Origin of the sequence: Haladaptatus caseinilyticus (assembly GCF_026248685.1) — an archaeon.
Lineage (GTDB): Archaea > Halobacteriota > Halobacteria > Halobacteriales > Haladaptataceae > Haladaptatus > Haladaptatus caseinilyticus.
On the sequence record NZ_CP111037.1, the window covers coordinates 1 to 57,671 of the forward strand.

At 57.0% G+C, this 57,671-nt stretch carries 45 protein-coding genes, 3 rRNA genes and 1 pseudogene (1 of these 49 running past the window's edge); 22 read left to right on the forward strand and 27 right to left on the reverse strand.

All coding sequences use genetic code 11. The features are described 5' to 3' along the window. The first annotated feature begins 160 nt into the window (after positions 1 to 160). The 4 genes from OOF89_RS14350 to OOF89_RS14365 all read left to right on the forward strand — a co-directional run bounded on the left by OOF89_RS14350 (position 161) and on the right by OOF89_RS14365 (position 2,891). Positions 161 to 994, forward strand: coding sequence for a ParA family protein (locus OOF89_RS14350; RefSeq protein WP_266080239.1), 834 nt, complete (start codon positions 161 to 163; stop codon positions 992 to 994). Continuing rightward, positions 991 to 1,392 (forward strand): hypothetical protein, encoded by a 402-nt coding sequence (locus OOF89_RS14355; protein ID WP_266080241.1) that lies wholly within the window; start codon positions 991 to 993, stop codon positions 1,390 to 1,392. The genes OOF89_RS14350 and OOF89_RS14355 overlap by 4 nt, the downstream gene beginning before the upstream one ends. A 293-nt stretch (positions 1,393 to 1,685) precedes the next feature. Then, positions 1,686 to 2,240 carry a class I SAM-dependent methyltransferase gene (locus tag OOF89_RS14360; RefSeq protein WP_266080243.1) on the forward strand — a complete coding sequence of 185 codons (555 nt, stop codon included), beginning with the start codon at positions 1,686 to 1,688 and terminating at the stop codon, positions 2,238 to 2,240. 468 nt (positions 2,241 to 2,708) lie between these two features. Then, positions 2,709 to 2,891: a hypothetical protein gene (locus OOF89_RS14365; RefSeq protein WP_266080245.1), complete on the forward strand. Its 183-nt coding sequence runs from the start codon at positions 2,709 to 2,711 to the stop codon at positions 2,889 to 2,891. Between the two features lie 96 nt (positions 2,892 to 2,987). On the opposite strand, the gene OOF89_RS14370 is transcribed toward OOF89_RS14365, so the two are convergent. Continuing rightward, entirely contained in the window at positions 2,988 to 4,016 is a 1,029-nt protein-coding gene (locus OOF89_RS14370; protein WP_266080247.1) for a succinylglutamate desuccinylase/aspartoacylase family protein, read from the reverse strand. A gap of 252 nt (positions 4,017 to 4,268) precedes the next feature. Between OOF89_RS14370 and fdhF the strand changes: the two genes are divergently transcribed. Together fdhF and OOF89_RS14380 are read left to right on the forward strand one after the other, a co-directional pair. Beyond that, a complete protein-coding gene (fdhF, locus tag OOF89_RS14375; RefSeq protein WP_266080249.1) occupies positions 4,269 to 6,302 on the forward strand; it encodes a formate dehydrogenase subunit alpha in 2,034 nt (677 codons plus the stop codon). A 133-nt stretch (positions 6,303 to 6,435) separates the two neighbouring features. Beyond that, positions 6,436 to 7,422 carry a S1C family serine protease gene (locus tag OOF89_RS14380; protein WP_266080251.1) on the forward strand — a complete coding sequence of 329 codons (987 nt, stop codon included), beginning with the start codon at positions 6,436 to 6,438 and terminating at the stop codon, positions 7,420 to 7,422. Between the two features lie 735 nt (positions 7,423 to 8,157). On the opposite strand, the gene OOF89_RS14385 is transcribed toward OOF89_RS14380, so the two are convergent. From OOF89_RS14385 to OOF89_RS14395, 3 genes are all read right to left on the reverse strand, one after another. Further along, complete coding sequence (locus OOF89_RS14385) at positions 8,158 to 9,399, reverse strand: orc1/cdc6 family replication initiation protein (RefSeq protein ID WP_266080253.1); 1,242 nt, start codon at positions 9,397 to 9,399, stop codon at positions 8,158 to 8,160. Between the two features lie 1,533 nt (positions 9,400 to 10,932). Next, complete coding sequence (locus tag OOF89_RS14390) at positions 10,933 to 11,658, reverse strand: hypothetical protein (protein WP_266080255.1); 726 nt, start codon at positions 11,656 to 11,658, stop codon at positions 10,933 to 10,935. 557 nt (positions 11,659 to 12,215) lie between these two features. Further along, positions 12,216 to 12,914 carry a ferredoxin--NADP reductase gene (locus OOF89_RS14395; protein ID WP_266080257.1) on the reverse strand — a complete coding sequence of 233 codons (699 nt, stop codon included), beginning with the start codon at positions 12,912 to 12,914 and terminating at the stop codon, positions 12,216 to 12,218. A gap of 115 nt (positions 12,915 to 13,029) precedes the next feature. Between OOF89_RS14395 and OOF89_RS14400 the strand changes: the two genes are divergently transcribed. Then, positions 13,030 to 13,395: a DUF4112 domain-containing protein gene (locus tag OOF89_RS14400; RefSeq protein WP_266080259.1), complete on the forward strand. Its 366-nt coding sequence runs from the start codon at positions 13,030 to 13,032 to the stop codon at positions 13,393 to 13,395. Here OOF89_RS14400 and OOF89_RS14405 read toward each other — a convergent pair whose 3' ends face one another. Both OOF89_RS14405 and OOF89_RS14410 read right to left on the reverse strand, forming a co-directional pair. Further along, positions 13,396 to 14,454, reverse strand: coding sequence for a TrmB family transcriptional regulator (locus tag OOF89_RS14405; protein WP_266080261.1), 1,059 nt, complete (start codon positions 14,452 to 14,454; stop codon positions 13,396 to 13,398). 35 nt (positions 14,455 to 14,489) lie between these two features. Next, entirely contained in the window at positions 14,490 to 16,574 is a 2,085-nt protein-coding gene (locus OOF89_RS14410; protein WP_266080263.1) for an alpha-amylase family glycosyl hydrolase, read from the reverse strand. Positions 16,575 to 16,678: 104 nt separating this feature from the next. Here OOF89_RS14410 and OOF89_RS14415 point away from each other — a divergent pair, with 104 nt between their 5' ends. Next, complete coding sequence (locus OOF89_RS14415; protein WP_266080265.1) at positions 16,679 to 18,697, forward strand: glycoside hydrolase family 15 protein; 2,019 nt, start codon at positions 16,679 to 16,681, stop codon at positions 18,695 to 18,697. Between the two features lie 20 nt (positions 18,698 to 18,717). Here the strand turns inward: OOF89_RS14415 and OOF89_RS14420 are convergent, their stop codons facing one another. Then, positions 18,718 to 19,770, reverse strand: coding sequence for an ABC transporter ATP-binding protein (locus tag OOF89_RS14420; protein ID WP_266080267.1), 1,053 nt, complete (start codon positions 19,768 to 19,770; stop codon positions 18,718 to 18,720). Here OOF89_RS14420 and OOF89_RS14425 point away from each other — a divergent pair. Together OOF89_RS14425 and OOF89_RS14430 are read left to right on the forward strand one after the other, a co-directional pair. Next, positions 19,733 to 20,389: pseudogene (locus tag OOF89_RS14425) on the forward strand (carbohydrate ABC transporter permease); the annotation flags it as partial. The gene OOF89_RS14420 and the pseudogene OOF89_RS14425 sit on opposite strands and share 38 nt — an antisense overlap. Then, a complete protein-coding gene (locus tag OOF89_RS14430) occupies positions 20,386 to 21,456 on the forward strand; it encodes a sugar ABC transporter permease (RefSeq protein WP_266080269.1) in 1,071 nt (356 codons plus the stop codon). The pseudogene OOF89_RS14425 and the gene OOF89_RS14430, both read left to right, overlap by 4 nt. A gap of 129 nt (positions 21,457 to 21,585) precedes the next feature. Here the strand turns inward: OOF89_RS14430 and OOF89_RS14435 are convergent, their stop codons facing one another. Then, positions 21,586 to 22,185 (reverse strand): DUF7344 domain-containing protein, encoded by a 600-nt coding sequence (locus tag OOF89_RS14435; protein WP_266080271.1) that lies wholly within the window; start codon positions 22,183 to 22,185, stop codon positions 21,586 to 21,588. Beyond that, the gene (locus OOF89_RS14440; RefSeq protein ID WP_266080273.1) at positions 22,182 to 22,310 is read right to left on the reverse strand and encodes a hypothetical protein; all 129 of its coding nucleotides are present in this window, start codon (positions 22,308 to 22,310) and stop codon (positions 22,182 to 22,184) included. Before OOF89_RS14440 ends, OOF89_RS14435 begins: the two co-directional genes overlap by 4 nt. 568 nt (positions 22,311 to 22,878) lie before the next feature. On the opposite strand from OOF89_RS14440, the gene OOF89_RS14445 reads away from it, so the two are divergent. Both OOF89_RS14445 and OOF89_RS14450 read left to right on the forward strand, forming a co-directional pair. Beyond that, complete coding sequence (locus OOF89_RS14445; protein WP_266080274.1) at positions 22,879 to 23,070, forward strand: DUF7576 family protein; 192 nt, start codon at positions 22,879 to 22,881, stop codon at positions 23,068 to 23,070. A gap of 65 nt (positions 23,071 to 23,135) precedes the next feature. Then, positions 23,136 to 23,321 carry a hypothetical protein gene (locus OOF89_RS14450; RefSeq protein ID WP_266080276.1) on the forward strand — a complete coding sequence of 62 codons (186 nt, stop codon included), beginning with the start codon at positions 23,136 to 23,138 and terminating at the stop codon, positions 23,319 to 23,321. Here the strand turns inward: OOF89_RS14450 and OOF89_RS14455 are convergent. Together OOF89_RS14455 and tuf are read right to left on the reverse strand one after the other, a co-directional pair. Continuing rightward, positions 23,287 to 23,964: a uracil-DNA glycosylase family protein gene (locus OOF89_RS14455; protein WP_266080278.1), complete on the reverse strand. Its 678-nt coding sequence runs from the start codon at positions 23,962 to 23,964 to the stop codon at positions 23,287 to 23,289. The genes OOF89_RS14450 and OOF89_RS14455 overlap by 35 nt on opposite strands. 410 nt (positions 23,965 to 24,374) lie before the next feature. Further along, complete coding sequence (gene tuf / locus OOF89_RS14460; protein WP_266080279.1) at positions 24,375 to 25,640, reverse strand: translation elongation factor EF-1 subunit alpha; 1,266 nt, start codon at positions 25,638 to 25,640, stop codon at positions 24,375 to 24,377. A 443-nt stretch (positions 25,641 to 26,083) separates the two neighbouring features. Here tuf and OOF89_RS14465 point away from each other — a divergent pair, with 443 nt between their 5' ends. After that, entirely contained in the window at positions 26,084 to 27,139 is a 1,056-nt protein-coding gene (locus OOF89_RS14465) for a zinc-dependent alcohol dehydrogenase family protein (RefSeq protein ID WP_266080589.1), read from the forward strand. Between the two features lie 190 nt (positions 27,140 to 27,329). Here OOF89_RS14465 and OOF89_RS14470 read toward each other — a convergent pair whose 3' ends face one another. Beyond that, entirely contained in the window at positions 27,330 to 27,605 is a 276-nt protein-coding gene (locus OOF89_RS14470; RefSeq protein WP_266080281.1) for a helix-turn-helix domain-containing protein, read from the reverse strand. A gap of 125 nt (positions 27,606 to 27,730) precedes the next feature. Here OOF89_RS14470 and OOF89_RS14475 point away from each other — a divergent pair, with 125 nt between their 5' ends. Then, a complete protein-coding gene (locus OOF89_RS14475; protein WP_266080283.1) occupies positions 27,731 to 27,928 on the forward strand; it encodes an HVO_2901 family zinc finger protein in 198 nt (65 codons plus the stop codon). Positions 27,929 to 28,045: 117 nt separating this feature from the next. Continuing rightward, positions 28,046 to 28,486 carry a hypothetical protein gene (locus OOF89_RS14480; protein WP_266080285.1) on the forward strand — a complete coding sequence of 147 codons (441 nt, stop codon included), beginning with the start codon at positions 28,046 to 28,048 and terminating at the stop codon, positions 28,484 to 28,486. A gap of 5 nt (positions 28,487 to 28,491) precedes the next feature. Here OOF89_RS14480 and OOF89_RS14485 read toward each other — a convergent pair whose 3' ends face one another. The 7 genes from OOF89_RS14485 to OOF89_RS14515 form a co-directional block, all read right to left on the reverse strand. Beyond that, positions 28,492 to 29,661 carry a glutamate-cysteine ligase family protein gene (locus tag OOF89_RS14485; RefSeq protein ID WP_266080287.1) on the reverse strand — a complete coding sequence of 390 codons (1,170 nt, stop codon included), beginning with the start codon at positions 29,659 to 29,661 and terminating at the stop codon, positions 28,492 to 28,494. 134 nt (positions 29,662 to 29,795) lie between these two features. Beyond that, positions 29,796 to 31,628, reverse strand: coding sequence for an SLC13 family permease (locus OOF89_RS14490; protein ID WP_266080289.1), 1,833 nt, complete (start codon positions 31,626 to 31,628; stop codon positions 29,796 to 29,798). 118 nt (positions 31,629 to 31,746) lie between these two features. After that, entirely contained in the window at positions 31,747 to 34,083 is a 2,337-nt protein-coding gene (locus OOF89_RS14495) for an Eco57I restriction-modification methylase domain-containing protein (RefSeq protein WP_266080291.1), read from the reverse strand. 33 nt (positions 34,084 to 34,116) lie between these two features. Further along, positions 34,117 to 34,389, reverse strand: a complete 273-nt coding sequence (locus tag OOF89_RS14500; protein ID WP_266080293.1) for a DUF7521 family protein — start codon at positions 34,387 to 34,389, stop codon at positions 34,117 to 34,119. Then, on the reverse strand, positions 34,386 to 34,757 hold the full coding sequence (locus OOF89_RS14505; protein WP_266080295.1) for an ArsR/SmtB family transcription factor: 372 nt from the start codon (positions 34,755 to 34,757) through the stop codon (positions 34,386 to 34,388). Before OOF89_RS14505 ends, OOF89_RS14500 begins: the two co-directional genes overlap by 4 nt. Positions 34,758 to 34,878: 121 nt before the next feature. After that, positions 34,879 to 37,491 (reverse strand): heavy metal translocating P-type ATPase, encoded by a 2,613-nt coding sequence (locus OOF89_RS14510; protein WP_407661634.1) that lies wholly within the window; start codon positions 37,489 to 37,491, stop codon positions 34,879 to 34,881. Positions 37,492 to 37,753: 262 nt separating this feature from the next. Beyond that, positions 37,754 to 38,131 carry an SPW repeat domain-containing protein gene (locus tag OOF89_RS14515; RefSeq protein WP_266080297.1) on the reverse strand — a complete coding sequence of 126 codons (378 nt, stop codon included), beginning with the start codon at positions 38,129 to 38,131 and terminating at the stop codon, positions 37,754 to 37,756. 146 nt (positions 38,132 to 38,277) lie between these two features. On the opposite strand from OOF89_RS14515, the gene OOF89_RS14520 reads away from it, so the two are divergent. Beyond that, positions 38,278 to 38,763 carry an acyl-CoA thioesterase gene (locus tag OOF89_RS14520; RefSeq protein ID WP_266080299.1) on the forward strand — a complete coding sequence of 162 codons (486 nt, stop codon included), beginning with the start codon at positions 38,278 to 38,280 and terminating at the stop codon, positions 38,761 to 38,763. 68 nt (positions 38,764 to 38,831) lie between these two features. On the opposite strand, the gene OOF89_RS14525 is transcribed toward OOF89_RS14520, so the two are convergent. The 4 genes from OOF89_RS14525 to OOF89_RS14540 all read right to left on the reverse strand — a co-directional run bounded on the left by OOF89_RS14525 (position 38,832) and on the right by OOF89_RS14540 (position 45,047). After that, positions 38,832 to 39,827, reverse strand: coding sequence for a ribonucleotide-diphosphate reductase subunit beta (locus OOF89_RS14525; RefSeq protein ID WP_266080301.1), 996 nt, complete (start codon positions 39,825 to 39,827; stop codon positions 38,832 to 38,834). A gap of 28 nt (positions 39,828 to 39,855) precedes the next feature. Next, complete coding sequence (locus OOF89_RS14530; protein ID WP_266080303.1) at positions 39,856 to 42,345, reverse strand: ribonucleoside-diphosphate reductase subunit alpha; 2,490 nt, start codon at positions 42,343 to 42,345, stop codon at positions 39,856 to 39,858. 302 nt (positions 42,346 to 42,647) lie between these two features. Continuing rightward, complete coding sequence (locus OOF89_RS14535) at positions 42,648 to 44,387, reverse strand: Rieske (2Fe-2S) protein (RefSeq protein WP_266080305.1); 1,740 nt, start codon at positions 44,385 to 44,387, stop codon at positions 42,648 to 42,650. Between the two features lie 63 nt (positions 44,388 to 44,450). Then, on the reverse strand, positions 44,451 to 45,047 hold the full coding sequence (locus OOF89_RS14540; RefSeq protein WP_266080307.1) for an AsnC family transcriptional regulator: 597 nt from the start codon (positions 45,045 to 45,047) through the stop codon (positions 44,451 to 44,453). Between the two features lie 198 nt (positions 45,048 to 45,245). Here OOF89_RS14540 and OOF89_RS14545 point away from each other — a divergent pair, with 198 nt between their 5' ends. Then, complete coding sequence (locus OOF89_RS14545; RefSeq protein ID WP_266080309.1) at positions 45,246 to 45,443, forward strand: heavy-metal-associated domain-containing protein; 198 nt, start codon at positions 45,246 to 45,248, stop codon at positions 45,441 to 45,443. 77 nt (positions 45,444 to 45,520) lie between these two features. Next, positions 45,521 to 46,537, forward strand: coding sequence for a uroporphyrinogen decarboxylase (gene hemE, locus OOF89_RS14550; protein WP_266080311.1), 1,017 nt, complete (start codon positions 45,521 to 45,523; stop codon positions 46,535 to 46,537). A gap of 3 nt (positions 46,538 to 46,540) precedes the next feature. Here the strand turns inward: hemE and hemG are convergent, their stop codons facing one another. From hemG to OOF89_RS14565, 3 genes are all read right to left on the reverse strand, one after another. Continuing rightward, entirely contained in the window at positions 46,541 to 47,845 is a 1,305-nt protein-coding gene (hemG, locus tag OOF89_RS14555; protein WP_266080313.1) for a protoporphyrinogen oxidase, read from the reverse strand. Further along, the gene (gene hemH, locus OOF89_RS14560; RefSeq protein WP_266080315.1) at positions 47,842 to 48,891 is read right to left on the reverse strand and encodes a ferrochelatase; all 1,050 of its coding nucleotides are present in this window, start codon (positions 48,889 to 48,891) and stop codon (positions 47,842 to 47,844) included. The genes hemG and hemH overlap by 4 nt, the downstream gene beginning before the upstream one ends. 101 nt (positions 48,892 to 48,992) lie before the next feature. Next, entirely contained in the window at positions 48,993 to 49,307 is a 315-nt protein-coding gene (locus OOF89_RS14565; RefSeq protein ID WP_266080317.1) for a winged helix-turn-helix transcriptional regulator, read from the reverse strand. Between the two features lie 923 nt (positions 49,308 to 50,230). Here OOF89_RS14565 and OOF89_RS14570 point away from each other — a divergent pair. From OOF89_RS14570 to OOF89_RS14585, 4 genes are all read left to right on the forward strand, one after another. Then, positions 50,231 to 51,701: ribosomal RNA gene (locus tag OOF89_RS14570) — 16S ribosomal RNA — on the forward strand. Between the two features lie 431 nt (positions 51,702 to 52,132). Next, positions 52,133 to 55,050: ribosomal RNA gene (locus OOF89_RS14575) — 23S ribosomal RNA — on the forward strand. A 134-nt stretch (positions 55,051 to 55,184) separates the two neighbouring features. Next, positions 55,185 to 55,306 (forward strand): 5S ribosomal RNA (gene rrf / locus OOF89_RS14580). Together the 16S, 23S and 5S rRNA genes form the textbook arrangement of a ribosomal RNA operon. Positions 55,307 to 56,029: 723 nt before the next feature. Next, on the forward strand, positions 56,030 to 56,653 hold the full coding sequence (locus OOF89_RS14585) for a right-handed parallel beta-helix repeat-containing protein (RefSeq protein WP_266080319.1): 624 nt from the start codon (positions 56,030 to 56,032) through the stop codon (positions 56,651 to 56,653). A gap of 10 nt (positions 56,654 to 56,663) precedes the next feature. Here OOF89_RS14585 and OOF89_RS14590 read toward each other — a convergent pair whose 3' ends face one another. After that, a protein-coding gene (locus tag OOF89_RS14590) for a glycoside hydrolase 5 family protein (RefSeq protein ID WP_266080321.1) crosses the window boundary here: on the reverse strand, positions 56,664 to 57,671 show its 3' portion. Its footprint extends 198 nt past the window's final position; 1,008 of the gene's 1,206 nt are visible here — the last part of the coding sequence; its start codon lies off the right edge, out of view; its stop codon occupies positions 56,664 to 56,666.

A 57,671-nucleotide genomic window follows, 5' to 3' on the forward strand; every position in this document is an offset into this window, starting at 1 on the left:
TAAATCCGCAAAAGGGAACAATTGGTCGCAGTCTTTCGAATATCCATATAGATATCTGGATAGATTTACAGACAGATGGCTATCTAGATAGCTATTTGAATAGTTTGAGTCGATTGTCTGACGAGAATTTATGAGGGGGAAGCGTATAACGACTGACTGTATGAAACGGGCCATCACACTGTGGAGCGAATCCGGTGGGGTCGGCAAGACGACCATGGCAACCAACGTGGCCGCCGCACTAGGACGGCGAGACGAACGAGTTCTCGTGGTCGATTTGGACCCCCAACTGGGGAGTTTGACTGATCACGTCGGCTATCAGGAACTAAAAACAGGAGACCGTGATCATCTTGGCCACGTTCTACTAGACGATAGCAAAGACGTTCGCTCGCTTATCGTCGAGACTGAAGATTTCGATCTCGTTCCATCTCATGAGGGGCTTGCGAACATCGAAAGCGAAATGGCCGCTCGGAACACCTCACTCCGAGAATTTCAGCTCCGTTCCGCACTGAAATCCGTGGCAGGTGAGTACGACTACTTCATTATCGACCCACCGGCGACACTGAACGTCCTTGTGGACAATGCACTAGTCGCGGCGCGCAACGTCGTGATTCCGATCGAACTTACCCGAAAAGGGAGCATCTCGATCGAAGGATTGGAAGACACGCTGGACAGCATGGAACGAGGGTTCCGAAAGTTCGACGACAGCTTCAAACTCGGAATCCTCGCCGTCGTCCCGAACGAGGTGGGCGACTCGAACATTTACCGCGACACGCGCGACGAGTTGGAAGCGGATGGAAAGCCAGTAACCCCGTTTGGCGTGCGAAAACGGGACGTGCTGAAAGAGGCCTGGAAACGGCAGATGAACGTGTTCGAATTCGCGGAGAGCGACGATACCCGGGACCTCCGTGAGTACGAACAGGACCTGCTTTCGAACTTCGAGCACCTCGCCCGAATCATCGAGCAAGGAACGGTCGACGTGGAGGTCAAAGCATGACCAAAGACGACCGATACGGCGCGACCGACGACGACTACGGCGAGAATTACGACGATTATCCCGACGAAACGGAAACAACGAACGTGAACGAAACACAAACGAGCGACGATCCCGTATCCACGAACCGTAATAGCGGATCGGGCGGTGGAGCCGAGGTACAGACACTCCCATTTATCTTCGCCAGACGAACGGTAAAAGCTGACCGCGAGGCAGTTCCGGTTTACGTGCAAAATGAAACGTCGGAGGAGATCGGCGAGCTCGAACGGGAGCTAAGCCAGACGTTCGACGGTGACAAAGTGATGGCCTTGGACGTACGTGAGGCCCTTATTCGCGCTGGATTGGAGAACTTGGACGACGTACAGCGAGTGATGGAAGAATGGGGTTACGGTAGGCGGTAGGTAACGCTCTTCTTGTGGAAATATAGATGGCTATCCAGACAGATTTCCAAGTACCTGTCTGAGAAGATATATATATATATATAATTTCATCGTCTAAATAGCTGGACGGATGTGAAAGCTAGAAGAACCATCGAGAGGTTCGAATGGGGGCTATCGAAACCGAACACAGTGACCACAACGAGCGACATCGGCCACACTAACTGCTCGCACGACGTACCGGGATTCGATGTGTAACGCTGCTTCCGCGTACCGAAACAACACTCTTTGTCCTCGCCTTCGTTGGGCCAAGTAGGATGGGTTTCCACACGTTCGACCCCGAAAAAGCGGACAAGCTCGAAGACGTGGAGCGATATCGGTACATCTCTCGCGAGGAGTTGGTCGGTCATCTCGATATAGCCACCGGGGACACTGTCGCAGACCTTGGGAGCGGTACCGGGTTTTACTCCGACGACGTCTCACCGTTCGTCGAAAACCTGTACGCAGTAGACGTTCAGAATACGATGCATGACCATTACCGTGAGAAAGGCGTGCCGGAGAACGTCTCGCTCGTTACGGCGGATATATCCGACGTCCCGTTTTCGGACGGTGAACTCGATGCCGTGTTTTCGACCATGACGTTTCACGAGTTCGCAAGCGACGATGCTCTCGCCGAAATCGCCCGCATCCTCCGACCGGGCGGTCGGTTCGTCGTCGCGGACTGGACGGCAAGCGGACGAGGTGAAAGCGGTCCACCGGTCGAAGAACGCTACGATGAGGACAAAGCACACGAACTGGTCACGAGCGCAGGATTCGACGTTGAATACGAAGCCGAGCGCCCCGAAACGTTCATCCTCGTGGCAATTCGCTGATATTCTCCGTCGATCCCTGCTCCCCGGTCTCACGCGTAGAAGTCTGTTCAGCCCGTGTGGACCACCTTTCCAGCATTTCGTGGAATCGTGATCCGAAAGCGGATGATCGGCCCGACTGTGGTGCTTCCTCTCAACAGGAATAGAATCGAGATCGGAGCCGTCCACCAACTTAATAAACTGTATATCGCGATACGATAATTCCTGAGGGTCGCGCAATGAGGGTGGCCACAGGTCAGGTCATCGGTCCTCACGATTCGTGGAATGCGCCGGGGGGGGATAGGTCGTGAGCAGTAATGGTAGCTCGTTCGATTACTCCACAAAGGATGGAAGTGGCGAAAGTATCGGACGACAGGACGGACGGCAGAACCTATCGTCGCACACGACGAAACGAAAGGACGGTAGCCAGCGCATCAATATCGTTTTTTGGATTTCCCTGAAAAGGCCGAAAACCATCGACTCGATCACGGAATGTATCGACGAGTAGCGACGACAGAGTCGTTTCGAGTGACGTTCAACGATGCTGGGTTCGAAAGCGTCAAAATCGAATCGAAAGGGGAAAGCGGCCAGTTCGCACGGGAGTGGGACGACAATCGCGATGTGAGCGAGTACGTAGTGTCGGTGATTATCGACGGTCGAAAACCGACACAATGAGCGGAAGGTCGGCTAGAATCAGGGGAGAAAACCGTCTATAACGGTCGCAAGTAGAACGAACCGTCGGTCGGTTCGGGCAGGTTCGAGAAGACCATCTCATTGGTTCTGTTCGGAACGTTGTCGGTCCCGTTCCCGCTCGATGGACCACCGGACCGTTTCACTGATCTCCACGAGATGGCAAAGGGGATTACCGGGATAGACGACGGGGGTTTCCAGGACTCCAACGAGCAGACCGGTAAAGGGTGCGGCTACATCGACACGCTCCTGTTTGAACGGATCGCTGATGGCGCAGATGACTTCCCCTTCGTAGACGAGTTCGCCTCGCTTGCGGCGCATATCGACGATTCCACCATCGTCGGCACGAATCCACGTTCGTTCGGCATCGCTTTCGACGACGGTTCGCCACCCGGGCCAGCGAACGAGTTCCTGCTGAAAGATACCGTACTCCGCGAACACGCTCCGGACACCGTCGAGCGCGTGTTCGATGAGACCACGCTCGAATCGATAGGCTTCACCCATCTCGACGGTGATGGTCGGAACGCTCCGTTTCGTGGCTTCTCGACGGAGCATTCCAACTGCGCCTGCGCCGTCGATGATGAGATTCGTTCCGAAGGCGTTCGCGAGGCGGGAAACGTCGGGGTTAGCCATTTCGGCTCGAACGTGGAGCATATTGGTCCGCCCGCGTGTTGAGGTGTGAAAGTCGATTCCGAAATCGCATGGGGAAATGAAGTTGTCGTAGATTCGGCGGGCGATTCGTCGGTCGTTAGTTCCGGCGGCGTCGCCGGGAAACGCCCGATTCAAATCCTGTTCGTAGCCCGGGAGATAGCGTTGTTGAGCGAGGAACGCCGGAACGTTCACCACGGGAAGACAAACGATGGTTCCACAGACGTCGGAGTGTATCCATTCATGTGCGATTTCGCGAACGACTTCGATTCCGTTGAGTTCGTCGCCGTGAAGCGCTGCCGCGAGGAATGCGGTCGGGCCGGAGTCGGTTCCGTTGATGATTGTGACTGGAATTCTGACCGGGTCGCCGAGGTACGTCTGGCTGGTCGGAAATCGGAAATTTTCGGTGTGACCGGGTTCGACACGCCCCCCATCGAACTCGAACGGTGCTGGTTCGCTCATACCGGAAGGACGACCGTGAACAGCAAGGAGTTTCGTGTCAATAATAATCATCTACGAAGTCATCAGTTTTCATTCGATCCGGTCGAAAAGTTCGTGATCGAAACCTTGTATTTCTTCGATAGCAGGTTCGAACTGTACGATCAGTCGTTCTTCCCGACTGTGTCGGCACTCGACGGTCATCCCGAGAACGAACAGTAAGCCGGATACGAAATTCTCCGCCACAGCTTAGCAATTTGCCGACGAACGAGTCGTATGGGGGACAGGGAAAAAAGCATCTGCCCGTTCTGTGGTGTCGGGTGTGGCGTCGTGCTGGACGATTCAGGAAAAGGCCGAGGATGGAAAGCCGCGGTAAATCGCCGCGGTGAACTCTGCCCGAAAGGGGTCGCGGCCTACGATGTTCTCGGACACGACGACCGACTGACCGAGCCACAGGTTCGAGACGGTGACGAGTTCGTCACCGTCTCGTGGGAAACGGCTTTTTCTCGTATCGAAAGGGAGTTCGATCGCATAGTAGACGAGCATGGGCCGGACGCGTTGGGTTTTTTCGCCTCGTCGAGCTGTACGAACGAGGAGAACTACGTCTTTCAGAAATTGGCTCGCGTGCTCGGGACGAACAACGTCGATAACTGTGCCCGACTCTGCCACTCCTCGACGGTTGCCGCGATGCAATCGCGATTCGGTGCAGGTGCGATGACGAACACGCTGAATGACCTCGTCGATGCGGACTGTTTTCTCGTCTGGGGCTCGAACCCCGCAGAACAACATCCGATTATTTTTAGTTCATATCTCGCACCGGCGGTAAATCGGGGGGCCACGATGGTTCACATCGACCCGCGCAAGAATCGAACGACTGAACTCGCGGAGTACCATCTCCCCGTCAAGCCGGGGTACGACATCCCACTGTTGAACTCGATTTGTGCCGTGATTTTCGAGGAAGGATTGGCAGACGAGGATTTTCTGTGGAAACGCGTGTCGGAGGTTGCTCAGTTTCGGACGTTTGTTTCTCACGTTGACGTCGATACATCCGCGAAACTCGCCGGAGTCGCCCCGGATGACGTCCGGGAAGTCGCACGAATCTACGCCAGTGCAGACCGGGCAGCAGCATTCACCGGAATGGGAATGAGCCAACACCGATATGGGACTGCCAACGTTCATGCGCTAATCAATCTCGTGCTCGTGACCGGTAACATTGGAAGACGCGGCACAGGTGTCAACCCGCTCCGCGGAAAAAACAACGTGCAAGGTGCAAGCGACGTAGGATGTCTGCCGGACGTGTTACCGGGGTATCGTCCCGTAACGGATACCGATGCACGAAGAGCACTCGCGGAACTGTGGGGCGTCGAACCGCCACCTAAGCCGGGGGTCACGGAAGTCGAAATGACCCACGATTTCGGCGGCGAAATTCGCGGTGCGTTCGTTTTCGGGGAAAACATCGGGGCGACGGAGCCAAACGTTAGTCGTATTTCGGAAGAACTCGATTCGCTCGATTGCCTCGTCGTGCAAGATATCTTTCCAAACGATACGACCGCACAAGCGGACGTAATTCTACCAGCGAGTTCGTGGGCCGAAAAGAGCGGAACCGTCACGAACACCGATCGACAGGTCCAGCGGATGCGTCAATCAAACGAACCGCCGGGAAACGCCCGCACCGACCTTGAAATCATCTGTGAGTTGGGTAATCGGTTGACCGACGAATCGTTCGATTATGACAGCCCGGAGGTGGTTTTTTCGGAGTTGGCGGAAGCGACACGACAGTATGCGGGGATGAGCTACGCGGGAATCGGTGAAGATAGCCAGCGATGGCCGTTTTCTGCTGAGGCAGAGGCGGGCACTGGCGTTCTGCATCGAGACCGGTTTTCTAATGGTAAACGACGTGCACCGCTGGTCCCGGTCGAACACGTCGAACCCGTGGATGAACGGGGGTCAGACGGCGATGAGACACCGGTATTGACGACCGGGCGCGTTATCGAGCATTTCAACAGCGGCGTCGTAACTCGTCGATCGGGCGTGCTGACGCATCTTCGGAGTACGGACGCCCTCCAAATCCATCCCGACGATGCGGCAGAAAGAGGAATTACGGATGGGGATCAGGTCGTCATTCTAAACGATATCGGGAGAGTAAGGGCAGTAGCAGCAGTTACACCTGCAATCCGACGAGGAGTCGCGTTTATCACGTTCCACTTCGCCGAACAGTTAGTCAACAGACTGACCGGTGATGAACTCGACCCGGAATCGAAAATACCGACCTACAAACACATCGAAGTTCGAGTGGAGAGAGAAAAATAAACGGAGCGTATTGAATTACTATCGAATACGGACAGATGCGTCCATTGATATCTAGTGACACACTTAAACGTGTCCAACCCTAACCATACGTGAATCCGGCAGACGAGATTTGTTTCGTCTGTCGGAATGGAGCATGAACGAGCAGAAAACGTACGAGCAGCTATACGAGAAATCGATTCCGTCGGTGGTTTCAATCTACGTTACACCTCGAAACACGGGGCAGACGAGAACCGGAACTGGGTCCGGATTCGTCTACGACGGTAACGGACATATCGTCACGAACCAGCACGTTGTGGGGACTTCCGATGAAGTAGAGCTTCGATTCAGCGACGGCGACTGGCGGACTGGCCGCGTCGTCGGCAGGGATAGCAACACCGACCTCGCAGTTGTCCAGGTCACGAACCTCCCGGAGTATGCAAAACCGCTTCCGGTCGCAACGGACGAACCAATACCGGGACAGCAGGTCGCCGCACTGGGTAATCCGATGGGTCTCGACGGAACGATTACGGCAGGAATCGTCAGTGGGACGAACCGCTCGCTACCCACCGGAAACGGTTTTGTTATCCCGGATACGGTACAAACCGACGCCGCCATCAATCCCGGAAACAGCGGTGGGCCGCTGGTAACACTCGACGGCGATGTCGTCGGTGTCAACCGAGCGAGGCAGGGGGATGGGATCGGATTCGCCGTCTCGGCGGCTATCGTTGCACGGGTCGTCCCCGACCTCGTGAGCAAGGGACGTTATCGTCACCCGTTCCTCAAGATCTCTACGATAGACGTATCTCCCCTCGTTGCCGAGGCAAACGGACTCGCAGAAACAGGCGGTATCCTCGTCGTGGACGTTAGGCTTGGCCCTGCGAGTGGTGCACTCATCGGATGCGAAGCGGTTCGTACCCTCCGCGGCCGTGAAATACCGATCGGCGGGGACGTTATCGTCGGGGTAAATGGGCAGGCCGTCCGGTCTCACGAAGAGTTAATGCGATACCTCATCACCGAAACCCAACCCGGAGAGGAAGTAGAAGTGGAATTAGTTCGAGATCGCCAGCCATTGACCGAAATAGTAACACTCGGCGAGCGGCCCGGATCGTCGAGCGGTAACGTAAGCATTACCGTGAAATAGCGACATATGAAAGAACGATTCCCGAGGCTGGCTAGTAAAACGAAGGATTGTCGAGGAGAAGTGGAGAAACAGTTCCTATAAAAGCACATATATTCAGATGGACAGATAGTGAAAATCACCCGAAACGACGGTGTTGTCACGCAGCGGAAATACCGGAGTTACTTGGTTTTTATACCAGTTTCCGTTCGGTTGTTGGTGAAAAATGGCAGACGAGCCGACGAGTAGCGTCCAAACCGACGCAGTACTCCCAAAAACAACGGAAATCATGGTATTAATTCGAATCCTAAAGGGTAGTGTAAACAACGGAAATGGTGGGGTAGAGGAATCCATTTGTTAAAACAAGGGCAGTGAAATAGAGAGGGAGAACAATGGAGAACTCGACGGGAGAATACGAAAGGAAAACCCGAAGTATATCAGATCGAACCGAATCAAAAGATAACAGTTGCAGAATATCGTGGAAGTAGCGGGAAAAATTCGAAATAGTCAGTTTAAATTCCCGGTGTAGTTTTATTTTAAAAGGGTTGGAGAAGCGAACCAGAACTGGTGGAGGTATTCAAGCGAATCAAAGAGCAGCGGAAACAGTGGTGTTTTCGACGGTTTATGAATGGTTTCGACATAATTGTAGTATTGAAACAGGCGTCGATATCCCGGAGAGAAAGTCGCGCGTTCTGCCGGACATACGTTTTCTCGAGGATGTTCAGTTTGTTCGAAGACGTTCGATTTATTCGGGGACGTTCAGTTCTCTCGGTCGTCGAGAAGTGATTGATAATATGGTCGAATGCTCTCATGGACACCAGCGAGATCAATGGTTTCCTCGAGCGCGCTGACAACTAGCTGAAGGTCTTGTTTGAGCGCGTGTTCTCGGTACTTACCACCGGACATACCCTCGTTTTTTTCCGTCGAAGAGATGACACCGAGCATAGCGAGGTCGGCAAGATGGTCGCGCATCCGCCGGCTAGTAAGAGCCTCGGTTCCGATGTGATTGCACAACTGTTCGTAGCGAGGACGGATATCCCGCGACCGTGCCGGGGTGTTTCCTTCGGCTTCGATCGAGGTGAGCGCGTAGAGGATGAGACGGGCGTGTTGGGTGAGATCAGCAACACCTTCCATTATTCGGTCACGCTCGAGCTTTCGTCGCGCTTCCTGAACGTGCTGGTCGACGACCTGTTCTGCGGCGTCTTTTCGAGCGAGATCACCCGCTTCGAGAAGCAAGTCGAGTGCCTGCCGAGCGTCACCAGCATCCTGTGCACCGAACGCCGCACAGAGTGGGATTACGTCATCCGCGAGAGCACTGTCGTGGAACGCAACTTGATCGCGCTGGTGGAGCACCTTCTGCAGTTCGCTCGCGTTGTACGGTGGAAACGAGACCTCCTTTTCACAGAGCGACGAGCGTACTTTTGCCGAGAGAGAGTCACGAAACGAGAGATCGTTGCTGATGCCGATGAGACCGATTTTTGCGTGTTCGAGATAGCCATTGCTTCGAGCGCGTGGGATTTGATAGAGGATGGAGTTGTCGTTGATATGGTCTACCTCGTCGAGTACGATAATAATGGTTCCACCGACCTCGTCGAGTTCGTCCCAGAGAAAGCTGTACACTTGTGCCTGCGGGTAACCAGTGTTGCTGATTTGATCGGCTGGGTCACGGAGAGTGTTTACGAGACGAACCGCCACCTGGTAACTCGAATTGAGACCATCGCAGTTGATTTCGATGACGGAAAGCGAGATGTCGTCGTATCGAGCGGCATCTTCTTGCAGTTGGTTTAGTAGAAATCGCGTTGCCGCGGTCTTACCGACGCCGCTTTTTCCGTAAAGGAATATATTTGACGGGGCTTCGCCGTTGATAATCGGTTGTAAGGCAGCGTGATACTCTTCGAGTTCGTCATCCCGTCCAACGAGGTTGTTGGGAGTGTACTCTTCCAACAGTGCGTCCCGGTTTTTGTAGAGAGAGTTATCCCGGTCGAAGCTGAACGATGACATTACTAACTGCTTTCACGGATGAGTATATAAAACTGAGGCGTCCGCTGTTTCTTCTGTTTCGCAATATATAAATAGCATACTGATTCGTTGGAGAGCGCCGTTTCCGTAGTTTTTACTCGTGGGCACGAGAGATGGTGCCGGGGGAGAATACTACAGAACAGAATGCTATATGGCGGAACACTACTTAGAATGCTGCGAAACGACGAGTCATTCTGGTGGGAACTCAGTGGAGGGTGTCGTTGGTGGGATATGAGAATGTGCAAGTCGGAAGAACAGCGGAAATAGTGGTGGTCCGCGGCGAAGTGGATTTGAACGATAAGGGGTAAAGGCTGTTTCTGTGGCTTTTATCAACAGTTCGGTAACGAATTTTATCGCATTATCGCGGTCCTGTTTATAAAGACACACCCACCCCACTATTTCCTCTGTTTGGTTTGGGAGAAGTGTGGGTGGGTGATACACGAGTTCTAGTTAGGCGGAACCTTTATATTAGATAAAAACGAACCATATCCGTACTAGGTAAATAGCAATAGAGTAAAAGATTATTGGTGCTAGATAATTGTTTCTGCTTTGTCTTCCTCTTTTTCATTTCATTTGATTTCATTAACGTCTAATATATTATTATCTATTTAGTGACTGAATTTTCCCTCCCTCGTTCGACCCGTCCCCGTCTTCAACCCTCTGCACGTTTTTTCCATAAGACAGCGGAAATGATGGGGTGGGTGTCATTGTCAACCCGTCACATACACCGCACACACGTACTCACGAATTGTGCAACACTGTTTCGAGCGACATCGACATCCCTCGAAAGTCGCGCCAAGAATCAACGGATCGACAGTCCCTTTGTGTCAATTTGGCAACGGAAATTATGGGGTAGATGTCATATCTCGTTTTTCCATTCAATACCGACTCGACAGCGGAAACTATGGAGTTGGTACGGGACCACTTCACACCGAAACAGCGGAAATGGTGGGGTTGCTGTATTTAAATCGTGGTGTTGCTTCGATAGAAAACGGTTGTTCTTGAAAAACGGCGGTACAGGTTCTATTCGTTCTGATATGCTTGTTTGACTATTTGATCCTATTACCTGTGACCATAGTAGACCATCGAGACGCTACGTAGAATCCGCGCACGTCGTTTATTCTCGTCCGTTCTCGTGAACTATGATGGAGTATAATAGTTCCATTTTAGGCCGTTTCCGACCTCGTAACTCATTAACCAGTGCGTCGTGACTGTGCGAAAAACAGCGGAAACTACGGTGTCCAAATTATTCCTCGTAAAAACCGTTTCACATCAATTAGCAAACCCTCAGCCGCTTCTCGACGGGTGATTTCGTCCGGACGATACCTGGATGACGATTAATCATACTTTGTGACGCACCAACAGTGGAAAAAGCGGCGTTACCCACTAAATGCCGATAGAATCCTGGATATACAGGAGCTTTGACGTCTGAATAAATAGTGGCTTGAGCGTAGCACTGCCTAAGTAATATTACTTGTCAAAGTACTCTTCGAACAGTGGTAGTTTGGTCGGATATTAATTCTGTTCGACTTCCAGAATACGTGCGTCACAGCCCTCACAGGTTGCCGCGACGACTTCCATCGAGCGACAGCACGACTCGACGGTTTCCTGCTCTGCAGTAATAGTGCCATCACATTCAGGACAGGTTTCGAGGAAGATTCGAAGACCGCTCAGGATTCGGCTTTGATTGTCCACGGAGAGTTCGTTCCAGTCATCGTAGCGGTCGCTAAGCTCACGTGCTGCGGCAAGGTCGGCAACGAGCGCGGCGTGGGATTCCCATTGACCAAGTCGACGGCCATCGATTCGAGCGATGAACGCGCCTTCGTGTTCCTCGAACTCCAGCTCGTTCTCGTCAGAGTCGAGGATACGGCTCAGGTCGTTCTTTTCGGCACCGTTTTCGAGGACACGCTCCATTTTTTCGTGCCATACCGTTCTGAACTCTTCGTTGAGGCAGAGGTCGTCGATTTCTTCACAGGGTCCAACGACGTTCGCCTCGGTGAGCACCTCTTCGGGTTCCCGGTCAGATTCTATCGGTGCTTGTGTTGGCGCTGCCATTTCGCTTTTGTCGAACTTCCGGAGCAACCAATCAGGGAAGTATTTCTTCGTCAGTGTCGGCGTTCCCGGCACGAGATACCCGCGAAGGTAGATTGCCACCATACTGAAGGCAAAGAAAACGATTCCGAGTGGCATCGCCGCAAATGTTAGGCCTGCGCTTACGACAACGGCAATTGTGATGTTCACAATTGTACAGGGTGTACAACGATTTTCCCCAATATATTCTGGCTGTTTAAACCGGTCGATGAATCCCGTCCGTTCCGTGCTCATTTCGTTCCAACTATTTTGCTTCAGCGTTATATACTTATTGTTGAATATTCATAATGACAGTTAAAAATCTCTTCGTGTTCACAATCAAAAACGCTCCAGGCTGATATAGGGTCTCATCAGAGTCACAACTTCGTCAGCGGTATGGTGTTTCATTTAAGAAACAAATTTATAGCGTCCTATATCTGGGCTGATCACGTATTTTCGTATTAGTAATTTCACGTGGAAATACGAATCAGTAACGTCACGCCTGCTGTCGCCAACCTCGATGGTTCGAGTCGGTTCTATCGTACCGACTCGTCGCTTCCGAAGGAAGAACGCGAAGCGGACGAATCCATCGTGTTCTTCGTACTATCCGGTACGAACCGCGTGGTTTATTCTCATGAATTGCTTGTCGAGGATGCCACGTTTTCCTCCGACGCCTGGGGTTCGATGGAAAAATCGACGCTCCGAAAAGCTGCCTATTTTTGGTTTTTTTACTCCTCGGAGACTTCGTCGTCCTCCCATCCTTCACTGTAAACTCGCTCGTCGGAAACCCCGATATCCGCGAGCTTTTCTTTCGTCTCCACCACCATTCCCGGGACACCGCAGACGTAGAAATCGGTCGATTTCGGGGAGGATATCACGTCGTCGATATGCTCTTGGATGTGCCCCGTCTTTCCTTTCCACGCCTCATCGGAGAGAGAATAGACCACGTTCAAATTCTCGTGCTCCGCTTCGAACTGGTCGAGCGTTTCGCGGTACATTATGTTCTCCTGATTCTTTTCACCGTAGAGAAAGGTTACCTCCCCGTTCCCGTCCCGGAGGTACTGTTTTACCATTGCCATCATCGGCGTGATTCCGGTTCCGGTCGAGACGAACGCCACGTCCGAATCGAGGTTCCGAAGATAGAGATTTCCATCCAAATCCTCGATTCGAATCGTGTCTCCCGGCTTCCGGTCGTGCATGTACACCGACGCAGTACCGTCGTCGTACCGTTTTATCGCCAGCGTAATGCTGTCCGTTCCCGGAAGGACAGTTGCGGTGTAGGGCCGAACGACTTCCTCGCCGTTCCGTTCGAAATGGAGTTGCGTGTGTTGCCCGGGCTGAAAATCAAACTCGTCATCGGCGACCAGTTCGAACTGCTTTACCCGTGGCGTCATCTGATGAATCGATGTGATTTCGACTTCCCGCATATTCTTTCAGACAATCGTCTCTTCCCTAAACGAATCGGCCAACGAGTCGCGATACGTACAGAAGGCCGAATACGCAAGCACAGCCCATAACCGCCCCGAACACCTGTGTTGTTTTATGATGGAGCATTTGGACATCCCCGACGACGTCTCAAACGACAGACGCCGGTCCATCCAGCGGGTGCGAACGGTGAGCCACCTCCTAGACGAGGCTGTTCGTATCCCCGGTACGAACTTCCGATTCGGTCTCGACCCAGTGCTGGGTCTTCTCCCGGTCGGTGGCGACCTGGCATCCGCGATGATTTCACTCTATATCGTCTTCGAGGGCTACTTGATGGACGTCCCTCGGCGGACACTCGCCAGAATGCTGACGAACGTGCTCATCGACACGTTCGGTGGCGCGGTTCCCGTTCTCGGGTCGTTGTTCGATGCCGGATGGAAGGCAAACAAACGAAACAGAAAGCTGCTCGAAAAGCATCTCTAACTACCGAACGAGTTCGAGCGACACGGTTTCTGCCTCGAAGTCTTCGATGAATGACCCGGAACCACCAATACTTTTTTCGCCGTTTTCGGTATTGAGAACGAGTGCCGTTTCGACCGGAAATGCGTTCGATGCCGGTTCGATGAGGCCTTGTCGAATATCGACTATTTTGCCATCTACGGTTACTTGACCGTTTTCGCTGCCGACCGGGTGAGCACGTACACGTGCATGAACTGGGTGATTTGCCCGGAGGTGAAGCGTCGCCTGCAAGACCGCATGGCGGAAATCTTGGAAGGTTTGGGGTAGCTCCGTGGGAGCAGTCGTGTACACTTCGTTTGCCATCGGCCAATAGTTGCCGAGAAACGATCCCACGAGAACTGGCACGAGTTGCTCCTGTGCGAACGTTATCGCCTGTTTGTCGCTATTCGAACGAAGGATCATCTCGGTCGGCGCGACGAGACCAAATCGCTGGTCAACGGTGAGCGTCGTCGGCATCGGCTCGCGCCACGCACGTGCAGCGCTTGCAATGCCTTCGAATTCCGATTCGTCGATAGTGTCCTGGTGGACACCGCTGACGACTAGCAGGACGAGAACGCCGCGTTCCACCGCCGCTCCGAGTTCGTTTGCCACCTCGGGCAGATGCTCGTACGGGATCGAGAGTGTGATTTCCTCGCTCGCGTCCGCGAGGCGATTCTCGATTCGTTTGATGACGGTAACGCGTGATTTGATCACTTCGAACTGATCGGGGTCGCTGGCAGTCGCCGAGTAGCGCTCGTCCAGCGCCGGTCGCATGGTTTCGACCCGATCCGCGAGCGTCCCGATGACCTGTTCGGGCGGATTCGCGCGAATCATCGTCGGAACGACGTGATCGTTGACCTCTACAAACCCGCGTTCGGCCAGTTTTTCGCTAGTGCTGTAGACGTAGCGTTTCGAGACACCGGCGTCGTCAGCGACGGTACTTGCTTTCGCTTCGCCCTGGTCTAAAATCGCGAGGTACGTATCGACTTCCTTCTCCGAAAGACCGAACTGCCGGAGCAGGTCGGAAAGCGTACGGTCGTCCATTCGTTGTCCAGTCGTTCATTGCGAAAGTATATACGTCACTCGGTGACGCGGGCGACGACGACGTTTTCGACGATAACTTCCGATCCGTTGTCGGACATAGTCGGAATCGTCTCGCCCGTCACGAGGTCGATGTCACCGATTTCCACACCGAGCGTCACTTCCCGTGCCGATTCGCCGAAATTGAGGACGACGGCTACGCAATCGTCTCCCGACTTGCGCGAGAAGGCGACGATCCCTGAGCCGTCGCGTTCGTTCTCGCTATCTTCGGTATCGATACGTTCCCCGGTTGCATCATTACTCTCCCACTCTATTCTTTCGACTGACCCGTCACGGAGGACAGAAAAATCATTACGTGCCCTGCTCAGTGCGCGGTGGAACTCGGTCAACTCGTCGTCGCCGTGCTCCCAGCGCATCGTCCCACGATACTTGGTCATACCGCGCTCTTGTCCGTAGTAAATCATCGGCGCACCGGGGAGCGTGAACGTCGCGGCAGTTGCGGCTTTCAACGCTTCATTGCCGCATTCGTCCAGATAGCGCGATTCGTCGTGATTTTCGACGTACCGAAGGTGAACTGCACTATCGGGGAATCCGGCGCGCTCCCCGTCCGACAGCGCGTCGAAGATGGCCGTTGCGGGGGTTTCGCGGTGTCCGATATCACGGAGGGTTCCGTAGAGCGTCGTGTCGTAGTGCATCGTGAACTCCCCTTCGTGGTACGCCGGGTCGCGCGGAATCGTTTCGTCGAGCAAGAGGAAATCGTCCGGAACTCGCTCCGCGACTTCCTTCCAGAACTCGTGGGGGACACCCCACGCCACGTCGCATCGGAACCCATCGACCATTCCGGCCCATTCATCGACCACGTCGAGAAGAAACGTCCGTACTGCGAGGGAATCGAAGTTGAAGTTCGGAATCCGCTCCCAATTGAAATAGCGTTGCGCTGACTGGGTCCCGGTTTCTTCGTCCGTTTCCCAGACGTACCAGTCCCGATACTCGATGACGCCGGTTGCACTCATCTGAAACGCGGGATGGTCGCGCGAGGAATGATTAATGACGAGGTCGAAGATAACCCGAATATCTGCCTCGTGGCAGGCCGAGACGAATGATTCGAACTCCTCGCGCGTCCCAAGATCGCTTGCGGTTTCGAAGTAGTTCGTGGTGTGATAGCCGTGGTCGGTCGGACTCGCTAATATCGGCGTTAGCCAGACGCAGTCCACGTTCAACGATTCGAGGTATGGTATCCGACGCTCCAGTTCGGCAAAGGTGGTATCGACCGTCTCGCCCGCGAACAACCGGACGAAAATCTCGTAGATGGTAGGTGATTCGGCCCACTTCGGTGGGTCATTCAGCCTCTGCACCTCGCGCTTGCCCTGCCTCCCGATTTCCACGCAGTCGGCGAACGCCACAGCGTCGCCGACTGCGACTGCATGGATTCGAACCCACTCGCCGATCTCCTTGCGGGGAATTCGGAGTCTCCGCTGGTCGCTGACGACGTCGACTTCGCCTCCGTCGCCGGTCTCCACGTAAATTTCCACGTCGAGTGAATCGTCCGAAAAATCGCTGTTCGGCGCCGACTTCGGTTCGGCCGAAACCACGATTTCGTCTCCCTGAATCCTCCCGTCGAGATGAATTCTGGGACGACCCGGTCCCGGAATCGAAAGCGTCCCCTGTACTTGCTCCGTGAGGTCGTCGTTCATCAGGAATCCGTATGGATGCTCTCCCGGTGGAAGTTCGGTCTTAAAAACGTAGGCTCCATTCTCCCGTTTTGGACGATTTCTACCCACGAGATGTTCGTTGAATGGCCCGGTAATGCAGATGGAATCCAGTTCCTCCTCCGGAATAGGGAGGTCGTCGACTGGCAGTTCGAAACGCGCGGTCCAACGCTCGTCGGGAAAGGCACGCACGAGGCGACGCTGTTTCTCGTCGGCTCCCGATACCAGAAGACGGTAGAGTCCGGGATGGTCGGGTTCGAAGTGGATAACTGCGGAATCACTGATCGTCGCCGAACTCCACTTTGGACGGGATTCCAGTGTCCACTCGTACTCTTCGGTTGGGTCCGGTTCACGCGGTGCAAGTTCGACAGCTTCGCCGACGGTCGTGAACCGTGGTGGCCCGGATTTGTACATATTCGACACACCTCACGGGGAAGGTAACAACGTTTGGATTATTGTAAACCTGTGAACGATTATTTCACCAAGTCTTTTAGGGTCGCTCCTCGTGGTCCAATCTGATGACACTCCGCGACACACTTTCCGACTTCAAGCGCCATCGCGGGAGCGAGGTACGCTTCCCCGGTGAGCGCCGAACACCCGCGGGCCGCTTTTCCGGCCTCGACGCCCGACTCGTTCACGTGGCTCCGGACGGGTCGCTCAGCGATTACTCCTATCCACTCTCCGGTCAGTACGGAATCGACCGCTCCCGATTCGGAATTCGACGCGCTGACAGGACGACGTGGTTCGACGATGGATCCATCGACTCGACACAGAGATACGACGGTGACGGTGCCCTCGTCCTCACCGATCACGAGGCCGAAGAGTGGTCGGTAACCCAGTACGACTTGACCCTGGAGGACGCCCATATCACGCATTTCGCCGCCTCCGACGGTATCCCCGGCGAACTCGTCGCCTACCTCGGATTCGCACCCGACGGACGGGACGACCGTATCGGACAACTACGACATGGCGACGCGATCGAGGTGTTCCACGCCGACGAACACGATTACTTCTCTGTCCGCCCCGAACCAAAAGAGGTTCACGGGCAGGTTCCGGCCGACTTCGCTACCCTCGTCTCCGACCGAGCACGACAGGTCCCACAGACCGACGACGCCGGCCGATACGAGGAGAGCAGACTCAGCGGTGAAATCGTCGCTTCCGTCGAGAGCGACGGAAACATCACTCTCGTCACCCTTCTCGCGGACCACGACGAAACACAGCGTGAGGACGCCCTCGACCGAGTTCGAGCGCTCGTCGAAACGTACGACTCGCCGGAGAAAATACGAACTACTGCCTCGAAACAGACCGCGATACGTCCCGACACGCCCGTGCCCGAGGCCGTCAGCGCCGACCTGCGGGTCCTGTCGCTTCTCTCCGCGAACACGGGTGCGCGAATCGCCGGTCCGGATTTCGACCCGTTTTACGCATACTCAGGGGGATACGGCTACACGTGGTTCCGTGACGACGCGGAAATTTCGCGCTTTCTGCTCGCTTCCGACGATCACTTCGACCTCTCGCTCGCGGACTGGCACGCCCGAAGCGCCCGATTTTACTGCGACACCCAACATGCAGATGGAACGTGGCCTCACCGCGTTTGGCCGCGTGATGGCACCATCGCACCGGGCTGGGCCAACGCCCGAGTTGAAGCGGGCGAGGGCGCGGACTACCAAGCCGATCAGACGGGAAGCGTCATCGCGTTTCTCGCGAGCTATCTCCGCGATGGGGGCCTCGATTCCGAACTCGAATCCACGGTTCGGGAGACGCTTCGATCCGCACTCGATGGGTTGGACGACACCCTCGAATCGGACGGCCTGCCGGTTCATTGCCAGAACGCTTGGGAGAACATGACCGGCCGGTTTGCCCACACCGCCGCAACGTATCTCGAAGCCTACGCAACGCTCGCCAGCGCGCCGATCGAGACGGAACTTCAAAATCGCGCGGAATCGCAGGCAGCAGCAGTCCTCTCCGGACTCGACACCCTCTGGACGGGCGAGTTTTATGCCCTTCGCTTGGACGAGGATGGTGAACTCGACGCCCGCCTCGATTCGAGTGCCCTCGCGCTTGCCGGTGCACATCGCGTCTACGCACAGGTGGAGGATCTTGACTCGAAGCAAATTGACCGCCTCGTCTCGCACACCGAGTCGATTCTCGACGGTCTCTGGCGGAACCCGAGCGAAAGCGACGTTCGTGGTCTCGCCCGGTTCGACGAGGACGACTGGCGCAAACGCGAGCAGAGCGAACCGAAAATCTGGACGGTTTCGACCGCGTGGGGCGCACACGCTGCCGGGGAACTCTCGCACTTACTGTCCGACCGCAATGATGCTCGTGCCGAGGAGTTCGCACGACGTGCGCGCGAACTCCTCTCGCTCTTCCTCCCTGATGGGCCGCTTTGTGCCGATACAGGGTATTTGCCGGAACAGTTCTTCGACGTGGGTGCTGCGGATAGCGCGACACCGCTCGGATGGCCACACGCCATTCGTCTGGCGACGGTGGCGTCGCTGGACGAACAGGATGTGATGACGACCGAAGAAATGTAACGACCTTCGACTGATCTACCTCACACCGGCGCTGTCGCGGTCTCCTTCTCGCTGATCGCGTTTCCAGTCTCGCCGTCGAAGACGTGAACGTCGTCTTCTGCGAACGTCACCCGAATCCTCTCCCCGGGTGCAGGTTCGACGTCGGAATCGACGCGAGCGATGAAATCGTCCGCGACGTCGAGATAGAGGTAGTTATCGCTTCCGATGGGTTCGACGACTTCGACGGTCGTTTCGAGGATGGGTTGCTTGTCGCCCGTCGCCGGGAACACGTTTTCCGGGCGAATGCCGACCGTAAAATCGTCGTTCGTACCATCGATTCGCTCCGCAAAGGACGAGGAGAGGCGACACGAGAAGTCGCCGTTCGGGTCGGCGAGAACGACGTCGCCAGCGTCGCTCGTTGCCCGAACGTCGATGAAGTTCATACTCGGTGACCCGACGAACCCGCCGACGAAGCTGTTCGCGGGGATATCGTAAACCGCGGTCGGTGCGCCCATCTGCTGGAGTTCGCCGTCGCGGAGGATGACGATTCGGTCACCCATCGTCATCGCTTCCTCTTGGTCGTGCGTTACGTACACCGCCGTGATACCGAGTTCCTGTTGAATGCGCTGGATTTCGGTGCGCATCGTCGTTCGGAGTTTTGCGTCGAGATTGGATAGCGGTTCGTCGAACAGGAAGATATCCGGTTCGCGGACGACCGCACGCCCGAGGGCGACGCGCTGTTTCTGACCACCGGAGAGTTCGTCGGGTTTGTCCGAAAGCAGGTCCTCGATACCCATCATCTCGGCGGCGTCGTAGACTCGCTCGTAGCGTTCGTCCTTCGAAAGGTCGGTACTCATCCGCAGTCCGAACGACATGTTCTCCTCGACGGTCTTGTGTGGATACAGTGCGTAGTTCTGGAACACCATCGCCACGTCGCGGTTTTTCGCGTGAACGTCGGTTACTTCGTCGTGGCCGATGTGGATTCCGCCGGACGTAGCGCGTTCCAGTCCGGCGATCATCCTGAGAGTCGTCGTCTTCCCGCAGCCCGACGGACCGACGAGCGTGACGCTAAAAATTGGATTGAGCATCGCCATCGCGCTCGTCCTGACCAGCGAACACGTGGTCGGTCGGCGCTACATGCGCTCGTTCATCATCATCCCGATGGGGCTGCCGTCCATCTTCACGATTTCGGTCTGGCGCGGCATCTTCAGCAACGCCCAGTATGGACTAGCGAACAAGCTACTCAAAAGCATCAGCCTCCAGCCGGTGTTTTGGTTGGACGAGCGATGGACCGCCTTCTTCGCCTACAACGTCACGGAGGCGTGGCTGGCGTACCCGTTCATGGTTATCATCATCGTGAGCGCGCTGCAGGACGTTCCGAAGGAGCTTCACGACGCGGCGATGGTCGACGGCGCGGGATTCTTCAGTCGGTTCCTCCACGTCACCCTCCCGTCCATCAAGCGTCCCGTCCTCTTCGCGTCCATCCTGACCTCTGCGGCGTCGTTTCAACAGTTCCTCATCCCGTATGTGATGAACAAAGGTGGGCCCCTCCGACAGAACGAACTGCTCATCGTGTACGGCTATCGTGAGGCGTTCCGCTTCGACGAGTACGGAATGGGTGCGGCCATCATGACGGTGACGCTCGTCGTCATCAGCGGCTTCATGCTCCTGAACGTGAAGCGCGGCCGCCTCGCCGAAGGGGTGGACGAATGAGCGCCGACGGAATTTCGGGAAGACTTATCGCGGACGCTCGATACGTCCTCGGGGCTCCTGCTCGCGCGTTCGAGCAGGTACGGTACACTATCGTTGGCCTGAAAACCGGCGACGTTCCGCCGCGTCGAGTCGCCGCAAAAGTCCTCGCCACGTCCTTTGCGTTGTTGATGATCGGGGCACTCTTGTTCCCGATTTACTGGATTTTCCTCGCGTCACTGTCCGGAAGTGGCGGGTCGCTGTATTCGTCGAACGACTTTCGACTCTGGCCGCAACATCCGTCCGTCGACGCCTATAGGTGGGTACTCGGTGGGATGGAAATTTCAAGCCTCGAAATCGGAATCAGCCTTCTCGGCTACGAAATCGCGTTGAACACGCCGGGTGTCTCGACGACCGTCGATTGCGCGAAATATGGCGGCTGTTCGGACTTCCCGCTGTTCCTCTGGAACAGTCTCACCGTCGCGATTCCGACGGTCATCCTGACGATGTGTGTCGTCGTCCCGGCGGCCTACGCTCTTTCGCGTCGGAAATTCCTCTTCCGGTCGAAAATCCTGTACGGCTACGTCCTGTTCACGCAGGTCGGTGGCGGCCTCGGCGTCGCCGCGCTTATCGCGCTGTACGCCACGTTCGTCCAAGTTGGACTAGATAACAACAAACTCGCACTCTCGGCGTACTACGCGGCGACTGCCGTGCCGTTCAATACGTGGTTGCTGAAGACGTACATGGACAACATCCCGACCTCCTACGAGGAGGCAGCGATGATCGATGGCGCGTCCTCGTGGCGCATCGTCTGGGAAGTCATCCTCCCTCTATCAAAGGCTGGACTGGCGACGGTGCTGGTGTTTAGCTTCCTCGCCGGTTGGACGGAGTTCATCGTCGCGCAACTGCTACTCAATGCGGACAAATACACCCTTCCGGTGGGACTGTATAGCCTCGTCGGTAAATATTCGACCCCATGGGCGCGCTTCTCGGAGTTCGCGCTGACCTTCGCGACGCCCCTCATGTTGGTGTATCTGTTCGTTCAACGGTACATCGAGAGCGGTCTCTCGTTCGGCGGAATGGAAGGGTAACGAACCTCGTTCAACTCGGTACCCGCATCCGCTTTCGCGAGCCTATCGTGTTGGGTATCGGATTCGACCGACGGTAGAACTAGTACAGTATTTTGGCAAGTTTAGAAGTGGATGGTTGCCGACGTGACGCTAGGTGTCGGTCAAAAAAATCTGTGCCAGCGAGAGCGCCGCGAATGCCGAAACGAGGATGACCCCCCAGACGAAATCCGGAACAAGTGAGAGGGGGGGAACTCCGACCCAAGCGGCCGAGACCAATGCACCGCCGATGACCGTGAGGCGGCGATAGTAACTGAGCCAAGGGACGTCGCCATCCGTCGAATCGTCGGCCGTGCTCTCGTTCTCGGTATGGCTTTCACCTGGGACGTCGAGGTACGGGTCGAACTGGTCGGCGAGAGGGCCTCGCTCGACGATTCCACGACTCTTGTTGTACTCGATGATTCCCTCGTTGTCGAGCTTCGGGAGGTGTGACTGGTAGAGTGCGATGTACACACGTTGGCGTTCGTTGGACGAAAGCGCCTGTATCGTCGTGTCGTTCTCCCACGCGGCGACCTTTTCGGCGAGGTCTCGCATCTCGATCGGTCCGTCGGTGTTTTTTAGATAGCGGAGGGCGTCCCGACGACGTTGCGTCTGGAGGATGTGGAAAATTTTGTCGCGTGCCAGCGGTTCCGGGTTCTCTTCGGCGGACGTTTCGAACTCGTTCACTGGCGTTGAGTTACTACTCACGCTCATCGTTTGTCCCGGTATGCCGTGCTTTCCCCGCGGTTCGCCTCGTTCAATCCGGGATTGTTCACCTTGGTTCGTCCCGGGTTTCTCATTAGCCCCGGTAATCGGTCGTTTCGTTGCTCGCGTGCCATGTGGTTCAATATCTCTGCGTTATTTTAAAAAGGTGTTGGGATCCAGTCGATGATAAAGGTCCAATTATATCTACGATCACACTGACATCACGATAGTGACAGCCGCTTACTCATCGTTGAGTGTGTTCTCGGCTCTTTACTATTTGGAAATCTCAGCTTTCTCCGACTCAGCCGATCATAAACAGGGACGTAAACCAGCACGCTGTCCGCCAACTTCCGTGTGACGTGGACGAACGAGTCCCGGAATGAGCACGCGTTCTGCCCTGTCTGTTCGCTCGGCGACTGGTTTTCGTCAACAGAAACTGAGGTGTCACTTCGTATCTTCGAACCCCCCGAGCAGCAATCGGAAATCACGGTCGTTACCGACGTCGTCGCGGAGGACGTGACACGCATGTCGATTATGGGGTGTATATTCGCGTGTTGGCGCTTTCGGTGCTCGCACAGCATGTTCGTATGGTGGTTTAGAACACCGTCAACGCCGATACCGACTTCGGAGAACTGCGGACGAACCGGCAGAAACTCCCGAAGTAGGCAGTACTTTTACTGACGACGGCCTTGTGTCTTCGCTATGCCAAACACCGGCCACTCGGACGACGAGTTTCCGCCGTGCGCGAACTGCGGCAAACTCGTCGATATCGCGGATCATCATCCGTCCGTCGTCGTCAGATATGGTGGGACCGCAAACGATATCGAACGTACGACGCTCCATTTCTGTAGCGACGACTGTTTGGACGAATGGTCCGGTCCGATTCCGGACTAAGTAACGTCCAAAACCGACGAGAACGCTCTTCGGGCTTTACTCACCTCGAGCGTGTTGGTTTTCGTATGGACATTCAGCTCCCCGAATCGGGCGTCAAACGTGCCGGAATTGCCGTCGGTGTCTGTGTCGGTCTCCTCGTCGGCCTCATTCTTTTCCCAGTCGTGCTACTCGCGGTCGAATTGGTTGGCGCAATCGTGACGGCTGTCGTTTCGGTTCTCACCGAACCTCGTAGGGGTCGTCGTCTGGCATGAACCGACCCAAATCGACGGTCTGTTGGTAGTCCGAGGTGAGGATCGAGTTCAGGCGTGCTGTGAGTTGCTCGCCGTCGCCTGGTTCCCACTCCCGCGGGTCACGAACCGGTATCACGAGGAAACCTCTCCCCTTGATCTCTTCGGCATGGAGCGCACCCATATCGGGTGTTCCTCCGTCGAAACCGTGTTTTCCGGCTTGTGCGGTGAACTCCCAGAAGACGTGCTCGGTTGCCTTTTCGCCGACCGGAAGCAGGATGTGCGCCGCGATCGCTCGGATTTCGGCGTCGAAAAATCGCTCCATATCGGCGTACTCCGCCGGTGTTGGTGCTTGACCTTCCGGCAAACAACACATGTGGAGGTAGCTCATGAACAGGTTTCTGATGGCCGGTTCATCGCTGTAAGCCTCTTCGAGCAAGCCGACATTGTTCAGCACCGGTTGAAGTCTTTCGCCGACCTCGGTTCCCGTGAATGGTATGCTCGTTTCGCGCCCTCCATGTGCTCCCGGATGATCCCCGATGACGTGAAAATCCGCGTTGGCGTCACCGTATCCGAACACGGCACAGGAACCACCGGGGACACATTCGTACTGGCAGGGCGGGCGCATTCCGAACGGGTTGCTGATTCTGTCCGTGACGTTCTGCACGGCGGTGCGTAGGACGCTAGCGGTTAAAGACGGTGCGGTTTTTGACCGCCAAAGCACTTCCCCCCGTGCTATTTTAGTTCCGAACTGTCGGGTTACGTCTCGGTAACACCGCTCCCTCGTGATTACCTTCCACTTCATGTAGGAAACGACCGTATTCGAATGGGGGAGTCCATGGAAACTACGTCCTGATCGAAGCGTACGGCCTCGTCGGTAAGCAACTTTTCGAAGGCGTTCAGCCACTTCGGATTCATCAACTCCGCGTTGTACATCGGCCGAATGACCGGTCGTGGCAGTCGCAGTTTCGCGCCGATTGGGCTGGGTTTGGGGCGTGGTATCGGTGCGATGGAGGAGTAGCCTCTCTATAATTCTGTTGTCTATTTGGAAAAAACCGAAGCGCCGTGTTCGCGCCGTTATTTCTCGTTCACTTCCAGTACTCGTCCTGCCGCGATGGTCTGTCCCATGTCCCGTACCGCGAAGCTTCCAAGTTCGGGAATCTCCGAGGATGGCTCGATCGAGAGCGGTTTTTGTGGCCTGACGGTCACGACGGCGGCGTCACCGCTCTGGATGAAGTCCGGATTCTCCTCTTCCACCTCGCCGCTGGCGGGATTGATTTTCTGGTCGATAGCTTCGATGGTACAGGCGACCTGCGCCGTGTGAGCATGGAAGACCGGCGTGTACCCCGAGGTGATAACCGAGGGGTGTTGCATCACGACAATTTGGGCCGTGAACGTCTCGGCGACCTTCGGCGGGTCGTCCGCCGGACCCGCGACGTCGCCCCTTCGGATGTCGTTTTTCCCGACGCCGCGGACGTTGAAGCCGACGTTGTCACCGGGTCTCGCCTCCGGTACTTCTTCGTGGTGCATCTCGATGGTTTTCACTTCCCCGCTCACGTCGCTCGGTTGGAACGACACGGATTCCCCGATGTTCAGAATCCCCGTCTCGACGCGCCCGACTGGCACCGTTCCGATTCCTGAAATCGTGTACACGTCCTGAATCGGCAGTCGGAGCGGCGCGTCGGTCGGCGGTTCCGGTTCCGGCAGGTTGTTCAGCGCTTCGAGGACGTCTCGGCCCTCGTACCACGGCGTGTTGTCGCTATGTTCGACGATGTTGTCGCCTTCGAGCGCCGAAATCGGAATGAACTCGGCGTTCTCGGTGTCGAACCGAACCTGATTCAGCAGGTCTTTTACTTCGGCGACGACTTCACGGTAGCGGTCCTCGTCGTAATCGACCGCGTCCATTTTGTTGACGGCGACGATGAGTTCGCCGATACCGAGCGTTCGCGCGAGGAAGACGTGCTCCTGCGTTTGCGGTTGGACACCGTCGTCCGCGCCGACGACGAGCACAGCGTTGTCGGCTTGACTCGCGCCGGTAATCATGTTCTTCACGAAGTCGCGGTGTCCGGGTGTGTCCACGATGGTGAAGTAGTATTCGTCGGTGTCGAACTCCTGATGGGCGATGTCGATGGTTACACCGCGTTCTCGCTCTTCGGCGAGGTTGTCCATTACATACGCAAATTCGAACCCGCCTTTGCCTTTCTCCTCTGCTTCTTTTTTGTGCTGTTCGATGACGTGCTCAGGGACACTTCCGGTCTCGAAGAGCAGTCGTCCGACTAATGTCGATTTCCCGTGGTCAACGTGGCCGATGATCGCTAGGTTTTGGTGTGGCTTGTCTGGCATTTCCCCAATCCCCCGTACTAGATGTCTTTCACTCTCAGCGACAAAAACAGTTGTGCCGGTGTATCGATGAACACCCCCGAATTCCTCGACAATTTCCCCGGTTCCGGTTAGATCAAACTGCCGACTTCCTGCGAGACTAGCTGATGGGTAACGATGGTTTTCCGGACGGCTTCCACCAGAGATATCCACTGGGTGCTGTCAGTACGACCGCGACGCCGTTGATTATCCAGTCGGTTTCGAGGATAATGAAACGAACGGAGCGAGATAGCCGTCCACCCGGACGAAAGAGAGTACTTCCTGCGTCAACCACTTGAACAGCTACGAGGCGATTGGAGTTCGACCATTGTATTCCTTCTACCCAAATTCGCGGATAGTAGTTCGACACCTCACGATTTGCCGCTCCCCGCCGATTTAATCCCATGCCACGCGAACCCATGATCGGTATGCGTGCCGCAATTCTGAAAGCGTACGGCGAACCGCTCGCTATCGAGGAGGTACCGAAACCTGACCCAGACCCTCACGGCGTGGTCATCCGAACTGAAGCCTGTGGAATCTGTCGAAGCGACTGGCACGCGTGGCAGGGCCACGGCGAATGGGCCGACGACCAAGTCCCGATCGGGCAGATACTCGGCCACGAACCGGCCGGAACCGTCGTTTCGGTTGGGAAGCAGGTGCGAGGAATCGAGGACGGTGATCGAATCGCGGTTCCGTTCAATCTCGGGCGAGGGTACTGCGAACACTGCCGAAACGGACACGGCAACGTCTGCGAAAACGGACTTTCGCTCGGATTCGAGGCAGCCGTTCCCGGCGCGTTCGCGGAACAGGTGCACGTTCCCTATGCTGATTATAACGCGGTCCATCTCCCTGACGACGTTTCCTCGATCGCGATGGCTGGACTCGGCTGTCGGTTTGTGACCGCCTACCACGCGCTCGCTCATCGCGCCGACCTGACGCCCGGCGATTGGGTCGCGGTACATGGGTGTGGCGGCGTCGGACTCTCGGCAATTCACGTCGCGGACGCCCTCGGTGCGAACGTCATCGCGGTCGATCTGGACGACGACAAACTGGAAGTCGCCCGCGAGCTCGGCGCGGACGAGACGATACGTGCCGAGTCGGAGGATATCTCGACTTCGATTCACACTCGTGTCGGTGGGGCACACATCTCAGTCGACGCGTTGGGAATCGCGGAAACCTGCCGAAACTCCATCGACTGCCTCCGCCAGCGCGGCCAGCACGTTCAACTCGGCCTGACGACCGACGAGGAGCGGGGTGAAGTTTCGCTTCCGACCGACGCGATGACGATGCGCGAAATTACGTTCCTCGGATCCCGTGGGATGCCGCCGTCGCGATACGGCGAACTGCTACGAATGCTCGAGCGGGACGTGCTTTCGCCCGGAAAACTGGTGACGAAGACGGTTTCCCTCGACGGGGTCCCCGCCCGACTCGCCGCGATGAGCGACTACGGCACGTCTGGAATCGAAGTCGTGGATTTTTCGTGATGACCCGCGACCTCTTCGTCTAACCGATCATCCGTACAAAACGAGGTGGCTGCGATACCCTAATTTGTGCTGACGATTGGCTCACGCTCACCGGAACCGGTCCGTACGTGCTGACCGCGGAGCGACCTGGCACTACACGGTCGGAGAACGAGCGTAGAGCGATTCGTCGATCGAACTCTCGATCACGGAATCAGACCGGTGCTTCTTCTAGACAGTTCACCTGCTCCCAGTCGCGGGTGTCGTCCAATCGGTAGAGACGCTGGCGGGCATCCGGGATGTACACCTCTTCCCTGACGGCACCGACTTCGGTCAGGTTTTCCAGCGCGCTCCTGACCGTCCGTGCCGACAATCGTGACCGTTGGACGATTTCCTTCTGCGTGTGAGCACCACTGTACTCCAACACTTTGAACACGAGCTTCGCACTCGGTGGTAACTCACATAGGCTCGTCAAGGTCTGTTTTCCCATGGATCGGAAAATGTGGGCCAACCACTAAACCGCTCGCTAACTCCGAGGTAACCCGGTGTCATGGGTGTCACCCGAGTTGGCCAAAAAACGTAGGTTCTTTGATTACGGACTATGAAGGTAGGAGTATGCAGCCTGAACTTGCAAGTCGGGAGCGCGCAACTGACATCGACCGACTGTTCTGCCGCGAATGTGGGGAGCGATTCGATGCGGACACGGCGACCGACGATGGCTGGCGGTATCGATGCCCGAACGAAGACTGTGATGGGTCAGGGATTCGTGAAGACCTCTATCCGGTAGAGGACGTACTACCGTCCCATCGATAGGACCAGCGGTCCGATCCCATTTTGGCTCCCGTGTTATCTTTCGACTGAATCCGGTTTTTCTCCACCGAACAGATGGAAACCCTTTAAGTCGCCACACTGCACGAAGACGAACATTAGATGCGGTCCGACGGACTCATCATTCAACTCCTCGCGACGCTCCTGCTCGTTTCTGGTCTCGTTCTGACTGGCCACGCGCTCCTCCAGCCGCAGCAAAGCTCCACGACGTACACGCTCACCACGGAACAGGTGAACGAAAACGAACCGGGTGTACGCTCCTCGTCGGTGGCGTACGGCGATCTCTCCGGCGAGGCACGACTCGCCTTCGGGCGCGCGAAACTACAGGGGTCGTACGAGATGGACGACGAGCCACCTGACAAAATCCGGAACTCGTTCGTCGTCGCCAACGAAAAGGTCTTCAGAATCGACGTCACGGAGACCGAACATATAACCGAGCGAATGGCGACCCTGTTCGGCGGAACGACGACCGCGCTCATCGGGGCGTTCGTCTTCGTTTCGTGGCTGGACGTGGTCAGTGGCTTTCGTTCTGGGTCGAATTGAGGTCTCTACACGCTCGTCAAATCATCTATATCTTCCTTCAGCAGGTCGGCGTATTCGAGCCTGATTCGACGTGCTTCCCCGTCCGGCAGCGTCCATCCGTGTTCGATGCGCTCCGATATCGGGTGGTAACGCGTCACGTCGAAACCCATCGTCGTCAGATAGTCCTGCACGCGCAGCGATCCGACTCCTTCGTTGATCGCCTCCTCGCTGAGTTCGTGCAGCTCGGAAAACGGTGGAATGCCGATTTCGTTCGTTCGGACGCCGGCCTCCCCGACGACGACTTCTTTGTACTCCGTCTGTTCCATCAGGTTCGCCACTTCACCGACGAGGCGGAGAATCTGACTCGGAAGTGCGGTGTCCGGAGCGCGCCACTCCACTGTCGGCGACTGCTGGCGCAGTCGAACAGGTGTTAACACGGCATTTTCACGGTCGAAGTACTGACTGAACGTCTCCGTGTCGATACCTCGTTCCCGTGCGAGCAGTTGCAGGACGTGATATCCCTCATCGATGCGCTCTTCCCACTGGGCTTCGCTTTCGACGTATTCCCAGAGGTCACGGTAGCGAGCGAACGTCTCGTGCGATTCGTAGCGATATACCGCCGCACGTGATGAGCACGCCATCCGATTGCCGTCGTAGTACGGCGAGGAGCAGACGAGTGCGAGTGCGGGGTCGAGTGCGGTAAGCAGGTTCACCTGTCGAACCACGTTTCCCTTGTCGAAGTGGACGTGTGTCCCCGCACAGTTCTTCGCGTATTCCATGTCTTCGCCGTACATCTCCTCCAACAGTCGCCCGCGCTCGGTCGTAATATCGAGCGACTCCGAGGCGAGTGGCGTCCCGAGCGGAACGAGAGACAGTCCGCGTTCTTCGCCCGTGTCACGGACGCGTCGGAGAATCAACCCGAGCTCCCGTCGCAGCTCCTCCGTGCTCGAAACGGGCGGCGTTTGTACCTCTAACAGCGGTATGACGAACTCCGGGACGACGTACTCGCTTACATCGAACAGATCGTTCAAGGCGTCGTCCGTTTCGGTCACTAACTCGCCCGATTCATCGATTACCCAGTATTCTGCTTCGATTCCGATTTTCATTTCCATCCCCCAGCCGGTGACCGATGCGGTTCGTCGCCGTGTCGATTCGGTGCTCCATTGCTCCGCCATCGCGACAATTCGACTCTGCAACAGAAATCGTACGCCACTGAACGATGCGTCACCGAGCGATACAGGAACTACGCGACCGGAGGGCTAATAACTTACGCGAATTATTTCATCCAAAATTTGGTTGCATAGTCGGCGTCGAAATCGGGTATTCACGGCTATAGCGGCCAAAACATGGCGATCCCGACAACCGTCACGGCCGACAAGAGTAGTTGGAGCGGTGCCCCGATGCGGAAGTAGTCGGTGAACTTGTACCCCCCCGGCCCATAGACGAAGAGGTTCGTCTGGTAACCGACCGGTCCGAGAAACGACGTCGAGGCGGCGAAGGTCACCGCGAGGACGAACGCGAAGGGGTTCGCGTCGATACGGAGCGCCGCCTCGATTGCGACGGGAATCATGAGGACGACGCTGGCGTTGTTGCTGATAACTTCGGTGATGAGACCGGTGGCGATGTAGAACACCCAGAGGACGGCGATAACTGGGAGAAAGTCCGCGCTGGCGGCAACGAGACCACCGAGTAGTTCGGCTCCACCTGACGCTTCGAGCGCGATACCGAGTGGAATGACGCCTGCCAGGAGGAAGATCACGTTCCATTCGACCGAGTCGTACAGCTCGTGGGCTTTGAGTACGCCGGTTGCGACCATCGCCACGACGCCCGCGAGAGCGGTAACGAGAATCGGAAAAATGCCGAGAGCGGCGAGTAGAACGACCCCAGCGATGATAGCGAGTGCGGCTGGAATCTTGTCGGTTCGGTAGTCCGGGTCAGCGACTTCGTGTGCGACGATGAAGTCCCGATTCGCGGCAAGGCGGTCGATACTGCCCGCGGACGCCTGCATGAGGAGGGTGTCGCCGACTCGAATCGTCACGTGGTCGAGTCGCTCGCGAATGAGTTCTCCCCGGCTTCGAAACGCGAGGACGGTCGCGTTGAATCGTTCGCGGAACGTCGAACTCGAAAGTGTCTCGCCGACGAGTTCGGAATTGGAAGGGATGACGACTTCGACCAGCGTCTGGTTTTCGCCGGGGTCGATGGATTCGTCCGTCGGCGTTCCGACCAGGGTTAGGTCGTCCAACGTCACGAGCGAACGGAGCGTCGAACGATCGGTTCGGACTTTGAGTACGTCGCCCGACCGAACCGTTTTCTGGCCGATGGGTTCGATGAACGTCTCGTCATCGCGGACGATTTGGATGATATCGACGTCGAAGATTGCCGTGTCGATGGCCTCCTTGACGGTCTTCCCGACGAGCGGCGACCCCTCGTTTACTTCCACTTCTGTCAGGTAATTTTCTATCTCGTACTCCTCGATGTAGTCCTCTTCGGGGGGGACACGCGACGGGAGGAGGTGATGACCGACGAACAGCAGGTAGAGACTTCCAGTGACGAGGACGATGACTCCGAGTTTTGTGAACTCGAACATCGAGAAGGCGTGGAGTCTCGGGTCGGCAGTCGTTTCCGCCAGTCGACCCGCTACGTTGCTCGCGAGGATGTTGGTCGAAGTGCCGATGAGCGTCAGCATTCCGCCCAGCATCGAGGCATACGAGAGTGGAATCAGCAGTTTCGAAGGCGAGGTGTCCCCCTCGTGGGCGAGATCCGTGATGACCGGAACCAAAATCGCAACGACCGGCGTATTGTTGACGAACCCGGAGGCCGGTCCCGAGACGCCAATCGTTGCGATTAGTTGCTTTCTGAGGTCGTTGCCGGCGAAACTCGCCAATCGGTTTCCGAGCAGTTGGACGACCCCGGTTTGACTCACACCCGAACTGAGGATGAGCATCGCCAGAACGGTGATGGTTGCCTCGTTGGAAAACCCCGAAATCCCTGTCGTCGGGTCGATGCCGGTCCATGGTTCGAGGACAATTAGTGTCACCATCACCAAAATTGCGGTGACATCGACAGGAAGGAGTTCGGTTGCGAAGAGAACAAGCGCGAGGAAGACGATAGCAAACACTACCAGCATGTCAGCCGTCACACCAGCACCCCCAACCTGCAACATGCATTGCTCTACGAAGGTTCCACAGATAAAGGTTCCTCATAACTTATAAAAATTCTCGAGGGATGTTTTTTGGATGTTTTTTAGGGTGTTATATGAATTGTGTACGTCGAACTCGACATCATTTCGACAGCCGCTCTAGCGTCTCGATTTCGTCCATCGAGAGACCGTAGGCGCGATACACCAATCTGTCGATGGCGGATTCCGTCCGAGCGATCCGCTCTTCTAACTCCTCCGCCCGTCGGTTCGTCTCGATAAATTCGCAAGCGTCGTCGGGTTCGGGAAGGCAAATCGATTCGAGTCGGTCGGCAGGAGAGATCGTTTTCGTCGCCCGTCCGGTAAACGTCTCGTGGTTTACTGCACGTGGGATGAACCATCGGAGTAAATCCCGCCACTCCCCGTCACCATCGAACGAACGTACTGGAATCGGTTCCGTTTCGGTGAACCCCCAGGAATCGGTTTCCGACCCGTCCCCAGGCCGATACCGTGCCGTCGCGCGAACCACGAGTTCCCCTTCGTCGCCGTTTTCGACCATCGACACGGTTCCGAGACGAAGTCCGTCCCGCGTTTCGGTCGTTTCGGTCAGTACCGACTCCGGATGGGTGATCCGAGTCACGTCCTCGAGTTGTGGGCCGTTACCGGCCGGCAGTTGAATCTCGATACCCTCCCGTTTCCGCCGCAGTTCTTGCATGCGGTCCGCGAGCACAGCCAGCGCATCGGATTCGTTGCGTCCATCCGGAATCGGCAGTCGGGTCGCAAACATCGGTTTGAATCGAAGGTAGCCGCCACTGACGTGGGTTCCACCGTACACCTGTTGAAACCAGCAGGTCGCGGCGGTCGAGTTGATAACCGTGAGGAGGTACCGAAGCGGGAGGTCGGAACTCGAACGAACGCTGTAGAGCGTGTTCAGGGCGTAATATCCCTCGTCATCGTAGACTGCGACGGGGCGTTCGCTGATGTCCCGCAGGAGTAGCTTTTCGTCCTCGAACACGCTCCGGTCGCGCAGACTTCCGTACTCGCCGTCGCCGATGAGCGACGGATCGAACCGAATCCACGTTCCGTCCCAATCGAGCCTGTACCGTTCGACGTTACCACCACTGACGAGTCGTTCGCAGTTCGGACCCCGGTCGTCAACGATGAGTTTGTCCCGTACGTTTCCGGTATGGATCCCCTCGGTCTGAGTGACGTGCGAACGCAATTCGTCGTTTTCACGCCGGAGTCGCTCCGCAATCGGCACGAACGCCGGGTCGATCCCGACCGGAATCACGCGGTCGCCGAGTTCGTCCACGAACGACCGCGAGAGACGGGTTTCATCCGCTTTGTCGCTCCCCTCACCGAGTTCTGCGAGGGTCTCTGCTTGTCGAACCCGTATGGTTTCGGTCGGTCCAGTTTGCGACTCGATGGTGACGACGAGTGGGTAGACGCTGGCGTCCGCGAACACCGACACTGCCGATACGTCGAGCAGTTCCTCCAATCGATGGTGGTCGAGGAGATGGTCACGGAGCGTCCGCCCGTATCGCGCCGTCGTCCACTTGTTCGGAACGATGCAGGAAATCCGACCGCCGAGTTCGGTCATGCGCTCTACGAACGGGACGTAGAGATCGAACGCACCGGTTACGGTTTCGTATTGGGATTTGAGGCTCTCTTTCGTCCCTGCTGGAATGTGCCGGTTCCTGATATACGGGGGATTGCCAACCACCGCGTCGAACCGTCCGGTACCGGGCCAGTTCGTGTCGTTGACGAGTGAATCACCGACTCGAAGGTTGTCGTCGGGCCACACGCCCGTTTCGAGCCACACTGCCGACCGGGCGAGTTCGACCGCAAGGGGGTCGATATCGACGCCGAACACGCAGTTTTCAGCGACGTTTTGCCGTGCCGTCTCGGTATCTTCGTTGCGCAGTTTTGCCAGTCGGTCGATGGCACAGGTTAGAAAATGGCCGCTTCCCATCGCTGGGTCGAGCACCGTCGCGTTCGGATTCCTCGCGAGTGCTCGTGAGACGGCGTACTCCACCACGCGTTCTGGCGTGTAGTATGCGCCAACCGACGCTCGTTGTGTCGCGTCTTCCGAAAGTCGAACTTCACCGTCGGTGACGGTCGGTTCGCAGTCGAGCAATCGTTCGTAGATATCTCCGAGATGACGTGTCGATAGCCGGTCGTACTCGAATTCATCGAGCGCGGTTTCGAGTCGCATCGCCGTTTGCGGCGACAGCGACTCGAACAGTTTCCTCCGTTCTCGCAGCGCCCCTCCGTTGGCGAACGGTGGTTCGTCACGTCCTCGACTCGCCGAAAAACGGGCGACGAGTCCGTGAAACACGCCAACGAGAGCGGCGTCGAACGCTCGTTGTGCGTTGATCTCTCTCCCGTCGAACAAGCCGTCGGTGACCAGTTGGAGACCGTTCCGAACTGTTTTGTCGAGTCGCTCCGCAGGTGGTTCGTCCGCTCCGCGGAGTTCATCCATCGATTACAACTCACTCTGAAGCGGGATAAGCCTTCACTCGGCGTAGAGTGAGTACGCGATTGCCGCGAAGCCGATAGCAGTCAACGCGCTTTCGATGACGAGCACGAGTTCGCGGTCGGTTTGGAACGCTTGGTCCGCGATACCCGCGAGGAACGCACCGAGGGTGACGATACCGAACCCGATCGCTAACGAACGAAGTGCTTTCGAGCCGGTACGTCGATACGCTTTGAGCGCGAAATACGTTATTATTCCACCGAGAGCGAGCGTGAGCGTTTTGAGGGCGATGACGATGGGTGCAACGTTCATGTTTCTTTTCGTACCTCCGACCACAGTCGTTCGAGGCGTTCGTCGGTCGTTTCCGGCGGACGCTCTATCGACACGTCGAAGTCCCGGTCGTCCGTAAGCGAGATGTTTACCGATTCGACCGCGAGTTGGTATCTGGACGTATGATGCCCGTCTTCGCGAATTTCAGTCAACTCCGTGACGAGTGATGCGTCACTCAGCATATCGAGCTTTCGGTAGAGCGTCGAGAGCGGGATATCCGTTTCGTCGGCGAGTTCGCGCGCCGTCTGCGGGTCGTTTAGCTCCATGATTATTCGTCGGCAGGCGGGGTCGTCTAGAGCGTCGAGTATTTCCTGTAACTCGGGCGCGTCATCTGCCAAGTCCCGCACCATTCGGTTTGGATTTCTGTGGCTCGATACATAATTGGTTCGACTACTGCGACCGTTTTCATCGGCCGAGAATCATCGAAAATCGGGTGACGATGTGGCGAGATACCTCCGTCGTTCTCGCTGTTCAGCGGCGGTATCCGAGGAGTTCGTAATCGTGGTCCGGAACGTATCTCTTGAACAACAAACTGTTCGTCAGCACGCTCACGCTGGAGAAGGCCATCGCAGCGGCTGCGAGCGCCGGTTGGAGAAGTCCGAGCGAAGCCAGCGGAATCATCGCCGTGTTGTAGCCGAGCGCCCAGAAGAGGTTCTGTTTGATTTTCGAGAGCGTCCCCTCCGAGATACGGATGGCTTTCACCACGTCGCGCGGGTCGTCGCGCATGAGCGTCACGTCCGCGGCCTCGATCGCCACGTCGGTTCCGCTCCCGATGGCAGTTCCGACGGATGCCGCGGCGAGCGCTGGCGCGTCGTTCACGCCGTCGCCGACCATCATCGCCCGCCTGCCGTCCGACTGCACGTCCTCGACGACGCCCGCCTTTTCGTCCGGAAGGACTTCGGCCCGCACGCGCTCCGGGTCGATACCGACCCGGTCGGCGACTGCGCGGGCGGTTCGTTCGTTGTCTCCCGTCAGCATGAGCACGTCCAGTCCACGCGCTCGGAGGTCGTTCACGGCCTCCTTGGCGCTCGCTTTCACCTCGTCGGCGTCCGCGACGACGCCGACGAGGCGGCCATCGACGCAAACGAGCATGGCCGTTTTTCCCTCGCGTTCGAGTCGTTCCAGTACGTTCGTCGCTGGACGTGGATCGATTCCCTCCTCACGCAGGAGCTTCCGGTTGCCGACGACGATTTCGCCGTGACTCGTCTCCGCTCGAATCCCGTGGCCGGGAACGTTTTCGAACGAACTGGGCTCCTCGACGTCGATACTGCGCTCCTTCGCCCCCGCAACGATGGCTCTGGCGAGCGGATGCTCGCTTCCGTGCTCCGCGCTCGCCGCCACGGCGAGGACGAACTCCTCCGTGATTTCCGGTTCAAATTCGCCTGCTACCGTTTCGGTCCCGCCGTCGGTCTCGGGCTCGAGCGCAACCATGTCAGTGAGGCGCATCTCGCCCTCGGTGAGGGTTCCGGTCTTGTCGAAAACGACCGTGTCGGTGTCCTTGACACGTTCCAGCACGTCGCCACCTTTGAACAGGACGCCGGTTCGTGCACCGATCGCGGTTCCGACCATCGTCGCCGTCGGTGTCGCAAGCCCGAGCGCGCAGGGACAGGCGATGAGCACCGCGCTGGCGAAAACGACGATGGCGAACTCGAACCCCGAGACGCTTCCCCCGGCGACTTGCGGCCCTCCAGCGACCGGACTCCAGAGCGGAAGCGCGTTCACGAATCCGGCGAGGGATTCGGGGAAGAGAGACCAGACGACGGCCCAGAACAACGCGTTGGCGATGACCGCCGGGACGAAATAGGCGCTGATTCTGTCGGCGAGGTTCTGGATTTCCGGTTGGCGGGCCTGTGCTTCCTTCACCATCCGGACGATCTGCTGGAGCGCTGTTTCGCCGCCGACTTTCGTCGCACGAACCATGAGAAGGCCGTTTTCGTTGATGGTCGCGCCGATGACTTCGTCGCCGTCTCGCTTTTCGACCGGCACCGATTCGCCAGTTACCATCGACTCGTCAACCGCGCTTTCGCCGTCCACGACGACGCCGTCGGTCGGAACCTTCTCGCCGGGACGGACTCGCAGTCGGTCTCCGACTTCGACTTCCTCCAGCGGAACTTCGCGCTCCTCGCCGTCTTCGACGACGGTTGCAGTATCCGCTTCCAGTTCGAGCAGTTCGCGGAGGGCATCGCTGGCCCTGCCTTTCGACCGGGCTTCCAGCCAGTTGCCCATCGTGATGAACACGAGGATGAGCACCGCGCTGTCGAAGTAGGTCCCGCCGGGGATGAACGAGAGCATGACGGCGACGCTGTAGACGTAGGCCGTAGTCGAACCCAGGGCGATGAGCACGTCCATGTTCGCCGTGCCGTTCTTTACGAGGGCTGTATAGGAGTTCTCGTAGAACTCCTTGCCGAGCAGAATCTGGACGGGAGTCGCCAGCAGGAACTGAACGAGTCGAATATCGACGCCGAACATCTCTTCGCCGAGTAGTTCCGGGAAGAAGAGGTGTTCGAACATGACGGCGAGAAGGGGCATCGCGAGTACTGCCCCGAACAAGGTCAGTCTGAACTGCTTGCGAATCTCGGCGTCGCGGGCGTCCTGTCGGGCGTCGGCCGCTCGTTCGTCGCCTCCGTCCTCCCGAACCGGGGTGTATCCCGCGCTTTCGATGGCGGCATAGAAGTCCCCGATGCTCGCCTCGGTCGGATTGTACTCGACAGTGACCTCGTCGGTGGCGAAATTAGCGTCGGCGCTGATAACGCCGGGAACCGATTCGAGTGCGTTCTCGACTGCCTCCGAGCAGTTCGCACATGACATGTCCGAGATCCCTACTGTCGTCGTCGCGCGAACTGGGTCGTATCCCGCGTCCTCGATGGCCGCGTAGATTGCTGTCACTGAGACCTCTTCGGGATCGTACTCGACGGTGCCTTCGTCGGTAGCGAAATTGACGTTCGCTTTCCGAACACCGTCAAGCGATTGGAGTGCCTCGGTGACCGCCCCTGAACAGTTCGCACAACTCATGCTGCGGATTTCGAGTTGCGTTTTTTCCGTCACGGATAGCTCCTTGCCTTTCCATAAGGGTTGCTTCTTCATTCGCGTTGTCCTTTAGAAACGAGATATATCGTCCTTCGAAACCTTGGATGATTCGGTGAGTTACGCAATTCGGCGATTCTATTAAATACAAAATCCATGATTCTTTTTCTGCTGTGGTTCGCTCCTCTCATCCGTCCGTTTTCGAGTCAGGTGAAAAACAGCTTCCGACGATGCGGTGCGCCCGGATTGTCGGCGGCGGGCGTCACCACTGCATCGGCGGACACGTCCGAATCCGAACCCGTCTCACGGCGAGCTATCGATACTATCGGCGACTCGTTCGCGCTTGTTCCATCTTCGGTGTCGTTCGCGTCTCACGCATAACTCGCCCGCCGAGCGCCGCCAACAGAACGCCGACGACTGCGTCGCCCCAGAGAGGAAGCGCCCCGGCAGTCGGGACGATGAAGGGACGTGTTACCTGCCACAGGCCTAACAAGCCAAGGAGTCCGCCCGCCGCGATGCTCACACGCCGTTTGCGCCACGAACAGACGATGCCGTAGGCTGTGAGGAGTAGAACGACGGTTCCGACGACCATGTCGTTCCAGAAGTTCGGCGCGAGCATCGCCTCATAGACGGCGAACGGCGCGAGTAACAACCAGATTCCGAGCGGTGCCCCCGCGAGAATCGTTCCGTTCCCTCCCATCCTGTTCCCCCATATCGTGTTCCCCCTCATCGTTCTGTCTTCCAATCGACCGTTCCGAGGATAAGTCGAACGGCTACTTTAGAAAGTCAGCTTTCCTTATTGCAAATTCAGTTGTTTTATTTGTGGCCGTCGTGTAGCTGTCGTCAATGCGTGAAACTGCGCCACTTTCGGACTCACATACGGTGATGAGTGAAATCCTGATGCCGAACGACGCGAACAACCTCGGACGGGCGCTCGGTGGGTCCGTCCTCCACTGGATGGATATCTGTGCCGCCATCGCGTCTCGCCGGTTTTCCCGGCGGCAGGTCGTCACGGCGTCGATGGACCACGTCGATTTCCTCGGTCCGATCGACCTCGGAGATATCGTGACCGTCGAGGGATATGTCTTCGAAACCGGACGCACGAGTATGGACGTGCTGGTCAACGTCAGCGCGGAACGGCCGAGCGAGAACGAAAAACAGGATACGGCGACGTCGTTCTTTACCATGGTCGCGCTGGACGAGGACGAACAACCCGCATCGGTTCCGGACGTCCGCTGTCCGACCGACGAGCAGGAGACGCGCCGGAACGACGCACTCCGCCGTCGCCGCGACCGAAGGGAATCACTGGGTTCACTCGAATCGTCCGTTTAAACCGCCTCTTCGATTCGAAGCGATCGATCCGTTGAAACCGACCGGTCAGCCCAGTTCGACTGGTCGGATTATGACCAGTCGAGCGACCCGCCGCTCTGATACTCCGTGACCTGCGTTTCGAAGAAGTTTTTCTCCTTGTTCAGGTCGGTTTGTTCGGACATCCACGGGAACGGATTGTCCGTTCCGTACTGCTTGGATAGGGCTAGCTGTTCGAGTCGGCGATCCGCGATGTGTTCGACGTACTCGGCGAACTGCTCGGCGCTCATGCCGAGTATCTCGTCCGGACACGCTTCGTACGCGTAGAGTTTCTCCAGTTCGACGGCCTCGGTAATCAGTTCGGTGACCTCCTCGCCGAACTCGCCGGTCCAGACGCCGGGATTCTCGGCTCGGATCTCGTTGATGAGGTCGATACCGAACCCGAGGTGGAGCGACTCGTCGCGCATGATGTACTCGAACTGCTGGCCGATACCGACCATCTTGTTCTGGCGCTTCAGGCCGAGCATCATGGCGAACCCGGCGTAGAAGAAAATGCCCTCCATGATGACGTAGAAACCGACGAGGTCGCGGACGAACTCACGGATATCCCCCTCCGTCTCGATGGTGAAACCGGGCCGGTCGATCACACGCGTCAGATCGACCACGAACTTGTCTTTTTCCTGGATGGCGGGGACCCGTTCGTACATCCCGTAGAGGTAGTCCGGTTCGAACCCGAGCGAGTCACAGCAGTAGATGAACGTGTCCGTGTGAATCGCCTCCTCGTATGCCTGTCGCAAGAGATACTGCCTGCATTCGGGGGCGGTCACGTATTCGTACAGAGCGAGCACGATGTTGTTCGCGGTGAGCGACTCGGCAGTCGAGAAGAAGCCGAGATTCCACTCGATAAGCTGGCGTTCGGCCTCGGAGAGAGCGCTTCCGTTCCACTGGGAAATATCGTCCTGCATCGGGATTTCCTGTGGAACCCAGTTGTTGTTGACGCCGGCTTCGTAGTATTCGCGCGCCCAGTCGTAGTCGATCGGCAGTATCTTGTTCGGGTCGTGTTCCGTGTCGTTGTTGATGAGTGGCATAGATCGTATAGGGGTTCGTTTCGTTCTGTCACTGACAGGCGTCGCAGGTCGGGTCGGAGACGGTACAGAGTTCGCCCTCGTCGGCTCGACGTCCACCATCAGTTTCGGTCGTCCCGGATCGAACGTCGGTGCGGTGCTGGCTCTTTCCGTATTCGGCCATGTCCAGCGTCGATTTCTCGATCTGTGAGGCACCGAGCGTTCGGAGGTAGTAGGTCGTCTTCAGCCCCAATCGCCACGCCGTTTTGTACACGTCGTCGAGGAGCGATCCGTCGGTCGATGGGAAAAAGACGTTGTGGGAGACGGACTGGTCTATCCACGTTTGACGATGTGCGGTCAATCGGAGTTGATGGCGCGGGTCGATTTCGAACGCGCCGCGGTACAATTCCTGAAGGTCGTCCGGTACCGCATCGATTTCCTGGACCGAGCCGTCGTGATACTTGATTCGGTCCACCATCTCCTCATCCCACAACCCCTCCGCTTCGAGGTCTTCGACCAGATCGTCGTTGATGACGGTAAAGTCTCCCGACATGTTCGACTTCACGTACAGGTTCGAGTACAGCGGTTCGATGGAGGGCGTCGTCCCGTTGATCGTCGAAACGGTGGCTGTCGGCGCGATGGCCATCATGTTCGAATTTCGAATCCCGTGTTCTTCGACGTGTTCGCGGACGACGTACCAATCGAGCGTCTCCTCGCAGTCGGTCGGGATTTCCCGCCCCCGCTCCGCTTCGAGCAGGTCTACGGTGTCCTGTGGCAGCAGTCCTCGGTCCCACTTCGACCCCTCGTACGACGGGTAGGACCCGCGCTCTTTGGCGAGTTTCGAGGAGTTGAGAATCGTGTGATAGGAGACGAACTCCTGCCAGCGGTTCGCCTTCTCGACCGCCGTCTCGGCGTTCATCGGTACGCCTAACTCCATCAGGGCGTCGTGGAATCCCATCGTACCGAGTCCGACCGGCCGGTGTTGCATGTTCGACTGTTCGGCTTGGTCGGTGGGATAGAAGCAGAGGTCGACGACGTTGTCCAGCATCCGCATCGCGGTCTCGATCGTTTCGGCGAGGTGTTCGCGATCGAGCCTCGCGGTCGAGTTCGACCGCTCGTTCCCCGCGGAATCGGGTTCAGTGCCCTCCCTTTCCGAGACGTGCGTTGCGAAGTTCACGCTTCCCAGATTGCAGACGGCGTGTTCGTCCTCGCTCGTGTTCAGCGTAATCTCCGTACAGAGGTTCGAGGAGTGAACCGTTCCGACGTGGTCCTGCGGCGAGCGAACGTTACACGGGTCCTTGAACGTCAGCCACGGATGGCCCGTCTCGAACAGGCGGGTGAGCATCTTTCGCCACATGTCTTGGGCGTCTATTCGCTCGTACTGGCGGAATTCACCGTTCTCGGCTCGCTGTTCGTATTCGCGGTATCGCTCCTCGAACGCCTCACCGGAAAGGTCGTGAAGGTCAGGCACCTCGTCCGGGCTGAACAGCGTCCATTCCTCGCCGTTCTCGACCCGTTTCATGAACAAATCCGGAATCCACGCCGCCGTATTCATGTCCGGTGTGCGACGACGCTCGTCGCCGGTATTCCGCTTCAGGTCGATGAAAGCGGGGAAATCGAGGTGCCAGCAAGCCAGATAGGCACAGGACGCACCGCGGCGTTTTCCGGAGCGATTGATCGCCGCCGTCACGTCGTTACTGATCCTGAGGAACGGGACGACGCCGGTCGATTCGACGCCGGTCGATTCGATGAGCGCGCCGCCTGCTCGAAGGTTTGTCCAGTCGTTTCCAAGGCCCCCACTCCACTTCGACAGCATCGCGTGATGTTTGAACGAGTCGAAGATATGTTCGAGGTCGTCCTGCACTGTCGTCAGATAGCAGGAGGAAAGTTGTGGGTGAGTCGAACCGCTGTGGAATAACGTCGGCGTCGAAGGGGTAAACTCCAGTTTCGAGAGGACGTCGTAGAACTCCTTCGCCCGTCGCTGTGGGTCGTCTTCTTCGATTGCCAAGCCCATGGCGATGCGCATCCAGAACGCTTGAGGAAGTTCGAGATGTTCCCCATTCTCCTCGGTTTTGAGGAAGTATCGCTGATAGAGCGTCTCCATCGCCATGTATTCGAACTTCTCGTCGCGGTCCGGTTCGAGGTACGAAGCCAGTCCTTCGAGGTCGAATCGCTCGATCAGTCGATCGTCGAGGAGGCTGAGTTCGACCGCGCGTTCGAGATTGGCGACGAAGGTTGCGCGGTACTCACGGTCCAGTTCGTACCCCGTCAGGTCCTCCCCCGTGACTTCGCGGTAGTATCGCTGTCGGAAGACTCCCGCAGCGATGCGCTTGAACGCCGGTTCTCGCTCGATTCGTGCGGTGAGCGTTTGCAAGATCGCTCGGTAGACCTCGTCGGTCGATGCACCTTCGTAGAGAGACCGCTCGATTTCGGCAAGGAGGTCGTCGCGATCGTCGTCGGAGAGGATTGTCTCGTGGCCTGTGCGTGCTCGGTCGAGAATCGACCGTACGGTCTCGGTGGTTGTGGTAGATCGTTGGCTCATGGATTCGTCGCGGTTTTCAGTCGATGGGAGTTCAGCTCCGGGGGATTTCCGCAGTCCGGGTAGTTCGTAGTTGTCACTACGCGGCCTCCAGTGCTGTCACCCCAGATGAGGCGTCGTCCGGGTTCTAACCGTGATATGTGGTGTCCGACTGTGGGTGTATAAAGTTTACCCAATCAACTTGGACTAATGAAAATATGGTTGTATTAGTGGCCAAAACCGGTGGGTTCGGCGTCAGGCGACACGGCGATACGACGTGCATCGACTCGGAAAAAGCGACGAACGAACGCGATTTCCACCTCGTTTCAGTTCGCCTCGTAAATCTTCTCGCCCCGATTCAGTCGGTCGGCGATGACGTAGGTTTGTTCCGCCTCCCTGCGGGTCGGGAAGTGGGCCGCCATGTAGCGGGCGAGCGAGATGAGCGCCAGTCGTGCTTCGTCTTCGTCCTCGCGGAGGTCGAACTGCATGAACGACGCCTCAAGATTCTGGAGCGTGTGGAACCCGGCATCTTCCCGTAGCAGGGCGCGTCCGAGCGTTTCCTTCAAATTTTTTGGGTCGCCGCCTGCCGCGAAGTGTTCCGCGACGATGGCGCCAGCCGCGTTGACCTCGCCCTCCTCGTCGAACGTTTCGAGCAGTTCCTCACGCAGGTCTGCCGGGTCGCCGTCGGAGGATCCGACGCTTGGGAGGGGTGTTGGCGGTGTGTTCAGGAATCGGTCGAGATAGACGCTCATCGCGCCCGCGAGAACGCCGCGATAGAGCGCTGTTGAACTCGCGCGTTTCGCGGCCTGTTGGACGGCGTTGTTGTAAGTGAAGGTGTGGTGGACGGTGTTCCAGTCGCTGAATTCGTTCGCCGTTCCGAACTGTGCGACCCGCATCACGGATGCGAACGACACGCGGTCCGCCAGCTCCTCACAGGTTGCTCCGCCACGAATCGCGTCGGTCAACGTGTCGAGGATCGCATGCGGGTCGTCGGAGAGCAGGGTTTCGGTGAAGTCGTCAGGTTCGTCCCACGTTCGACCGTCTCCCGCTTCGACCAACTCGTCGAGTTGGTCGTAACTGTCGAACAACAGCTCGGCGATATCGATGGGTTGTGTCCACGAGGAGAGTTCTTCGCTCCGTTGAGCGGTGGTGAGTCGCGGGATGACGCTCGGCAGGACGGTTTCGGCGTGCTCCCAACCGATGTGGTCCAGCAGTTCGAGAGATTTGTTGATGAAATCGAAGCTGTGTCCGGCGTCGAGATAGAGGTGGTCGGTTGCCGCGGCATACAGCATCTCCGAGACCTGTTCGGGTTCGAGGGTCGATATAGCGGTTTGGAGACAGCGCTCCGCTCCATCGTCGTCACGCACTTCCGCGCAGTCGCGGAACCACTGTCGGAGGCGGTTCGCCGAGACCGCCTCCGTCTCGAACGATGGTTGGTCGAATCGCGGCGATTCGCCCTGGCAATCCGAGGCGACGTGTCGGAGACCGGTATAGAGCGCCCGCGGTCGATCGTCATCCCGAAGGTCGGGAAAAACGTTCGCCATGCAGGCGTGAATCGTCAAGCCCGAACTCCATCCCTGCTCGCGATAGCGAGTCCCGAACTCGGCTCCGATTCGGAGCGGCTCGGATGCCGAAACGCCCTCGTTCGACAGACCGATGACCGACTTGGCCACGACGAGACGCAGGTTCTCCTCGAGCCCGGTTTCGAGTCGCTCCTTCCAATGCCGTTCGGGCGGGCTGTCCCGTTTCGGCGTGAGGTTCACGTAGATTTCACCGTTACGTTCCTCGATCGGAAACGTCTGTACGTCGTCCGCCCATGGGTCGAACGTACTGCCACAGGAGAGTTCGAATCGGGCGTGATGCCAGTGGCAGGTCAGGATTCCGTCCTCGACGCTCCCTTCGGTCAGCGGAAAGCCCATGTGCGGACAGCGGTTGTCCACCGCTCGAAACTCCCCTTCGTGATAGAACAATGCTAACGACCGGCCGTTTCGGTTTACCAGCAGTCGTCCTCCGTCCCTGAGTTCGTCGGCGTCGGCGACGCGGACGAACGATTGGTCCGTTGCCATGTGTGATGAATCGTCACACGGCACCAAAACGGTTCGCTGAAACGAATTGTTGTAGCCGTGGTGTCAGTTTGTCGCGCCCTCTCGAAGTCGTTCGTATCTGTCGGCGAACTGTCCCCGACAGGACGAACAACAGAAGTGGTAGAGTTCGCCATCGATCCGAGTGGACTCTCCCTCTTCCGTGACTGTGTTTCCACACTCTACACAGTCGGGTGCGAACTCGATGGTTCCCGGTTGGGGGTTCCATTCATCGTCAACGAGCAACTGTATGTCGTATTCGCGGACCGCATCTTCACCGATCGCGTCCGAGAGAAGTGTTTCGACGGCCCGTTCGTGTAGGGTCGCCTTGCAGACGATGTGGGCGTCGGCTGTAACGAAGACGTGCTCGACGCCATCGAACGACGCGAGAGACTCCCGAATATCACTGACGTGGCCCGGTTTGGCGTTGACAGTGACGAGGAGCGAAAGACCGTCAGTGAGGATATCGTGGTTCAACTCCGCAGTAAACCGGCGGATGACCCCTAATTCTTGGAGTCGCTCGACGCGGTCGGACACCGTCGGCGGTGACAGATCGACCGTCTCGGCGATTTCGTTGTACGGGCGGCGGGCATCCTTTACGAGCAACCGAATTATCTCCCGATCGGTATCGTCGAGCTGTCGCATTACACCTAGTTGGTGTGGTAGTATAAAAACAGTTTTCGATATATCGATTTGATCCGTGATTAGCCTCTGTATCTTCAGCCGAACAACAAATTCCACTCGTTTAGTAATTGAATTATCGCCACAAAAAACGACCCTCAGTTTTTTGCCGGTATCGAACCTTTCGAAACCGAAAAAAGTACTGCCGAACAACCGCCGTGTATGTCCACCACGATTCACGTAGACGGCATGAACTGCGGCCATTGTGAGCAGAGCGTCGTCGATGCGCTTACCGACCTGTCCGGCGTTTCCACGGCTATCGCCGACCACGAAGCAGGGACGGCCACCGTCGAAGGTGATGCTGACATCGACGAACTCGTCGCTACCGTGGAAAACGCGGGATATTCCGCGTCGGCCTGACCCCCGACTCGCTTTGTCGTCTCGACGTGGTGTCCCGGAGTCGAAACGCTTAGACGCCATCCGGCTAATTTCCGGCCATGAGTGACCTGTTGGTTCGTGCAGCACGCGGCGAACGCACCGAACGCCCGCCAGTCTGGTTGATGCGGCAGGCTGGCCGGTACATCCCCGAGTACCGCGAGATCCGCGAACAGTACTCCTTCAAGGAGGCTATCAAGACGCCGGACGTCGCTGAACGAATCACGCTTCTCCCGTGGAAGCTGTTCGAACCGGACGGATTGGTTATGTTCTCGGACATCCTCACCGTCCTCGAACCGCTTGGTTTCGAGTATCACATCGAGAGCGGGGTCGGCCCCGTCGTCTCGAATCCGGTAATGACCCCGAGCGATGTGCCGACGGAATCCGGCGACGTGGCGACCGAAATCGACTACGTCGGAAAACTGCTCACCCGCCTACAGGACAGTATCGGCGACCGGACCAGCATCATCGGTTTCGCGGGTGGCCCCTATACCCTCGCTTCCTACGCCGTCGGCGATGAACCGACGTCGCGAAAACCGATCCGCCGGTTTCGGGCGAACCACCCCGACGCCTTCCGCGACCTGTTGGAAGCGTTCACCGACGTGGTTCGTGAGTACGTCGAATATCAAGTCGAACACGGCGCGGATGTGGTGCAGGTCTTCGATACGTGGGCAGGTGTCTTGACGCCCGACGACTACCGCGAGTTCGTCCTGCCACTCCACCAGCGCATCTTCGATGCCATCGATGTGCCCTCTATCGTTTTCGCGCGCCATCCGGGCGGCAAACTGGATTTGTTGCAGGAATCGGGTGCCGACGTCGTGGGACTCGACTGGACGGTGGACATGGCCGACGCTCGGGAAACCCTGGGCGATATGCCCGTTCAGGGTAATCTCGACCCTTCCTATCTGCTCGGAAATCCCGAGTTCGTTCGCGAAAAAACTCACGAGGTTATCGAGAAGGCTGGCGATTCGGGACACATCCTGAACCTTGGACACGGTATCGATCGAAACACGCCCGTCAAGAACGCGAAAGCGTTCGTCGAGGCGGCAAAAGAAGTCGAGCGATACGGTGGTAACTGATCGCTACTTTCTCACACCTATCGACTCAGCTAGCACCGTTGCCAATCCCTTGGCTTCCCGAATCCGACTCGGGACGCCCATTCTGGCGGTGTAGTTCGTGGCGAGGTGGATGTCGTCCGGCGTCTCGAACTCCTCCAGCGCGTCCCACGAGGTGTCGTAGGCTGGAAATCCACGGTCGAGACGGCTAACACTCAACACATCCGCGTCCGCGTTCATCACGTCGTTGAACTCGCTTCGAGCGATTTTCCCCAGCGTCTCGTTGTTTTCCTCGACCAGTTCGGGGTTTTTCATCCCTCCGAGGAAAACCGTATACACCCCGTCTCTGTCGAACATGCTCGCGTTCCACGAAACGCCAAGGGTGTCGAGCCCTTCGTCATGACGAACCTGGTAACCGAATCCCTCACGGTCGCAGTCGGCACGGAGGTGGACCAGCGCGAGCGGATTGTAGTTGAGGCGAGTGAGTACGTTTGCGGATTCGGTGAGGGGTTCGAGGAGATCGGCACTGACCTCCGCGGTGGTGGTGAGGACGACTTCATCGACTTCGACCGTCCAGGATTCCGATCTGGAATCGGATTCGAGCGTTGATTCGGTTTCAAGGACGTAACCGCCACTGGAATTTCGGATTTCGGTGACGGCGGTTCCGAGATGGACACGTTTCGAATGTGCGTCGCAGAGGGCTTCGGGTAGCCGCTGAACACCCTCGTCGAACGAAATCGCTGGCGCCGAAGTTCCCCCGGACATCGCCCGCTTGAGAACGGGGGTGAGCAGGTCGCCGTATTTTTGCTCCATCAGCATAACGCCGGAGAGCGCATGCTTGACGGGCATTCGTTCCGGTTCCGACCCGTAAATACCGCCGAATAACGGGCCGATGAGGTTTCGGTAGGCTTCATCGCCGAACTTTCGGGTGAACAACTCTGCGGCGGTTTCGTTCGAGTCCGCCGGTTCAGTCTGTGGTTCTTTCAGCACGTCGAGTTTGCCACGCCACGAGAGCAAGTCGGTTTGGCCGAACTCCTCGATGGAAAACGGTGCTCGCCGAAGCTTTCCGTCGGCGTAGACGAATAGTTTCGTCTCTCCGGCTTCGATAACTTCGTCGTCCATTCCGAGGTCGGTAATGAGTTCGTCAACCGGGTCGGTTCTGCGAAGTCGTTGTGGCCCCCATTCTAGCAGACAGCCATCGACTCGCCCGCTCCGAATGACGCCGCCGGGTTCCGAATCGGCTTCGATGACGACGTACTCCATATCCGCCTTTTCGAGGTGGTGGGCGAGTGCGAGTCCAGTGATACCCGCGCCGACGATTCCGATCGTCATCGGTTGAACGGGGCGTTTAGGCACATCGCGCCCGGGGTGTCTTTGCAGTGACACTGGCGGAACTGATAGTAGGACGGGTCGAAATCCGCGACGAACGGCTCCACGAGGTCAGCGAGCACGTCTGAAAACCGCTTGTCGTCGTGGGGTACCGGGACCCGATAGAAGTCGAGACTGACTTCTTCGGCCTCTTCTCGGAGCTCGTCGTCCAACTCCGACAGCGTCTCGCTCTGCTCGTGCATGAAACTGATTGGTTCGATTACGACGCGCTCGGCGTCGATTTCGGTGACCACGTCCTCGACTTCGGGTTCGGTCCACGGAATCTTTCGGTTGCCGTGGTTTTGGAAGCCGATCGAGTACGATTCGACGCCAAGTTCGCTGGCCATCACGTCGCAAAACTCATCGACGTAGACGTCGTAGCGACTCCCTTCGTCGAGGTAGTGGGTCGGTGTTCCGTGTGCCGAGAAGACCAATTCCGTGTCTTCGTCCGCCAAATCGAGCCCCTGTTCGTCGGCATACTGCTGAATATTGCTCGCCCGAATTCGGTTGTACGTCGGATGTTTGTGCCAGCCAGTTATCTCGTGCACCGGTACGTCCCAGTTCAATTCGGCGACTGCGTCGGTCAACTCCTCCAGTGAGGCGACCGTCGTCGACGCACCACAGAGAGGATACACCGGCAGCCCGACGATTTGGTCAACGTCGTCCTCGTGTGCCTGCGCAACCGCATTGGCGATGAATGGTTCGGTAAACTGCATGCCGACGTAGGTTTTCGCATCGAGATTTCGCTCGTCGAATTCGGTCTGTAGTGCGTCCGCTTGTGCTTTCGCCTGTGGATCAAGCGGGGACCCACCGATTTCCTCGTACTCCTCGATGAGTCCTGGAGCACGTCGTTCGGCGAGTTGCTGGGAGCGGTCGAGTGCCTCTTCTTCGGTAGTATCGCCTTCCAAATCGGCGTTGTTCATAAAAATGCGCTCTAGATAGTCGAGAACGTTTTGTCGCGTCGGTTCCGCCGGTTCTCCGAAGTTGAGCACGACGACGCCGGTTGTCATAGTCGGTTCTCGGGTCGGATGAGCCGAATAGTTATCGCTTGCGGAAGCTGGGTTTCCCTTGGTTCATTAAAATCCTGCAACCCCGCACGAATCTCACGGAGCTAAAGCCACTCTTCGGCCCAGTTTTCGATCTCTTCGAACACCGGACTCAGGGAGTGTCCCTTCTCGCTCAAACTGTAGTAGGTCGCAATCGGCGCGTCGGCTTCGGTTCTCCGGCTGACGAACCCCATCTCGCCGAGGTCATCCAATACGCGCGAAAGCGTTCGAGAACTCGCTCCCGTAGAGCGCTTGAGTTCGTTGAACCGTTTTTCCCCCTCTTGAAGGTCGTGGAGGACGACAAGTCGCCACTGTGACCCGATTTGTTCGAACGATTCGACGACACAGCAGACGCCTTTTTCAGCTGATTCCGTGGACATTCGGATTCTCTGGTTACAGCTTTCCAGTGAATCCATATATTGGTTCGGGTTCGAATCAGGTTACGCGATGATACTACAACCCCTCGTCCTCCACTCGTCGCTGGTTCGCTTTCCGTTGGGCGATAGGTCGTGTCTAAATGACTACCATTCGTCATTAAAATCCTCCGTCGATATCATCCAACTTTTCACAATGAAGTTCATGGCCATACTCTCGCACGCGCACGCACGCGGTAACGTCGAATTACTCATCGGAAATCGACGATTACTGCATGTCGTGTCGAGTCTTGCCAAAGAGCAACTCATTCGACGGCCTTAAATGTAACCCTGCCATTCGTACAAATGCGAACGCCGCACGGTGGTCTTCCACCGAGTGGCCGCCCGAAATCCCATGCCCTTTATATGGGCTGGAAACGGGATTCGGGCGAAAGAAACCCAATCCAATGCCCTTAAGTGTATGGGGGCACTCGGATGTGATGTAGACGGCGTCCCTCGGTTTGGGACGAACGAAACACACTCGATCCGGTGCCTTTAAGTAATACGGGGCACTCGGAAAGGATGTGAACGCGCCCTCGGCGATCAGTCGCCGGGGGCGAGCGAAATCCGACGCCCTTAAGTATGAAAGGGGCTTCGGATAAGAACGCGAAGAAAGATACGACGCGATCTGCGGGGCGTTCAACTCGTCCCGCAATCTCGGACGATGGAGGTTCGAAGGGTTTAATACCCTTCTTCTCCTCCCATCAAGTCCGAAGGAAATGAGGATTCCACCCCTGCGGTCAGCCGTAAACGATGGGATCTGATGTCAGCCTTGGTAGTTCGGTGACACCTTGTCGGTTTACCGATGTGGTGTCTCGAACGATGTGATATGTGATACACTCTCTTTTGAGAGTGTCTCCGCCTAACATGCTGGACATTCGTCCAGCGGCATTCTGGTTGATCCTGCCAGAGGCCATTGCTATTGGAGTTCGATTTAGCCATGCTAGTTGCACGAATTTAGATTCGTAGCGGAAAGCTCAGTAACACGTGATTAAACTGCCCTATAGACCAGCATAACCTCGGGAAACTGAGGCTAATACTGGATAACGCTCCCAGGTTTGAACACCGGGAGCCGGAAACGCTCCGGCGCTATAGGATGTGATTGCGGCCGATTAGGTAGACGGTGGGGTAACGGCCCACCGTGCCGATAATCGGTACGGGTTGTGAGAGCAAGAGCCCGGAGATGGATTCTGAGACAAGAATCCAGGCCCTACGGGGCGCAGCAGGCGCGAAAACTTTACACTGCACGACAGTGCGATAAGGGAACTCCAAGTGCGAGGGCATATAGTCCTCGCTTTTGTGTATCGTAAGGTGGTACACGAATAAGAGCTGGGCAAGACCGGTGCCAGCCGCCGCGGTAATACCGGCAGCTCGAGTGATGGCCAATATTATTGGGCCTAAAGCGTCCGTAGCCTGCCAGACAGGTTCGTCGGGAAATCTGCTCGCTCAACGAGCAGGCGTCCGGCGAAAACCAGTTGGCTTGGGGCCGGAAGACCCAAGGGGTACGTCTAGGGTAGGAGTGAAATCCTGTAATCCTAGACGGACCACCGATCGCGAAAGCACCTTGGGAGGACGGACCCGACGGTGAGGGACGAAAGCTAGGGTCACGAACCGGATTAGATACCCGGGTAGTCCTAGCTGTAAACGATGCTCGCTAGGTGTGGCACAGGCTACGAGCCTGTGCTGTGCCACAGTGAAGACGTAAGCGAGCCGCCTGGGAAGTACGTCCGCAAGGATGAAACTTAAAGGAATTGGCGGGGGAGCACTACAACCGGAGGAGCCTGCGGTTTAATTGGACTCAACGCCGGACATCTCACCAGCACCGACAATAGCTGTGACAGTCAGTTTGATGAGCTTACTTGAGCTTTTGAGAGGAGGTGCATGGCCGCCGTCAGCTCGTACCGTGAGGCATCCTGTTAAGTCAGGCAACGAGCGAGATCCGCGTCCGTAATTGCCAGCAGCACCCTTGTGGTGGCTGGGTACATTACGGAGACTGCCGCTGCTAAAGCGGAGGAAGGAACGGGCAACGGTAGGTCAGCATGCCCCGAATGTGCTGGGCTACACGCGGGCTACAATGGTCGAGACAATGGGTTCCAACCCCGAAAGGGGACGGTAATCTCCTAAACTCGATCGTAGTTCGGATTGAGGGCTGAAACTCGCCCTCATGAAGCTGGATTCGGTAGTAATCGCGCTTCAGAAGAGCGCGGTGAATACGTCCCTGCTCCTTGCACACACCGCCCGTCAAAGCACCCGAGTGAGGTCCGGATGAGGCCACCATGCGGTGGTCGAATCTGGGCTTCGCAAGGGGGCTTAAGTCGTAACAAGGTAGCCGTAGGGGAATCTGCGGCTGGATCACCTCCTAAAGACCGGGATCGGGCCGACGGCCCGACCCACCTTAACCCGTCAGTTTTCACTGACGGATGGCAATTCACTTCGAGACGCGACTCGTCTACCGACGAGGCACCTATGAACTACCAAGGCTGGTTCCACGCCCTCAGTTGAGGGTAGCCTTCGCTCACTGGAGAGCACTGCTGCTGTGCAGCAGATCTCGGGTTCGACTCCCGTAGAAGGCCGTTCCGTGGATTGGTTCGAATCGTGCCCCTTAAGTATAAGGGGGCGAAAGGAATCAATCCCTACAACCGATGCACCAACCCGTGAAAACGTGGTTGGGAAGGGTTCGACGCACGCACTCGGCGACCACCGTGTCGTGCAATGACAACCGTATGTACGTGCAATCCAGGCGTCCACTGGACTCACATTACGTGAGTTATTACAGTGAATCCAATCCAATTATTACGTGGCTACTGTGCCACTTGGTGAATGGCTCGGCTCAAGCGCCGACAAAGGACGTGCCAAGCTGCGAAAAGCTACAGGGAGTCGCACGGAGACTAAGAACTGTAGATTTCCGAATGGGAATCCCCACCGCAATTGCTTCGCGCAATGGGGAACGCCGAGAACTGAAACATCTCAGTATCGGCAGGAAAAGAAAGCAAACGCGATGTCGCCAGTAACGGCGAGTGAACACGACACAGTCCAAACCGAAGCCTTCGGGCAATGTGGTGTACGGACTGACAATCAGCAACAGAACCTCTATCAGAAGTCTTCTGGAACGGAGCATGAAACAGGGTGACAATCCCGTACGATAGACCACTATGTTGTGCGTCAGCTCCCGAGTAGCGGGGGTCGGAAATCCCTCGTGAATATCGCGGGCATCGACCGCGAAGACTAAATACGTCTTGAGACCGATAGCGAACAAGTAGCGTGAGCGAACGCTGAAAAGCACCTCGAAAAGAGAGGTGAAATAGGGCCTGAAATCAAGTGGCGATGGAGCGACAGGGCATACAAGGCCCAACAGAAAACGACCCGGGTGCAAACCCGCAGTAGGAACTGTTGGGAGCCGATGTTCTGTCGTACGTTTTGAAAAACGAGCCAGGGAGTGTACCAAATTGGCGAGCCTAACTCGAGCATCGAGGCAGGCACAGGGAAACCAATACGACCGCAGCACTTTGTGTGAGGGTCACCGTCTTCAAGGGCGGGGAGTCAATTGGGTACGACCCGAAACCGGATGATCTACGCATGGGCAAGGCGAAGCGTGGCGAAAGCCACGTGGAGGCCTGCTAGAGTTGGTGTCCTACAATACCCTCTCGTGACCTATGTGTAGGGGTGAAAGGCCCATCGAATCCGGCAACAGCTGGTTCCAACCGAAACATGTCGAAGCATGACCTTCGCTGAGGTAGTTCGTGGGGTAGAGCGACCGATTGGGAACGCCGCCTCCGAGAGGAGTCGGCCTCCCTGTCAAACTCCAAACCTACGGACGCCGCTGACGCGAGGAATCCGGTGCGCGGGGTAAGCCTGTGTACCGTGAGGGAGACAACCCAGAGCTGGGTTAAGGTCCCCAAGTATGCGCTAAGTGCGATTGAAGGTGGTCGCAAGCCCTAAACAGCCGGGAGGTGAGCTTAGAAGCAGCTACCCTCTAAGAATAGCGTAACAGCTTACCGGCCGAGGTTTGCGGCGCCGAAAATGATCGGGGCTCAAGTGCATCACCGAGACCTGGCGGCACTCTTTACCGAGTGATCCAGTAGGTTGGCAATCTGAATGGGTGGAAGTACGGGTGAGAATTCGTATGGACCGTTCAGTTTAGAAAATCCTGGCCATAGTAGCAGCGTTAGTCGGGTGTGAACCCCGACGACCTAACGAGTAAGGGTTCCTCAGCAATGCTTATCAGCTGAGGGTTAGCCGATCCTAAGTCCCATCGCAATTCGAGTGGGACAACAGGGAAACTGGTTAATATTCCAGTGCTAAACACCATTCAAAGCCGACGCCTCAGGAAACACCAAGCCGGGCTTTCGCCCGGTCGAATCATCCAACTCCGTGGAAGCCGTAATGGCAGGAAGCGGAAGAATGTTGAGATAGCGAAAGTTGGTGGTACCCGGGGCCCGTGAAAAGGCGAGTGTGTTAATCGTACCGAGATCCGACACAGGTACTCTGGCGGTGAAAGCCAAGGTCTGTCGGGATCAACCGACGTTAGGGAATTCGGCAAGTTAGTCCCGTAAGTTCGCGATAAGGGATGCCTGCCCTGTATAAGGGCAGGCCGCAGTGACTCGGACGCTCCAACTGTCTAGTAACAACATAGGTGACCGCAAATCCGCAAGGACTCGTACGGTCACTGAATCCTGCCCAGTGCGGGTATCTGAACACCCAGTACAATGGGACGAAGGACCCGTTAACGGCGGGGGTAACTATGACCCTCTTAAGGTAGCGTAGTACCTTGCCGCTTCAGTAGCGGCTTGCATGAATGGATCAATGAGAGCGTCACTGTCCCAACGTTGGGCCCGGTGAACTGTACGTTCCAGTGCGGAGTCTGGAGACCCCCAAGGGGAAGCGAAGACCCTATAGAGCTTTACTGCAGGCTGTCGCTGGGACACGGTCGCTACTGTGCAGCATAGGTAGGAGCCATTACACAGGTACCCGCGCTAGCGGGCCACCGAGGCATCAGTGAAATACTACCCGGTAGTGACTGTGACCCTCACTCCTGGCGGAGGACACCGGTAGCCAGGCAGTTTGACTGGGGCGGTACGCGCTCGAAAAGATATCGAGCGCGCCCCAAGATTTCCTCACCCGAGTCGGAGACTCGGGAAAGAGCGCAAGAGCATAAGGAAGTCTGACAGTGTCCTACACAACGAGGGACGCTGACGCGAAAGCGTGGTCTAGCGAACCAATGAGCCTGCTTGATGCGGGCCATTGATGACAGAAAAGCTACCTTAGGGATAACAGAGTCGTCACCGGCAAGAGCACATATCGACCCGGTGGCTTGCTACCTCGATGTCGGTTCCCTCCATCCTGCCCGTGCAGAAGCGGGCAAGGGTGAGGTTGTTCGCCTATTAAAGGAGGTCGTGAGCTGGGTTTAGACCGTCGTGAGACAGGTCGGCTGCTATCTATTGGGGGTGTTACGGTATCTGACGGGAACGTTCGTATAGTACGAGAGGAACTACGAATGGGTGCCACTGGTGTACCGGTCGTTCGAAAGAGCGCGTGCCGGGCAGCCACGCACCACGGGGTAAGAGCTGAACGCATCTAAGCTCGAAACCCACCTGGAAAAGAGATACCACCGAGACCACTCGTAAAAGACGAGTTCGATAGGCTCGGGGTGTACGCACCGAGGCAACGAGGTGTTCAGCCCGCGAGTACTAATCGGTCAACGCCACACAATCATACCGCATATTGGAATTCACATTCACGAAATGTGAGTCCAGGCGCAAACTGGATTGCACGTAATCATACGGTTCATCATCGAACCATCGACGATTGGTATCATTATCACGGTTCGATTCCGTGAGTCGACGTTAAGGCGGCCACAGCGACAGGGTCACACCCGTACCCATCCCGAACACGGTAGTTAAGCCTGTCTGCGTTTCGGTCAGTACTGGAGTGCGCGAGCCTCTGGGAAATCCGATTCGCCGCCTCCATTCATACTTCATTTACCCCATCGAGAGCGTCCGCTCTCAGTGGGGTTTCGCTATTTATCGAGAGCCGTGCGTATCGACGTTGCACGGTGACACATCCGCTTCAAGCAGTCATTACTATGTCTCTGATGCATACGGTCGGCTTTCGGAGGGAAATTACGAAGCGAAATTCCGCTCGTGCCGTGGTGAGCGCCCGCGATTTTCAGTACAGTGAGCAGTTTGGCCTTCGTGTAGTTTTTAAATAATAAAGCAGTGCTGTTGTATGGTCGATGATGGAGCATCGGGTAGGTGGTCGCGCCGTCGAACACTCACGACGGTTGGTGGGATGTGTTCGCTGGCTAGCTCACAGAGTCGAAACCGGGTAAACCAGTACGAGAGGGGCGACCCAGCGGAAAGACGAGGATGCGGCATCCGATTCGTGGCGTGTTTCCTCGGTTGTTCACGGTTTGCAGTCGCTTCGCGACTGCTCACCGCCGGTGATCCCATCTCGTTCTCGCCTGTCCACTCGCGTTCTCGAAGGCCCTTTTACGCTGCTTCGAACGGTTGGTTATCGGATCGGTCGGTTGTGAGATCGGCCCTATCTGTGCCCGCAACCCCGACTAACGGCCCGCTTATGACGTGCCGAGGTTGGTGGTCTTTCCCTGAATTTTGAAAGGCTGAATAGTTTTCGATAGCAGGCGATGGCAATGATATTTAATATGCAGTCCCAAAATAGGAGACGTAGGAATGGTCTCCATCGACTCGTCGTCTGCCGGGCGAAAGTTTCTCCTCGTCGCCCCATTGATACTTCTCGTCGTATTGACTCTCGCCGTCGATTTCGTGGAACTCGGTCCGCACGATAATCAAGCCGGACCGAACTCGGGCCAGGCGAATGCACTCTCCCACTGTCGGACAATTTCGCAACCGGGGGAGTATACCCTCACCGATGACTTCGGCGGTGCAACCGGGTTGGCGAGCAGTTGCATCGTGATAAATTCGAGTGACGTTCTGATAAACGGATCCGGTCACACCATCAAAGGACGAGGCGTCACTGACACCACGGGAATTCTCGTCAACAACGAATCAGGGCTATCAAACGTGACGATTCACTCCGTTCGGGTCGAACAGTGGAATCGCGCGATCCATCTCAGAAACGCCTCGGATGTGACGATTCGGAACGCGAGCACGGCCCGGAGTTCGACCGGCATCACGGTCTGGAACGGAACCGACGTCACCGTGAAAAACACGTGGGTCGCTCGCAACCTGTTCGGCGTCGTTGTGGATAATCGAAGCCAGCAGGTGAACCTCACTAAGGCGCGGTATCACAAGAATTTCGCCGCGAACAGCACGCGCGGAACGGGCGAGGTGTAGGGTCGGACGGTTATTCTGGTTGTTCGTCACCCGGTGCGATCGTTTTCTTTTTCTTGACGACCTCGGCCCAGTCGGGGTACTCCGTCCGTTCTTCACCCTCGTAGTCCGGCTTCCCGGACATGGCTTTGATGCTTCGCGCATCGTCCAGATCCCAGACGGCCCCATCCTCGTGGAACAGCCCGTTGAGTACGCCGTGTTTGCGGAGGTAGAGCGAAAACGCCGGTTTGATCATCAGCGACCAGAAGAAGTTCCCGATGCCCGATCGTTGAATCGTCGGCGCGAGCGATGCGTAGTCAGGAACTGCGGCTTCGCCGGACACCTCGGCGAAGAACGAATCGCCGGGCCGGATTCGCTGCCATTCCGAGAGCCATACTGGTGCACCGATCTTGTCTTGGATGTGGTTTGCCTGTCGAAGCACGCGCTCGTAGAGCTCGGGCGAACGCGCGAAGTTGTAGTGGAACTGAAGAATATCCATTCCCCAGTCGAGATAGTCGGTGTTGTTCGCCAGACTGGTTGACCCTACGGTCAGCGGCAGTTCGCCCTGATACAGCGTGAGCGTCTTCGACATTTCACGGAAGAAGCGGACATCCTTCTGGTTCCACCCGGGTTCGTTGGTCAGCTCGATGGCCAACAGTCGCTCGTCGTTGCGATAGCGCTCCATGAACCAGACGATGAAATCGCGCGGGTTGTCCCACAGGGCTTTCTCCGCCATCGTCCTCGTCGAGGGTGAGAACGCCTGGACTGCGGTTCGCGGGTCCTCGTTGATGAGGTTTTCGTAGGTTGGTTCTCGCCCGACGCTGTCGAACAGGCCGAGGAGGACGCGCATCCCGTAACTGTCGGCGGTGTCCAGAAAGTGTTCCAGTGCTTCCCGGTGTCGTACCGGATTTTCGAGCCAGTATTCGTAACTCATCCACGTCCGGATGGCGTTCAGATTGACACTGTCGGCATATCCCAAGTCACGTTCGATAACTGCCGGGTCGTAGTCCCGCCACATCTGGTATCGGTTGAACGCTCGTGC

Excerpts from the sequence above, each read along its gene's own strand:
- OOF89_RS14350 (WP_266080239.1), top strand. The coding sequence starts at position 161 with ATGAAACGGGCCATCACACTGTGGAGCGAATCCGGTGGGGTCGGCAAG.
- OOF89_RS14355 (WP_266080241.1), top strand. The coding sequence starts at position 991 with ATGACCAAAGACGACCGATACGGCGCGACCGACGACGACTACGGCGAG.
- OOF89_RS14360 (WP_266080243.1), top strand. The coding sequence starts at position 1,686 with ATGGGTTTCCACACGTTCGACCCCGAAAAAGCGGACAAGCTCGAAGAC.
- OOF89_RS14365 (WP_266080245.1), top strand. The coding sequence starts at position 2,709 with ATGTATCGACGAGTAGCGACGACAGAGTCGTTTCGAGTGACGTTCAAC.
- OOF89_RS14370 (WP_266080247.1), bottom strand. The coding sequence starts at position 4,016 with ATGAGCGAACCAGCACCGTTCGAGTTCGATGGGGGGCGTGTCGAACCC.
- fdhF (WP_266080249.1), top strand. The coding sequence starts at position 4,269 with ATGGGGGACAGGGAAAAAAGCATCTGCCCGTTCTGTGGTGTCGGGTGT.
- OOF89_RS14380 (WP_266080251.1), top strand. The coding sequence starts at position 6,436 with ATGAACGAGCAGAAAACGTACGAGCAGCTATACGAGAAATCGATTCCG.
- OOF89_RS14385 (WP_266080253.1), bottom strand. The coding sequence starts at position 9,399 with ATGTCATCGTTCAGCTTCGACCGGGATAACTCTCTCTACAAAAACCGG.
- OOF89_RS14395 (WP_266080257.1), bottom strand. The coding sequence starts at position 12,914 with ATGCGGGAAGTCGAAATCACATCGATTCATCAGATGACGCCACGGGTA.
- OOF89_RS14400 (WP_266080259.1), top strand. The coding sequence starts at position 13,030 with ATGATGGAGCATTTGGACATCCCCGACGACGTCTCAAACGACAGACGC.
- OOF89_RS14405 (WP_266080261.1), bottom strand. The coding sequence starts at position 14,454 with ATGGACGACCGTACGCTTTCCGACCTGCTCCGGCAGTTCGGTCTTTCG.
- OOF89_RS14410 (WP_266080263.1), bottom strand. The coding sequence starts at position 16,574 with ATGTACAAATCCGGGCCACCACGGTTCACGACCGTCGGCGAAGCTGTC.
- OOF89_RS14415 (WP_266080265.1), top strand. The coding sequence starts at position 16,679 with ATGACACTCCGCGACACACTTTCCGACTTCAAGCGCCATCGCGGGAGC.
- OOF89_RS14420 (WP_266080267.1), bottom strand. The coding sequence starts at position 19,770 with ATGGCGATGCTCAATCCAATTTTTAGCGTCACGCTCGTCGGTCCGTCG.
- OOF89_RS14430 (WP_266080269.1), top strand. The coding sequence starts at position 20,386 with ATGAGCGCCGACGGAATTTCGGGAAGACTTATCGCGGACGCTCGATAC.
- OOF89_RS14435 (WP_266080271.1), bottom strand. The coding sequence starts at position 22,185 with ATGAGCGTGAGTAGTAACTCAACGCCAGTGAACGAGTTCGAAACGTCC.
- OOF89_RS14440 (WP_266080273.1), bottom strand. The coding sequence starts at position 22,310 with ATGGCACGCGAGCAACGAAACGACCGATTACCGGGGCTAATGAGAAAC.
- OOF89_RS14445 (WP_266080274.1), top strand. The coding sequence starts at position 22,879 with ATGCCAAACACCGGCCACTCGGACGACGAGTTTCCGCCGTGCGCGAAC.
- OOF89_RS14450 (WP_266080276.1), top strand. The coding sequence starts at position 23,136 with ATGGACATTCAGCTCCCCGAATCGGGCGTCAAACGTGCCGGAATTGCC.
- tuf (WP_266080279.1), bottom strand. The coding sequence starts at position 25,640 with ATGCCAGACAAGCCACACCAAAACCTAGCGATCATCGGCCACGTTGAC.
- OOF89_RS14465 (WP_266080589.1), top strand. The coding sequence starts at position 26,084 with ATGCGTGCCGCAATTCTGAAAGCGTACGGCGAACCGCTCGCTATCGAG.
- OOF89_RS14470 (WP_266080281.1), bottom strand. The coding sequence starts at position 27,605 with ATGGGAAAACAGACCTTGACGAGCCTATGTGAGTTACCACCGAGTGCG.
- OOF89_RS14475 (WP_266080283.1), top strand. The coding sequence starts at position 27,731 with ATGCAGCCTGAACTTGCAAGTCGGGAGCGCGCAACTGACATCGACCGA.
- OOF89_RS14480 (WP_266080285.1), top strand. The coding sequence starts at position 28,046 with ATGCGGTCCGACGGACTCATCATTCAACTCCTCGCGACGCTCCTGCTC.
- OOF89_RS14490 (WP_266080289.1), bottom strand. The coding sequence starts at position 31,628 with ATGTTGCAGGTTGGGGGTGCTGGTGTGACGGCTGACATGCTGGTAGTG.
- OOF89_RS14495 (WP_266080291.1), bottom strand. The coding sequence starts at position 34,083 with ATGGATGAACTCCGCGGAGCGGACGAACCACCTGCGGAGCGACTCGAC.
- OOF89_RS14500 (WP_266080293.1), bottom strand. The coding sequence starts at position 34,389 with ATGAACGTTGCACCCATCGTCATCGCCCTCAAAACGCTCACGCTCGCT.
- OOF89_RS14505 (WP_266080295.1), bottom strand. The coding sequence starts at position 34,757 with ATGGTGCGGGACTTGGCAGATGACGCGCCCGAGTTACAGGAAATACTC.
- OOF89_RS14510 (WP_407661634.1), bottom strand. The coding sequence starts at position 37,491 with ATGAAGAAGCAACCCTTATGGAAAGGCAAGGAGCTATCCGTGACGGAA.
- OOF89_RS14515 (WP_266080297.1), bottom strand. The coding sequence starts at position 38,131 with ATGGGAGGGAACGGAACGATTCTCGCGGGGGCACCGCTCGGAATCTGG.
- OOF89_RS14520 (WP_266080299.1), top strand. The coding sequence starts at position 38,278 with ATGCGTGAAACTGCGCCACTTTCGGACTCACATACGGTGATGAGTGAA.
- OOF89_RS14525 (WP_266080301.1), bottom strand. The coding sequence starts at position 39,827 with ATGCCACTCATCAACAACGACACGGAACACGACCCGAACAAGATACTG.
- OOF89_RS14530 (WP_266080303.1), bottom strand. The coding sequence starts at position 42,345 with ATGAGCCAACGATCTACCACAACCACCGAGACCGTACGGTCGATTCTC.
- OOF89_RS14535 (WP_266080305.1), bottom strand. The coding sequence starts at position 44,387 with ATGGCAACGGACCAATCGTTCGTCCGCGTCGCCGACGCCGACGAACTC.
- OOF89_RS14540 (WP_266080307.1), bottom strand. The coding sequence starts at position 45,047 with ATGCGACAGCTCGACGATACCGATCGGGAGATAATTCGGTTGCTCGTA.
- OOF89_RS14545 (WP_266080309.1), top strand. The coding sequence starts at position 45,246 with ATGTCCACCACGATTCACGTAGACGGCATGAACTGCGGCCATTGTGAG.
- hemE (WP_266080311.1), top strand. The coding sequence starts at position 45,521 with ATGAGTGACCTGTTGGTTCGTGCAGCACGCGGCGAACGCACCGAACGC.
- hemG (WP_266080313.1), bottom strand. The coding sequence starts at position 47,845 with ATGACGATCGGAATCGTCGGCGCGGGTATCACTGGACTCGCACTCGCC.
- hemH (WP_266080315.1), bottom strand. The coding sequence starts at position 48,891 with ATGACAACCGGCGTCGTCGTGCTCAACTTCGGAGAACCGGCGGAACCG.
- OOF89_RS14565 (WP_266080317.1), bottom strand. The coding sequence starts at position 49,307 with ATGTCCACGGAATCAGCTGAAAAAGGCGTCTGCTGTGTCGTCGAATCG.
- OOF89_RS14585 (WP_266080319.1), top strand. The coding sequence starts at position 56,030 with ATGGTCTCCATCGACTCGTCGTCTGCCGGGCGAAAGTTTCTCCTCGTC.